At 70.3% G+C, this 57,671-nt stretch carries 43 protein-coding genes and 1 pseudogene (1 of these 44 running past the window's edge); 28 read left to right on the forward strand and 16 right to left on the reverse strand.

Going from position 1 to position 57,671, the window contains the following annotated elements; genetic code table 11:
- Both gudD and DES41_RS34010 read left to right on the forward strand, forming a co-directional pair.
- Nucleotides 1–202, forward strand: a pseudogene (gene gudD / locus DES41_RS34005) (glucarate dehydratase); the annotation flags it as partial.
- Between the two features lie 14 nt (nt 203–216).
- Nucleotides 217–1,653 carry an aldehyde dehydrogenase family protein gene (locus DES41_RS34010; RefSeq protein WP_114472074.1) on the forward strand — a complete coding sequence of 479 codons (1,437 nt, stop codon included), beginning with the start codon at nt 217–219 and terminating at the stop codon, nt 1,651–1,653.
- A gap of 229 nt (nt 1,654–1,882) precedes the next feature.
- Here DES41_RS34010 and DES41_RS34015 read toward each other — a convergent pair whose 3' ends face one another.
- The 3 genes from DES41_RS34015 to DES41_RS34025 form a co-directional block, all read right to left on the reverse strand.
- On the reverse strand, nt 1,883–2,512 hold the full coding sequence (locus DES41_RS34015; protein ID WP_114472075.1) for a PEP-CTERM sorting domain-containing protein: 630 nt from the start codon (nt 2,510–2,512) through the stop codon (nt 1,883–1,885).
- A 140-nt stretch (nt 2,513–2,652) separates the two neighbouring features.
- On the reverse strand, nt 2,653–2,892 hold the full coding sequence (locus DES41_RS34020) for a hypothetical protein (RefSeq protein WP_114472076.1): 240 nt from the start codon (nt 2,890–2,892) through the stop codon (nt 2,653–2,655).
- A 68-nt stretch (nt 2,893–2,960) separates the two neighbouring features.
- Nucleotides 2,961–3,188: a hypothetical protein gene (locus DES41_RS34025; protein ID WP_114472077.1), complete on the reverse strand. Its 228-nt coding sequence runs from the start codon at nt 3,186–3,188 to the stop codon at nt 2,961–2,963.
- 162 nt (nt 3,189–3,350) lie between these two features.
- On the opposite strand from DES41_RS34025, the gene DES41_RS34030 reads away from it, so the two are divergent.
- Complete coding sequence (locus DES41_RS34030; RefSeq protein ID WP_114472078.1) at nt 3,351–6,236, forward strand: ATP-binding protein; 2,886 nt, start codon at nt 3,351–3,353, stop codon at nt 6,234–6,236.
- Nucleotides 6,237–6,368: 132 nt separating this feature from the next.
- Entirely contained in the window at nt 6,369–7,022 is a 654-nt protein-coding gene (locus tag DES41_RS34035; protein ID WP_245966008.1) for an NADPH-dependent FMN reductase, read from the forward strand.
- Here DES41_RS34035 and DES41_RS34040 read toward each other — a convergent pair.
- Nucleotides 7,016–8,386 (reverse strand): MFS transporter, encoded by a 1,371-nt coding sequence (locus DES41_RS34040; RefSeq protein ID WP_114472080.1) that lies wholly within the window; start codon nt 8,384–8,386, stop codon nt 7,016–7,018. The genes DES41_RS34035 and DES41_RS34040 overlap by 7 nt on opposite strands.
- Nucleotides 8,387–8,489: 103 nt before the next feature.
- Between DES41_RS34040 and DES41_RS34045 the strand changes: the two genes are divergently transcribed.
- A complete protein-coding gene (locus DES41_RS34045) occupies nt 8,490–8,930 on the forward strand; it encodes a helix-turn-helix domain-containing protein (protein WP_114472081.1) in 441 nt (146 codons plus the stop codon).
- Nucleotides 8,931–8,949: 19 nt separating this feature from the next.
- Here DES41_RS34045 and DES41_RS34050 read toward each other — a convergent pair whose 3' ends face one another.
- Nucleotides 8,950–10,461: an ABC transporter permease/substrate-binding protein gene (locus tag DES41_RS34050; protein ID WP_114472082.1), complete on the reverse strand. Its 1,512-nt coding sequence runs from the start codon at nt 10,459–10,461 to the stop codon at nt 8,950–8,952.
- Between the two features lie 169 nt (nt 10,462–10,630).
- Here DES41_RS34050 and DES41_RS34055 point away from each other — a divergent pair, with 169 nt between their 5' ends.
- Entirely contained in the window at nt 10,631–11,776 is a 1,146-nt protein-coding gene (locus DES41_RS34055; protein ID WP_245966009.1) for an ROK family protein, read from the forward strand.
- An 8-nt stretch (nt 11,777–11,784) separates the two neighbouring features.
- Here DES41_RS34055 and DES41_RS34060 read toward each other — a convergent pair whose 3' ends face one another.
- Nucleotides 11,785–15,909 carry a response regulator gene (locus DES41_RS34060; protein ID WP_114472083.1) on the reverse strand — a complete coding sequence of 1,375 codons (4,125 nt, stop codon included), beginning with the start codon at nt 15,907–15,909 and terminating at the stop codon, nt 11,785–11,787.
- Between the two features lie 309 nt (nt 15,910–16,218).
- Nucleotides 16,219–17,664, reverse strand: a complete 1,446-nt coding sequence (locus tag DES41_RS34065) for a short-chain fatty acyl-CoA regulator family protein (protein ID WP_211333141.1) — start codon at nt 17,662–17,664, stop codon at nt 16,219–16,221.
- Between the two features lie 116 nt (nt 17,665–17,780).
- Between DES41_RS34065 and scpA the strand changes: the two genes are divergently transcribed.
- The 8 genes from scpA (at nt 17,781) to DES41_RS34105 (ending at nt 27,250) form a co-directional block, all read left to right on the forward strand.
- Complete coding sequence (gene scpA, locus DES41_RS34070) at nt 17,781–19,931, forward strand: methylmalonyl-CoA mutase (protein WP_114472084.1); 2,151 nt, start codon at nt 17,781–17,783, stop codon at nt 19,929–19,931.
- A gap of 32 nt (nt 19,932–19,963) precedes the next feature.
- Nucleotides 19,964–20,251, forward strand: coding sequence for a hypothetical protein (locus DES41_RS34075; RefSeq protein ID WP_147283045.1), 288 nt, complete (start codon nt 19,964–19,966; stop codon nt 20,249–20,251).
- Nucleotides 20,232–20,651, forward strand: coding sequence for a PIN domain-containing protein (locus tag DES41_RS34080; protein ID WP_114472086.1), 420 nt, complete (start codon nt 20,232–20,234; stop codon nt 20,649–20,651). Before DES41_RS34075 ends, DES41_RS34080 begins: the two co-directional genes overlap by 20 nt.
- 5 nt (nt 20,652–20,656) lie before the next feature.
- Nucleotides 20,657–21,670, forward strand: coding sequence for a methylmalonyl Co-A mutase-associated GTPase MeaB (gene meaB / locus DES41_RS34085; RefSeq protein ID WP_114472198.1), 1,014 nt, complete (start codon nt 20,657–20,659; stop codon nt 21,668–21,670).
- A 26-nt stretch (nt 21,671–21,696) separates the two neighbouring features.
- A complete protein-coding gene (locus DES41_RS34090) occupies nt 21,697–23,229 on the forward strand; it encodes an acyl-CoA carboxylase subunit beta (protein ID WP_114472087.1) in 1,533 nt (510 codons plus the stop codon).
- A gap of 135 nt (nt 23,230–23,364) precedes the next feature.
- Nucleotides 23,365–25,413, forward strand: a complete 2,049-nt coding sequence (locus tag DES41_RS34095) for an acetyl-CoA carboxylase biotin carboxylase subunit (RefSeq protein WP_114472088.1) — start codon at nt 23,365–23,367, stop codon at nt 25,411–25,413.
- Between the two features lie 296 nt (nt 25,414–25,709).
- Nucleotides 25,710–26,774, forward strand: a complete 1,065-nt coding sequence (bioB, locus tag DES41_RS34100) for a biotin synthase BioB (protein WP_114472089.1) — start codon at nt 25,710–25,712, stop codon at nt 26,772–26,774.
- Nucleotides 26,771–27,250, forward strand: coding sequence for a VOC family protein (locus DES41_RS34105; protein ID WP_114472090.1), 480 nt, complete (start codon nt 26,771–26,773; stop codon nt 27,248–27,250). Before bioB ends, DES41_RS34105 begins: the two co-directional genes overlap by 4 nt.
- Here the strand turns inward: DES41_RS34105 and DES41_RS34110 are convergent.
- Nucleotides 27,247–30,276: a hybrid sensor histidine kinase/response regulator gene (locus tag DES41_RS34110; RefSeq protein ID WP_114472091.1), complete on the reverse strand. Its 3,030-nt coding sequence runs from the start codon at nt 30,274–30,276 to the stop codon at nt 27,247–27,249. The two genes, DES41_RS34105 and DES41_RS34110, sit on opposite strands and share 4 nt — an antisense overlap.
- A 55-nt stretch (nt 30,277–30,331) precedes the next feature.
- Nucleotides 30,332–30,844 (reverse strand): putative pterin-binding protein, encoded by a 513-nt coding sequence (locus tag DES41_RS34115; RefSeq protein WP_114472092.1) that lies wholly within the window; start codon nt 30,842–30,844, stop codon nt 30,332–30,334.
- A gap of 217 nt (nt 30,845–31,061) precedes the next feature.
- Between DES41_RS34115 and DES41_RS34120 the strand changes: the two genes are divergently transcribed.
- From DES41_RS34120 to DES41_RS34130, 3 genes are read left to right on the forward strand one after another with little or no spacing between them, the layout of a single operon-like run.
- The gene (locus DES41_RS34120) at nt 31,062–32,867 is read left to right on the forward strand and encodes an FAD-dependent oxidoreductase (protein WP_114472093.1); all 1,806 of its coding nucleotides are present in this window, start codon (nt 31,062–31,064) and stop codon (nt 32,865–32,867) included.
- Entirely contained in the window at nt 32,864–34,693 is a 1,830-nt protein-coding gene (locus tag DES41_RS34125; RefSeq protein WP_114472094.1) for a 2-oxoacid:acceptor oxidoreductase subunit alpha, read from the forward strand. The genes DES41_RS34120 and DES41_RS34125 overlap by 4 nt, the downstream gene beginning before the upstream one ends.
- The gene (locus DES41_RS34130; protein WP_114472095.1) at nt 34,690–35,745 is read left to right on the forward strand and encodes a 2-oxoacid:ferredoxin oxidoreductase subunit beta; all 1,056 of its coding nucleotides are present in this window, start codon (nt 34,690–34,692) and stop codon (nt 35,743–35,745) included. The genes DES41_RS34125 and DES41_RS34130 overlap by 4 nt, the downstream gene beginning before the upstream one ends.
- Here the strand turns inward: DES41_RS34130 and DES41_RS34135 are convergent.
- Together DES41_RS34135 and DES41_RS34140 are read right to left on the reverse strand one after the other, a co-directional pair.
- The gene (locus tag DES41_RS34135) at nt 35,726–35,989 is read right to left on the reverse strand and encodes a hypothetical protein (RefSeq protein ID WP_114472096.1); all 264 of its coding nucleotides are present in this window, start codon (nt 35,987–35,989) and stop codon (nt 35,726–35,728) included. The genes DES41_RS34130 and DES41_RS34135 overlap by 20 nt on opposite strands.
- Nucleotides 35,989–38,319 (reverse strand): FdhF/YdeP family oxidoreductase, encoded by a 2,331-nt coding sequence (locus DES41_RS34140; protein WP_114472097.1) that lies wholly within the window; start codon nt 38,317–38,319, stop codon nt 35,989–35,991. Before DES41_RS34140 ends, DES41_RS34135 begins: the two co-directional genes overlap by 1 nt.
- A gap of 162 nt (nt 38,320–38,481) precedes the next feature.
- Between DES41_RS34140 and DES41_RS34145 the strand changes: the two genes are divergently transcribed.
- The 5 genes from DES41_RS34145 to DES41_RS34165 all read left to right on the forward strand — a co-directional run bounded on the left by DES41_RS34145 (nt 38,482) and on the right by DES41_RS34165 (nt 44,095).
- On the forward strand, nt 38,482–39,570 hold the full coding sequence (locus tag DES41_RS34145) for a substrate-binding domain-containing protein (protein WP_114472098.1): 1,089 nt from the start codon (nt 38,482–38,484) through the stop codon (nt 39,568–39,570).
- 107 nt (nt 39,571–39,677) lie between these two features.
- Nucleotides 39,678–39,902, forward strand: coding sequence for a hypothetical protein (locus DES41_RS34150; RefSeq protein ID WP_114472099.1), 225 nt, complete (start codon nt 39,678–39,680; stop codon nt 39,900–39,902).
- Nucleotides 39,903–40,189: 287 nt separating this feature from the next.
- Nucleotides 40,190–40,807, forward strand: a complete 618-nt coding sequence (locus DES41_RS34155; protein ID WP_114472100.1) for a flavodoxin family protein — start codon at nt 40,190–40,192, stop codon at nt 40,805–40,807.
- A 14-nt stretch (nt 40,808–40,821) separates the two neighbouring features.
- Nucleotides 40,822–42,099 carry a phospholipase D-like domain-containing protein gene (locus DES41_RS34160; RefSeq protein ID WP_114472101.1) on the forward strand — a complete coding sequence of 426 codons (1,278 nt, stop codon included), beginning with the start codon at nt 40,822–40,824 and terminating at the stop codon, nt 42,097–42,099.
- Between the two features lie 199 nt (nt 42,100–42,298).
- Nucleotides 42,299–44,095 (forward strand): thiamine pyrophosphate-requiring protein, encoded by a 1,797-nt coding sequence (locus tag DES41_RS34165; protein ID WP_114472102.1) that lies wholly within the window; start codon nt 42,299–42,301, stop codon nt 44,093–44,095.
- A gap of 9 nt (nt 44,096–44,104) precedes the next feature.
- Here the strand turns inward: DES41_RS34165 and DES41_RS34170 are convergent, their stop codons facing one another.
- The 3 genes from DES41_RS34170 to DES41_RS34180 all read right to left on the reverse strand — a co-directional run bounded on the left by DES41_RS34170 (nt 44,105) and on the right by DES41_RS34180 (nt 48,557).
- A complete protein-coding gene (locus DES41_RS34170) occupies nt 44,105–45,448 on the reverse strand; it encodes an erythromycin esterase family protein (RefSeq protein WP_245966010.1) in 1,344 nt (447 codons plus the stop codon).
- Between the two features lie 362 nt (nt 45,449–45,810).
- Nucleotides 45,811–46,179, reverse strand: a complete 369-nt coding sequence (locus tag DES41_RS34175; protein WP_114472103.1) for a response regulator — start codon at nt 46,177–46,179, stop codon at nt 45,811–45,813.
- Between the two features lie 221 nt (nt 46,180–46,400).
- The gene (locus DES41_RS34180; protein WP_425466415.1) at nt 46,401–48,557 is read right to left on the reverse strand and encodes a membrane-bound PQQ-dependent dehydrogenase, glucose/quinate/shikimate family; all 2,157 of its coding nucleotides are present in this window, start codon (nt 48,555–48,557) and stop codon (nt 46,401–46,403) included.
- Between the two features lie 399 nt (nt 48,558–48,956).
- Between DES41_RS34180 and DES41_RS34185 the strand changes: the two genes are divergently transcribed.
- On the forward strand, nt 48,957–49,262 hold the full coding sequence (locus DES41_RS34185; protein ID WP_114472104.1) for a hypothetical protein: 306 nt from the start codon (nt 48,957–48,959) through the stop codon (nt 49,260–49,262).
- A 140-nt stretch (nt 49,263–49,402) separates the two neighbouring features.
- Here DES41_RS34185 and DES41_RS34190 read toward each other — a convergent pair whose 3' ends face one another.
- Nucleotides 49,403–52,174 carry an ATP-binding cassette domain-containing protein gene (locus DES41_RS34190; protein ID WP_114472105.1) on the reverse strand — a complete coding sequence of 924 codons (2,772 nt, stop codon included), beginning with the start codon at nt 52,172–52,174 and terminating at the stop codon, nt 49,403–49,405.
- Between the two features lie 95 nt (nt 52,175–52,269).
- Here DES41_RS34190 and DES41_RS34195 point away from each other — a divergent pair, with 95 nt between their 5' ends.
- A complete protein-coding gene (locus DES41_RS34195; RefSeq protein WP_114472106.1) occupies nt 52,270–52,902 on the forward strand; it encodes a UdgX family uracil-DNA binding protein in 633 nt (210 codons plus the stop codon).
- 83 nt (nt 52,903–52,985) lie between these two features.
- On the opposite strand, the gene DES41_RS34200 is transcribed toward DES41_RS34195, so the two are convergent.
- Entirely contained in the window at nt 52,986–53,513 is a 528-nt protein-coding gene (locus tag DES41_RS34200) for a hypothetical protein (RefSeq protein ID WP_114472107.1), read from the reverse strand.
- 141 nt (nt 53,514–53,654) lie between these two features.
- On the opposite strand from DES41_RS34200, the gene DES41_RS34205 reads away from it, so the two are divergent.
- From DES41_RS34205 to DES41_RS34220, 4 genes are all read left to right on the forward strand, one after another.
- Nucleotides 53,655–54,959 carry a glycosyltransferase gene (locus DES41_RS34205; RefSeq protein WP_114472202.1) on the forward strand — a complete coding sequence of 435 codons (1,305 nt, stop codon included), beginning with the start codon at nt 53,655–53,657 and terminating at the stop codon, nt 54,957–54,959.
- Nucleotides 54,959–55,690 carry an SDR family oxidoreductase gene (locus DES41_RS34210; RefSeq protein WP_114472108.1) on the forward strand — a complete coding sequence of 244 codons (732 nt, stop codon included), beginning with the start codon at nt 54,959–54,961 and terminating at the stop codon, nt 55,688–55,690. The genes DES41_RS34205 and DES41_RS34210 overlap by 1 nt, the downstream gene beginning before the upstream one ends.
- An 82-nt stretch (nt 55,691–55,772) precedes the next feature.
- Entirely contained in the window at nt 55,773–56,942 is a 1,170-nt protein-coding gene (locus tag DES41_RS34215) for a glycosyltransferase family 9 protein (RefSeq protein WP_114472109.1), read from the forward strand.
- On the forward strand, nt 56,939–57,671 hold the beginning of the coding sequence (locus DES41_RS34220) for a carbamoyltransferase family protein (RefSeq protein WP_114472110.1). Its footprint extends 1,052 nt past the window's final position; only the first 733 of its 1,785 coding nucleotides appear in the window; the start codon lies at nt 56,939–56,941; the stop codon falls past the right edge of the window. Before DES41_RS34215 ends, DES41_RS34220 begins: the two co-directional genes overlap by 4 nt.

Raw genomic sequence — 57,671 nt, forward strand, 5'->3', positions numbered from 1 at the left:
GGAGCCCTTCAAGATCGAAGGCGGCTACGTGCAGGTGCCCAAGAAGCCGGGCCTGGGCGTGGAGCTGGACATGGCCGAGGTCGAGAAGGCCCACCGGCTGTACCTGCAGCACGGCCTGGGCGCGCGCGACGACGGCGTGGCCATGCAGTACCTCATCCCGAACTGGAAGTTCGACAACAAGCGCCCATGCATGGTGCGCTGAACCGGAGTAAATCGATGCAGAACCATGACAACCTGATCAACGGCGAATGGGTCACCGGCAAGACCTACAGCCCCAACCTGAACCCCAGCAACCTGGCCGACGTGCTGGGCCAGTACACGCAGGGCGATGCAGCGCAGGTCGATGCAGCCGTGGCCGCTGCCACGGCCGCGTTTCCGGCCTGGGCCACGGGCAGCATCCAGGCCCGCAGCGACGCGCTGGACAAGATCGGCACCGAGATCCTGGCGCGCAAGGAAGAGCTGGGCACGCTGCTGGCCCGCGAAGAAGGCAAGACCAAGGCCGAAGGCATGGGCGAAGCCGCCCGCGCCGGCCAGATCTTCAAGTTCTTCGCCGGTGAATGCCTGCGCCTTGCCGGCGAGACGCTGCCCTCGGTGCGCCCCGGCATCGGTGTGGAGATCACGCGCGAACCCGTCGGCGTGGTCGGCCTCATCACGCCCTGGAACTTCCCGATCGCCATTCCCGCATGGAAGATCGCGCCCGCGCTGGCCTTCGGCAACTGCGTGGTCTTGAAGCCCGCCGACCTGGTGCCGGGCTCTGCCTGGGCGCTGGCCGAGATCATCAGCCGCTCGGGCATCCCGGCCGGCGTGTTCAACCTGGTCATGGGCCGCGGCAGCGTGATCGGCAATGCGCTGGTCGGCCATGCTGGCATCCATGCCATCAGCTTCACCGGCTCGACCGGCGTGGGCCGCGGCATTGCGCTGGAATGCGTCAAGAGCGGCAAGAAGGTGCAGCTGGAGATGGGCGGCAAGAACCCGCAGGTCGTGCTGGACGACGCCGACCTGAACCAGGCCGTCGAGCTGTCGGTGCAGAGCGCGTTCTACTCGACCGGCCAGCGCTGCACGGCATCGAGCCGCCTGATCGTGACCGAAGGCATCTACCCAAAGTTCATCGAGGCGATGAAGGCCCGCATGGCCAAGATCAAGGTGGGCGACGCGCTGGCGCAGGGCACCGACATCGGCCCCGTCTCCAGCCAGAGCCAGCTCGACCAGGACCTGGAGTACATCCAGATCGGCAAGGGTGAGGGCGCGACCCTGGCGGCCGGCGGTGAACGCCTGAAGCTGGACACCGACGGCTTCTACATGTCGCCTGCGCTGTTCAGCGAGAGCGCCAAGACCATGCGCATCAACAAGGAAGAAATCTTCGGCCCGGTGGCCAGCGTGATCCGCGTGAAGGACTACGAAGAAGCGCTGGCCACGGCCAACGACACCGAGTTCGGCCTGTCCGCCGGCATCGCCACCACGAGCCTGAAGTACGCCACGCACTTCAAGCGCCACAGCCAGGCCGGCATGGTCATGGTGAACCTGCCGACCGCGGGCGTGGACTACCACGTGCCGTTCGGCGGCCGCAAGGGCAGCAGCTACGGCCCGCGCGAGCAGGGCAAGTACGCACAGGAGTTCTTCACCACGGTGAAGACGGCCTACACGCTGGCCTGAAGCACGGCAGCGCAAGGTGGCGCTTGCGCGCCATCGTCAAGGCCCGGTCCGCGAGGACCGGGCCTTTCTTGCTTCATGGGGCGCCGGCAGCGCCGACGTCACCGTGGCCCGGCTGTTCGAGACCGGCCCCGGCCCGCCCACAGCGCGACCAGTGGACCGTGGCCCTGCTGGACCACGGCGACCGAGGCCACGACGACCGACGTGCCGCGGCCGATCGCGCCGGCGCCGCTCAACGGCGCAGTGCCCGCCGTCTGCGCAAGGCAGCGATGGCGGCCAGGCCGACACTGGCCAGCGCCAGCGAAGTCGGCTCGGGCACCTCGTTCGCTTCCGTGATGGATTGGAGGCTGAACTCGTAAAAAGCCGCTTCGTCCTCCATCGCGTCCAGGAAGTGCACCTGGACCTGCATCAAGGGCCAGAGGGCAGGGTCGAGCTCAGAGAGTTCCAGCACATCGTCGCTGTCGAGGTTGGTGGCAGGACCGATGCCCGAACGCAGAATGAACCGCAGCAGCGTCCAGCCGTCCTTTCCACCCACGATGCTGCTGGGCCCGCCTCCCAGGTAGGCCAGGTGGTTGACGCTGAAAAAGTCGCCCGTGGTGCCGTCGCGCATGGAAATGAAGCCGTCGTTGAACAGCGTGGTGACGGACCCGAAGGAAAAGAACCCCGAAACCAGCGTTTCCGGTGCAGCGCTGTCGAACACGATGCGGCCTCTGCCCACGGTGCCGAGCGGCGACGGTGTGGTGGTTTCCACAGAAGACGTCAACTTCCGGGTCATGGTCCCGGCCAAGTCGTAGGTCACAAGGGCGGCATTCGCCGCCAGCGAACCGCACGCCAATGCCAATCCAGCAATCAACGACTTCATTCTTCGATCTCCCTCAAGTGGTGAAACGCAACGACGTGCACGCAGGTTGTACGTCGATACCCGCCAGGAAGTCAGCGCCGCAGCGAATCCTCAGAGAAAGCTGAGAAGTGCCGGGCAAGGTCGCCGAGCGGGGCCCGTGGTCATGGGCTTTGCGGCTGCGGCACAGTTGGCGTGCCGCTGTTCCGTGCGTACGCCGCCACCCATCCCTTGTGGGTGATGATCGAGACCCGGCCGTGCGGCGCGTCGCTGCCCGGCTCCGACGTCATCCCCACCACATAGCCAGAGGCCTTGAGCGCTCTGAGCCCCTCGATGGCTGCAGCGTCCGTGAAGGAGACAGGCAGGTCGCAAAGGGCGATGGCACGCAGCAGTTCCAAAGACATGGTTTCCTTTTCTTCACACCGCACAAGCCAGGCGGAATCCGTGCGCCGCCATGGCTGCGCCGTGCAGCTCAATGCGCAGCGGGCGGTGGTGGAGGATGCAGGCCGGCCGGGGGCGACATCACCTGTTCCATGAACACGCGCATGGCTTCGAGTGACCCGAAGTGGCTGGCGCGGCCAGACGCCACGTGCTCGATCCGCCCGCGCAACAGCGCGGCGTCGAATGGCGTTCCGCGGTGGAGCTGCACGACGAACGCCCAGTCCGGCGGCAGGCTCGCCAGCGCAGAGACTTCATCCATGGGGCACGCGGCCGAAAGCAAGGCAGGGATCCATGGCTGGACCTTAGTCTTGGTTGTTCCGAAAGTTCTGGGCAAGCTCTGAGAAAATTCTGAGCTTCAGCGGGCCCGCGATCAGCGTCATGCACTCTTGGCGCACGCTCGGCCTGCACTGGAGCGACACCCGTGCCGACTGTGGAACCTCTGGGGCCTGCCGCGCCGCCCTGGGCCGAATTGCAATTCGGCCCTTACCGGCTGTTGGGCCCGCACGGGCCGCTGCTCCAGTCCGGGCGGGCTGTCGATCTGCCGCGCAAGCCACTGGCGATCCTGTGGCTGCTGGCCAGCCGGGCAGGCGAGGTGGTCCACAAGGACGAGCTGCTGGCCATCGTCTGGCCGCGCATGGTGGTCAGCGACGGCGTGATCGCCACCTGCATGCGCGATCTGCGGCAGGCGCTCGGGGACGATGCGCGCGCGCCGCGCTTCATCGCCACGGCGCACCGCATCGGCTACCGGTTCATCGGCGAGGTCGCGGCCCGTGCGGCAGCGGCCGCCGGCGCGCTGTTGCCGCAGGCCACGCCGCCGCTGCCCGACGCATTGGTCGGCCGCTCCGCCGAGTGCGCGGTGCTGCAGGCCGCCTTGCAGCGCGCTGCGGCCGGCCAGCGCCAGATCGTGTTCGTCACCGGCGACGCCGGCATCGGAAAGAGCCGGCTCGTCGATGCCTTTGTGGCCACGCTCGGTGCGCAGAGGGCCGCCGACGCAGCGGGCACGGGCGCGGCGCGCGTGGGGCAGGGCCAGTGCATCGAGCACTTCGGCGCAGGGGAGCCCTACCTGCCGGTGCTGGAGGCGATCACCCGGCTGTGCCGGCAAGCCGATGGTGCGCCGCTGGTCGACCTGCTGCAGCGCCATGCGCCGAGCTGGACGGCCCAGATGCCGGGCGTCTTCGGGCACGCGCCGCACACCGCTGCGCTGCCGCCGGCGGGTGAGGATGCGGTGCAGCGCATGCCACGCGAGCTGGCCGAAGCGGTCGACCTGGCCGCTGCCGACCGGCTGCTGGTCCTGGTGCTCGAAGACATGCACTGGAGCGATCCATCGACGGTGGACTGGCTCGCGATGCTGGCGCGGCGGCGTGAACCGGCGCGGCTGCTGGTGATCGCCACCTGCCGGCCGGTCGAACTGATCGTGCATGGCCATCCCCTCAAGCAGGTGAAGCAGGACCTCGTCACCCGCCGGCTCGCCAGCGAGCTGGTGGTGGGCCGCCTCGGCGCGGCCGCGGTGCAGGACTATGTCGCGCAGCGCCTGCCGCAACCGGGCTCGGCACCCCGGCTCGCGGCGGCCGTCTTCCGGCGCTCGCAGGGGCATCCGCTGTTCATGGTGCACATGGTCGATGAAGTGCAGCACGCGTCCGACGCCGTGGCTACGCTCGACGGCGACACGCTGCCCTTCGGCGTGCGCGAGCTCATCGAAGCCCAGGTGACGCGGCTGCCGGTCGACGCACTGGCTGCGCTCGAAGCCGCCAGCGTGGCCGGCGCCGAGTTCGCCACCGCGCTGGTCGGGGCCGCTCTGCAAAGGCCGGCCGAAGAGATCGAGCAATTGCTGGAGACGCTGGTACGGCAAGGCCATTTCGTCGAAGGGCGGGGCCTGGCCCGCTGGCACGATGGCACCGTGAGCGGCCGCTATGCCTTTCGCCACGACCTGGTGCGCGAAGGCCTGTACCGGCGCCTTGGCAGTGCCCCGCGCATGCGCCTGCACGCAGCCATCGGCACCAGGCTGGCCGTGGCCTACGCCGAGCATGCGGGCGACATCGCGGCCGAGCTCGCACTGCACTTCGAGCATGCCCAGGATCCATGGCGTGCCGCGCAGCACCGCACGCTGGCCGGCGACAAAGCCTTGCACCGCTTCGCACCGCTGGAGGCGCTCGCCCACGCCGAAAGGGGGCTCGCGCAGCTCGGGTCGGCACGGGGCACCCGCCACGACCGCCACGCATGCGATGCCGCGGAGCTGTCCCTGCGCCTGATCGAGGGCGCCGCCCTGCTCGCGATCCGCGGCTTCACCGCACCGGAGGTCGAGGCCACGTACACCCGAACGCTGGCCCTGGGCGTTGCGGTGAACGACGCCAGCGCGATCGGGCCGGCGCTCTCCGGGCTCTTCAACCTCTACCTGACACGCGCCGCCTTCGCACAGGTGCAGCAGATCGCCGACCAGGCGTTGGCGCTGTTGCAGCGCCAGCCCGACACCGTGCTGGAGATGCTGGCCCACAACGTGCGCGGTGCGGCGCTGCTGTTCTCGGGCGCCGCATCCGCATGCTTGCCGCACGTGGCCAGGACCCGGGCCCTGTACGACGCGCAGGCCCATGCGCATCTGGCGGTGCTCTACGGTGAAGACCCGGCCATGGTGAGCCACCACGTCGCTGCGCTCGCATGCTGGGTCGTCGGCGAGGCCGACGAGACCGAGCACCACCTGCGCGAAGGCCTCGCGCTGACGCACCGCATGGCCCATCCGTTCGGAGAGGCGCAGATGCTCTGGATGGAGGCGCTGATCGCGCTCGACGGCGACGACCTGCCACGCGCCGAGCGCGCGACCTTGCGGCTCGATGCGCTATGTGCGGCGCACGGTTTTCCGCTCTGGCTGGCCGGCGGCCAGATCCTGCGCGGCGCCGCCCTGGCGGGCCGCGGTCTGCACGACGAGGCGCAAGGTCTGACGGACCAAGGCCTGCAGGCCTGGCGCGATGCCGGCACGCTGCTGACCTTTCCGCATGCGCTGGCCGTGGCTGCGCGCGTGCACGCGCACGGCGGCCGGCCCGACAAGGCCCTGCAGCATCTCGCGGAGGCGCTGGAAACCGTGGGGCGCACCGGCGAACGCTGGTACGAGCCCGAGCTGCACCGCCTGCAGGGCACCTGGCTGCTGCAGCACCGGGGTGACGGGCCAATGGCCCGGGCAGAGGCGGGTGCGTGCTTCGGCCGCGCCGTGGTGCTGGCCCGTGAACAGCGGGCCGCGCTGTTCGAGCGACGTGCCAGCGCAAGCCTGGCGCGGCTCGCGGCCGCCGGCGCGCCCGGCGCCTCAGCGGCTGGCTGAGCCGCACGGCGGGCGCCCTGGCATGGCGTTGCCGCCTTCGGCCGAGGCTCGGCGCCGGCGGCGGCGCAGCGCGTCCTGGCCACGGCCAACGGCACCGGGTTCGCCCTGTCCGCTGGCATCGCCAGCACCAGCTTGGGGTACGCCACGCACCGGCCGATCAGAGATGATCGGGCCCTTGCTTTTCTCGGAGGCTCCATGGCCGACAAGATCCTCGTCTTCTACGGTTCGTACCGTTCCGACCGCATGGGCATTCGCCTGGCGGACTTCATCGTCGCAGGCCTGAAGGCGCGGGGTGCCGAAGTCGATTTCATCGACGCGAAGGCCGTGGGCCTGCCCATGCTGGATCGGATGTACAAGGAATATCCGCAAGGCGAAGCGCCCGCCGCGATGGAAGCGCTGGCCGGCAAGATCCGAGGGGCCGACGCTTTTGTCTTCGTCACCGGCGAATACAACTGGGGCGTGCAACCGGGCCTCAAGAACCTCACCGACCACTTCCTCGAAGAATGGTTCTGGCGGCCCGCCGCCATCGCCAGTTACTCGGCCGGCCGGTTCTCGGGCGTGCGTGCCGGCACGGCCTGGCATTCCACCTTGTCGGAGATGGGCATGGTCGTGATCTCCAGCGCGCTGGCGGTGGGCCCGATTGCGCAAACGCTCGATGCGCAAGGCGAGCCGACGGGCGACGCGGGCGCGAGCCTGCAGCGCGCCTTTCCGCGATGGGCCGACGACCTGGCGTGGTGGACGAATGCGGCGCGGGTGCAGCGGGCGGCGCAGAAGCCGCCCTACTGAGGGGCATGGCCGCGCCGGCCACCTTGGCCCAGCAGCGCGAGAACGATGGCCAGCACACACAGCCCCGCCGCCGCTGCGAACGTGCCCGTGAAGGCTTCGCCGATGGCCTGCGAAGAGCTGCCAGCCACGCCATGGCCATCCAGCATGAAAGCAAAGGTCCAGGGCGCCAGTGAGGCCCCTGCCATGAAGCCCAGGTTGCGCGACAAGCCGAGCAAGCCCGACAGCAGGCCCTTGTCTGCGTCATGCGTGCCCGTCATCACCGCCGTGTTGTTGGCGGCCAGGAACAGCTGGAAACCCGGCGTCATCAACACCAACGCCCCCACGTAGCCCGGCACGCGAAACCGCGTGGACAGAACGGCGAAGCAGCACAGCGCTGCCGCAGTCAGCAAGAGCCCTGCCATCAGGGTGCGATGGGTCCCGAAGCGGTCGGTGGCGCGACCGGCGGGCACGCCCGACAGCGCGGCCACGACCGGCCCGACCGCCATGACCAGGCCTGTCTGCGCTTCACTCAGGCCGAGGCCGAACGACAGGAAAAACGGGCCTACCACCAGCGTCGACATCATGATGGCGCCGACCAGAAGGTTCATGGCCAACGACGTTGCGACAGGCCGCTCCCGCAGCATGTGCAGGGGCACAAGGGGGCGTGCAGCCGTCCGCTCGGTGTGGACGAAGGTGACGAGCGCGGCGGCTGCCACCACCAGCGCCGTCCAGGGCTGGATGGCCAGGCCGGACGCGCCGCCAGTGGCGGACAACGCAAGGCACAGCAGGACGATGCTCAGCCACAAGCCGCCCGCCCAGTCCATGGAGCCGGCATCGGTACGGGCGGTGATGGCCTTCGGGATGCAGCGCAAGGCGACTGCCAGGGTGATGACACCGCTCAGCATCAGCAACACAAAGGCGGCACGCCAGCCGAGCGCGCCGATCAGCAGGCCGCCGAGGGCCGGCCCCGCCGCGGTGCCGAGGGCCGACATCGTTCCGAGCAGGCCCATTGCCGTGCCCACGCGCCCTTGCGCCACCAGCCCTTTGGCGATCGGCAGAGGCAGCGCCATGAGGGCGGCCGCACCGATGCCCTGGACCACGCGCCCGGCGATGAGCCACCCCAGGCCCGGGGCTGCGGCACAGGCGGCAGAAGCCAGCGTGAATAGCGCCAGGCCGGCGACCAGCACGCGGTGCTGGCCGTAGAGATCGCCCAGGCGCCCGGCCAGGACGATGGCCACCGTCACGGCGAGCAGGTAGGCCAGCACGACCCACTGCACTTGCCGCACGTCGGCCGAGAACACCCTTCCCAGCGTGGGCAGTGTCACCGTGGCGATGCTGACGCCCAGCGATGCGACCAGCACGGACGCCGCAAGGGCAAACACCATCGGTTTGTTTGGCGGAAGATCTTGTTCGATGTGCATGCGAGGCTTCTTGCTGCGAAATGGATGAGCACCTACTATGCAACTTCAAGTCAACTTGAAGTCAAGCATGGATCTCATCGATATCGGTGCGCTGTCGAAGGCCAGTGGCGTTGCCGCGTCAACCCTGCGCTATTACGAGGAGCTGGGCCTGGTGCAGTCCGTGGGGCGCAACGGCTTGCGCCGGCAGTACGGCGGGGAGGCGCTCTTGCAGCTCGCGTTGATCTCGTTGGGCAAGGCCGCCGGCTTCTCGCTGGCCGAGATCGGCCGCATGTTCGACAAGGACCGGCATCCGGACCTGCCCCGGCCCACCCTGCAGCAGCGGGCCGATGCGCTCGACCGGCAGGCCCGCCGGTTGAAGACCCTGAGCGGCCTGCTGCGGCACGTTGCCGAGTGCCCGGCGCCTTCGCACATGGCATGCCCGCGCTTTCGCAAACTCTTGCGCGCGGCGAGCCCGACATTGCCACTGGCCGAAGTGCCACGCAGCGGCGCTGGCGCCGACCCGGCCTAGCGGCGCCGCAGGCGGCTGCTCAGGCCCGCCTGCGCCGCAGCAGGGCCTCCAGCGCTTCGAACAGCAATTCGCTCAGCAGCGCCAGCGCGGCGGCGGGCACCGCGCCGGCCAGCAGCAGGTGCTTGTCGTTCAAGGCCAGGCCCGTCACGATGCGTTCGCCGAATCCGCCGGCACCGATGAAGGCCGCGATGGTGGCGGTGCCGATGGCGATGGTGGTCGCCGTGCGCACGCCGGCGATCAGCGTGGGCAGGGCCAGTGGCAGTTGCACCAGGTGCAGGTTCTGGCCGGGCGTCATGCCCAGGGCCGTGCCGGCCTGCTTCAAGCCATCGGACACATCGGCCAGGCCCGTCACGGCGTTGCGCATGATGGGCAGCAGGGCATAGAGCGTCAGGGCGATGAGTGCGGGCAGGGTGCCGATGGCGCCCATGGCCGAGATCAGCACCGCCAGCAGTGCCAGCGAGGGCACCGTCTGCAGCAGCCCGGCCACGCCCAGCACCAAAGCCCGCAGCCGCACGTGCGGGAACACCAGGATCGCCAGCGGCACGCCGATCAGCGTGGCCACACCGACCGACACCGCCACCAGCATCAGGTGCTGGCGGGCGAGCCGCGCAAGGTCGGAGCCGAACAGGCGCGCGGTGAAGCCGCTCGCCTGGTCGGCGCCCGTCGCACCGCCGGCCAGGAAGTCGCGTGCGATGCGGTCGAAGGCCTGGCCCTGCAACTCGGCGCGCGCGTTCATGGCGATCATGGCGCGCTCGTCGATGCGGCCTTCGAGCCGGCTCAGCGCGGCCCAGGCCTGGGGCAGGCGCTGCGGCACGTCCAGCCGGTACAGCACCACCGCGTCGTAGCGCGGGAAATAGGCGCGGTCGTCTTCGAGCACGCGCAAGCCGAGGTGGTCGATCTTGGCGTCGGTGGTGTAGATGTCGATCACGTCGACCTGGCCGGCCCCCACCGCGTCGTAGGCCAGGCCGTGGTCAAGCCCCGTGGGCGTCTGCTGGAGGCCGTAGTGCTTCGCCACGCCGCGCCAGCCGTCGGCCCGGCCGATGAATTCGTTGGACAGGCCGAACTTCAATGCCGGATGCTGCGCCAGGTCGCTCAGGCGCCGGATGCCCAGGCGCTCGGCTTCGCTTGCGCGCATCGCGAAGGCGTAGCCATCGTTGAAGCCGAGCGGGATCGCCACGCCCAGGCCCAGCGGCGCGAGCGCCGCCTGCATGGCGTCGCGCGACAGCGGGGTGGGGCTGCGCAGGATCTCTGCCGAAATGGTGCCCGTGTACTCGGCGTACATGTCGATGGCACCCGAACGCAGCGCCTCGTAGACGATGGCCGTGTTGCCCAGCCCCTGCCGCACGGTGGGCGCGCTGCGCAGTTGAGGCGCGGCCGTCTGGGCGAGGATCTCGGCCAGGATGTAGGACTCGGTGAAGCGCTTGGAGCCGACACGCAGGGCGCCGTCGTCGGCAGCGTGTGCACAGGGGCCGAAGAGTGCCAGCAACAGTGCGAGCCAGGCAGCGGAAAGGAGGTGGCGCAGTGCGGGCATCGGGCCAGTGTAGTGGTGCCACAGCAGGGCGCGGGCCGGCCGTCCGTCCTACATCCGAATGCGTGCCGTGCCCGTGTGCGGCGCGCGCGCTTTCCGGCGGACGCCGCGGCCGGTGTGCCGCAAGATCGACCCGCGCCGCATCCGCAAGGCGACACAAGGACACGCATTCATGAACAAGAAAGCTGCGCGAGCGAAGGAGAAGCCCCAGGGCAAGAAGAAGACGGGGGTCAAGCCCAGGAAGCACCACATGCCCAGTGTGGTGGGTGCCCACCATGGCACGCTGGCGCTGGATTCGATCGACATCGCCGGCTACAACCTGGAGGTCTCCGACGAGGACGGCTTCGTGGGCGACCGCGCGAGCCAGACCGCATTCCGCAAGTTGCTGGACGCGTGGCGCAAGCGCTACCGTGAGACGGGGCGCGAGGATCCGCTCGGCGACCTGCCCTCGGCCCAGCTCAGCAAGAAGGTGCTCGACCGGGCCTTGCACAGCAAATCGTCGACCGACGCCGGTGACATGGTGCGCGGCGCCATCGCCGAGTTCTCGGTCGAGTTGACCGATGTCATCGAGCGCTTCATGCGCCAGAAGGCCTGGAGCGGCGTGCAGCGCATCGTCATCGGTGGCGGCTTTCCGGAGAGCGAGGTCGGCGAGCTCGCGATCCTGCAAGCGGCCGCGCTGTGCCAGGTGGCCGAGATCCCGGTGGAGTTGGCGCGCCTGCGCCACGAGCCCGACGACGGCGGCCTGATCGGCTGGGTGCACCTGGCGCCGCCGCACTTCGTCGAGCATGCGGATGCGCTTCTGGCGCTGGACATCGGCGGCACCAACGTGCGCTGCGGCATCGTGAAGTTCCGGCGCGACAAGGCGGCGGACCTCTCTCGCGCCAAGGTCGTGCGCCGCAGCAAGTGGCGCCATGCGGACGACGAGCCCAGCCGCACCGCGCTGGTGGACGAGCTGGTGGCGATGCTGGCGGACATGATCGCCTGGGCCAGCCGACACGGCATCCGGCTCGCTCCCTTCGTCGGCATCGCCTGCCCCGGCCTCATCCGCGAGGACGGCAGCATCGCGCGCGGCGCGCAGAACCTGCCCGGCAACTGGGCGGCCGACACCTTCCACTTGCCCACCGCGCTGCGCGAGAAGCTCCCCGTGGTCGGCAAGGAAGCGACCCAGGTGCTCATGCACAACGACGCCGTGGTGCAGGGCCTGTCCGAGCTGCCGTTCATGCGCGATGTGAAGCGCTGGGCCGTGCTGACCATCGGCACCGGGCTGGGCAACGCCAGCTATGTGAACAAGGGGCCGCGGGCGCAGCCGGCCGATTGAGGGCCGCGCTAGCCGGCGGCCTGGCCGGTGGCCTGGCGCAGGGCGTCCAGCGCGGCCTCGAAATCGTAGTCGGCCACGGCCTGGGACAGCGCCGCGTAGTGCGGGCCGAGTGCGGCGCCCAGCGTGGCCCGGTGCGTGGCCAGCAGCTCGGCGGCCTCGGCATCGTCCTGCTCCAGCAGCTGGGCCAGTTGCTGCAGCAACGCATGCTGGTTGGGGCCGCCGGCATGCGCGGGGGTGTCGGCGGCGGGCGCCACGGCAGGCGCCAGGTGCGGACGGAGCGCGTCGAGCAGCGCGTGCAGGCTGGCCGCGGCCGCGGCCAGCATGGCATCGACGGTGGGGCGTGGCCGGCGCTCGCGCAGTGCCTCCTCGAGCGCGGCGGCATGCTGCTGCAGGTCGTGTGCGCCGATGTTGCCGGCCACGCCCTTGAGCGTGTGCGCCAGGCGCTCGGCCGTGGTCGGATCGCCGTCCTGCAGCGCCTGCGCGATGGCCTCGGGCACCCGGGCCTGGCCCGCCACGAACTTGTCCAGCAGTTGGCGGTACAGCGCCTGCTTGCCCATCGCGCGGCGCAGGCCCGACGCGACATCCAACCCCGCGACCACCGGCAGGCTCGACGCCTCGGCGGAGGGCGTGGTGGGCAGGTCCGGCGCGGGGCCGGCGGCGGCATCGCCGCCGAGCCCGGCGCGCGGTTTCATCCAGCGCGCCAGCGCCTGCCACATGGCGTCGGGCTCGATCGGCTTGGCGATGAAGTCCTGCATGCCCGCCTGCAGGCAGCGTTCGCGGTCGGCCTGCATGGCGTTGGCGGTCATGGCCAGGACCGGCATGCCGTCGTGCACGGGATCCTCGCGCAGCAAGCGCGTGGCGGTCACGCCGTCCATGACCGGCATCTGCATGTCCATGAGCACGAGGTCGTAGGGAGGGGTGCTTGCCACCCGGGCCTGCACCATGTCGATGGCGATGCGGCCGTTGTCGGCGATGTCGACGACGAAGCCGGCATCGCGCAGCAGCTCGCCCGCGACCTGCTGGTTCAGGTCGTTGTCTTCGACCAGCAGGATGCGCGCACCGCGCAGGCCGCGCAGTGCATCGAGCGCGCTGCTGCGGCCACTGGACGCCGGGCTGGCGGCGGGGAGGGCGGCGCCACGGCTGGCGCGCATCATGGTGTCCAGCAGCACCGACGCGCTGACCGGCTTGTGCACCAGGTGCTGGATGCCGGCCTGCTGGGCCCCGTGGATGATTTCCTCGCGGCCATAGGCGGTCACGATCATGAACTCGGGCTGCCGCTTCAGCGCCAGCGCGCGGATGGCCTCGGCGGTCTGCAGGCCGTCCATGTCGGGCATGCGCCAGTCCAGCATGGCGAAATCGAAGGGCTGGCCGGCCTCGGCCGCGTCGCGTGCGGCAAGCACCGCCTGCGCGCCCGAGTGCACGGTGGTGACCTTGAGCGACATGTGCTCGAGCATCTCGCCCAGCACGGCGGCGGCATGCGCGTTGTCGTCCACCACGAGCGCGCGCTGTCCGCGCAGGTCGACCAGCGGCAGCGCTGCCGGCGCGCGGCGCTCGCCCAGGCCCAGCCTGGCCGTGAACCAGAACACCGACCCCTGGCCGAGTTCGCTGCGCACGCCGACCTCGCCGCCCATCAGCGCGGCCAGCTGCTTGCTGATGGCCAGGCCCAGTCCGGTGCCGCCGTAGCGCCGCGTGGTGGAGGTGTCCGCCTGCTCGAAGCTGCGGAACAGGCGGGCCATCTGTTCTTGCGACAGGCCGATGCCCGTGTCGCGCACCTCGAAGCGCAGCACGGTCTGCGGCCCGGTGCTGGCCTGGGCACTGTGCAGGCTGTCCACGCGCACCACGATGCCGACCTCGCCCTGTTCCGTGAACTTGATGGCGTTGTTGACGTAGTTGATGAGGATCTGGCCCAGGCGCAACGGGTCGCCGATGAGCTGTTGCGGCACGTCGGGCGCGATATCGAACACCAGCTCCAGGTTCTTGGCCGTGGCCTTGTCGGCCACCACGCCCGAGACGGTGGCCATCATGCCGTCCAGCTCGAAGGGGGTGGCCTCCACGTCCAGCTTGCCGGCCTCGACCTTGGAGAAGTCCAGGATGTCGTTGAGGATGCCCAGCAGGTGCTGGCCCGACTGCTGGATCTTGGCGATGTAGTCGCGCTGGCGCGGTGTCAGCTCAGTCTTGAGTGCCAGGTGCGACATGCCGATGATGGCGTTCATGGGCGTGCGGATCTCGTGGCTCATGTTGGCCAGGAAGTCGCCCTTGGCGCGGCTGGCGGCGCCGGCTTCGTCGCGGGCGCGCACCAGGGCGGTCACGTCCATCTGTGCGCCGGTCATGCGGATGGCGCGGCCCTTGGCGTCGCGCTCGATGCGGCTGTGCGTCTGCAGGACGCGGACGCTGCCATCGGGCAGCAGGATGCTGAACTCGTCGCGGTGCGTGGAGGCTTCGGGATCGGCCAGCGCGCCGAAGAAGCTCTTGCCGGTGCGCTCCTGGTCCTCCGCGACCAGGCGTTTGTTCCAGGTGGAGTAGCTGCGGTCGGTCGTGCCCTGCAGGCCCCACAGGCGCTCGAGCTGCGGGCTCCAGTAGTGTTCGTTGGTGACGAGGTCCAGGTCGAACAGGCCGATGCCGCCCGCATCCTGCGCCACGTTGAGCCGGGCGCTGGCCTTGTGCAAGGCTTCCTGGGTCTTGTTCTGGTCCATCATGTCCACCACCACGCCCACCATGCCGGCAGACGAGCCGTCCGGCCGCGCGATGGCGCTGGCCGAGTAGAGCGTGGGGTGCACCTTGCCGTCGGCGAAGCGGAATTCCTCTTCCCGCTGGAAGGTGCCGCGGCCGTGCACGAGCGCCTGCTGCTCCTGCTGCAGCTGGCGGGCCCGGTCCTCGGACATGGAGCCGAGCGCCAGTTCGTCCTTGCCCAGCAGCTGCGCGGGATCGGCTCCGAAGGCCTGGCCGAATGCCGCGTTGATGCCCAGGAAGCGTGCCCGCGCGTCCTTGTAGAACATGGGCGTGGGCACCGCGTCGAGCACCGACTGCAGGAAGGCCGCATGCTCGACGCCGACCTGCTGCGCGGCATGGCGGTGGCGCGCCCGCTGGCTCAGAAAGCGGCTCGCCAGCAGGATCAGCAGCAGGCCCAGGGCCGCCACGATGCCGGTGACCGTGCTGTGCAGCTGGCGGGTGGGTGCCACGGCGTCCAGCGCGCTGAGCGTGAGGAGCCGGTAGCCGGGTTCGGACAGGTCGGCACGTTCCACCACATAGGGCGTGCCCTGGACCAGCCAGTGGTTGGCATGCAGCAGTTCCGGCGGGCGTTGCACGGCCAGCATGGCCGGCGCGGTGCGGGTGGGGTCTGCCGCTGCTGGCGGCACGGAGGTGTCGCCGGCGAGCGGGCCGACGCGGTGCAACACCAGATCCGGACGCGAGGAGGCCAGCACCATGCCGTCGCCGTCGACGATGGCCGCGATGCGCTGGCCGGCCAGCATCTCGTTCATGGTGCTGGTGTCCAGCCGCACGACCACGGCACCGAAGCTGCCGTCGTTGGCATCGACGCGGCTGGCCACGTAGAAGCCGGGGTAGCGGCCATCGCTGCCCATGTCGAACCGGCGCCCCACGCCCTCGCGCAGCACCTGGTAGAAGTAATCGCGGTCGCCGTAGCTGGCGCCCAGCAGGCCGCCGGGCTCGGTCCAGTCGCCGCTGGCGATCACGGTGCCCGAGCGGTTGACGACGAACATCTGGTCGTAGCTGAGGTCCTGGATCAGCCGGCGCAGGTAGTTGCCGACATTGCGCACCAGGAAATCCTGCGACAGCGCGGATGCCCGTTCGGCGGAGGTCTGGGCGGTCTCGATGGGCGTGTTGACGACGAAGCGGCGCGAGGCATCGATCACGTCGACCTGGTGCGCTGCCATGTTGGAGACGCTGCCGAGCTCCACGAACATGCGGTCGATCAGCCGCCCCGTGGCCGACGCGTCCAGCCGGGCGCCGTCGGCGAGGTTCTCGACCTGGGAAGCGACGATGCGGCTGGACAGCAGATGGCCCCCGAGGAACGTGGCCAGCAGCCATGCCAGCGCCGCCACGGCCGTCCACAGGTGGATGGGCCGCAAGGCAAGCGGGGCGTCGGCGGGTGTCGGCGCGGGCGATGGCGGCATGCAATGGCTCCGTTGGCGGCGAGGTGGTGCGCATGGTCCCCGCCGCTGCAAATGCGATCTTGCCTCAAGGGCTTGTGCGCAAGGTGACCGCAGGACCTGCGGGGGGCTGCCGTTTGTAGCAAATCTGCCGGGGCGCCCGGCGGGGCGTGGTGTGTATGCGCTTCTCCCTTCCTTTCGCTTCACTGCGGAAAGGTCGCGGCAGGGCCAAGCGTCGGTCAGGGCGGCGGCCACGTCCCCCGCGCGCTGCAGCGGCACAAGGCCATCCACGGAGCAGCTGAGAAACCCTGACCGCACCGGCCAGGCGCCGCCTCAGCCGGCCGGTGCGTAGGGCGCGAAACGACGCGCGTTCGGATCGATGCTGAGTGGCCGGCCCATGGCCGGGAAGGCCCGCTGCACGCAGTTCTCCCGGTCGCAGACCTTGCAGCCCGAGCCGATCGGCACGGCGCGGTCGGCGGCGTCGGCCACCAGGCCGTCGCCATAGACCAGCCGGTTGGCGTGGCGCACGTCGCAGCCCAGCGCCACCGAGAAGATGCGGTGCGGCGCGCCGTAGCCGCCGCGCCGGTGCTCCACGGTGCGCGCGATCCACAGGTAGGTGCGGCCGTCCGGCATGCGCGCCAGCTGCGTGAGGATCTTGCCGGGCTGCGAGAAGGCCTCGTACACATTCCACAGCGGGCAGGTGCCGCCCGTGCGCGAAAAGTGGAAATCGGCCGAGGACTGGCGCTTGGACATGTTGCCGGCCCGGTCCACGCGCACGAAGAAGAACGGGATGCTCTGCGCATGCGGATGGCGCATGGTGGAAAGCCGGTGGCCCACCGTCTCGAAGCCCACGCCGAAGCGCTCGCAGAGCAGGTCGATGTCGTAGCGCAGCTCTTCCGCGCTCTCCTGGAAGATGCGGTTGGGCAGCACCAGCGCCCCCGCGAAGTGGTTGGCGAAGCCGATGCGCGCGAGGCTGCGCGCCTCGCCGGTGCTGAACTCGTTGGCCTGGATGAACGTGTCGATCATCGGCCCCATCTCGAAGAACGCGAGCTGCACGCCGAGCTGGAAGGACTGCTGCGCGGCGCTCAGCCCGGCCGCCAGCGTGATGGTGCGGCTGGCAGGGTCGAAGCTGCGCAGCGGCTGCTCGGCCATCGACGAGCCCGGCCCGGAGCGCACGGCGACGCCGTGCATGCGGCGCAGCCGCTGCTCCAGCGCGGCGAACAGGTTGCCGGCGGTGGGCGTGCGCGGCGGCGGGAAGCTGTCCTGCAACTGGGCGTAGACCTGCTCGGCGCGCTCGTCCAGCAGGGCCTGGTGCTGGTGCCGCGCGTAGAAGAACTCGCGCACCTCCTCGTAGGGCTGCAGCGGCGTCGAGGCCGCGGAGCGGTCGCCGTCGCTGCTTTCGGCGATCAGCCCCAGCCGCTCTTCGGCCGAGCGCACGCGCTTGTGCAGGGCCAGGATGGCCTTGGAGACGGCCGGCAGCTGCTGGGCCAGCATCTGCGCCTCGGCCTGCGGCACGTTGCCGGCGTCCGGCCCTTCGGCCAGCACGGCGCGCAGCTCGGCCAGCTGGCGCGTCTGCGCATCTTCGGAGAACAGCTGCAGGTCGATGCCGAAGGCCGACTGCAGGCGCAGCAGCACGTTGACGGTCAACGGCCGCTGGTTGTTCTCGATCTGGTTCAGGTAGCTCGACGACACCTTGAGCGCCTGCGCCAGCGCAGCCTGCGTGAGGCCGCGCTGCTCGCGCAGCGTCTTCAGGTGCACGCCCATGAATGCTTTGGCCATATTCGCAAAGTTTGCACCATTGCAGGCAAGGTTTGCAATGATTGCACTTTCACTTGTTGCGAAGGCGCCGCTATTTTGCGAACATTGTGAAGCTGCAATACGAGAGGACAAGCAACATGGCACTGGATCAAGGCGATCTGCAGAAGTGGGCACAGGCGGCCGCCAAATCCGCGCCGGGCGGCGATCTGGCCGCGCTGAACTGGCTCACGCCGGACGGCATCACCGTCAAGCCGCTCTACACCGCGGCCGATCTGCAAGGTTTGCAGTACACGGACACCTTGCCCGGTTTCGCGCCCTACATCCGCGGCCCGCAGGCCACCATGTACGCGGTGCGCCCCTGGACCATCCGCCAGTACGCGGGCTTCTCCACGGCCGAGGAATCCAACGCTTTCTACCGCAAGGCGCTGGCCGCAGGCGGGCAAGGCGTGAGCGTGGCCTTCGACCTGGCCACGCACCGCGGCTATGACTCGGACCATCCGCGCGTGACGGGCGACGTGGGCAAGGCCGGCGTGGCGATCGATTCGGTCGAGGACATGAAGATCCTGTTCGACCAGATCCCGCTGGACAAGGTCAGCGTGTCGATGACCATGAACGGCGCGGTGCTGCCGGTGCTGGCCGGCTACGTGGTGGCGGCGGAAGAGCAGGGCGTGAGCCAGGAGAAGCTGAGCGGAACCATCCAGAACGACATCTTGAAGGAGTTCATGGTCCGCAACACCTACATCTTCCCGCCCGAGCCGAGCATGCGGATCATCGGCGACATCATCGAGTACACGGCCAAGAACATGCCGAAGTTCAACTCGATCTCGATCTCCGGCTACCACATGCAGGAAGCCGGCGCCAACCAGGCGCTGGAGCTGGCCTTCACGCTGGCCGATGGCAAGGAGTACGTGAAGACGGCGCTGGCCAAGGGCCTGAACGTGGACGACTTCGCCGGGCGCCTGTCGTTCTTCTGGGCCATCGGCATGAACTTCTACCTGGAGGTGGCCAAGATGCGCGCCGCGCGCCTGCTGTGGCACCGCATCATGAAAGAGTTCGAGCCCAAGAACCCCAAGAGCCTGATGCTGCGCACGCACTGCCAGACCTCGGGCTGGAGCTTGACCGAGCAGGACCCCTACAACAACGTGGTGCGCACCACCATCGAGGCCATGGCGGCGGTGTTCGGCGGCACGCAGAGCCTGCACACCAACGCGCTGGACGAAGCCATCGCGCTGCCTACCGAGTTCAGCTCGCGCATCGCGCGTAACACGCAGCTCATCATCCAGGAAGAGACCCACATCACCAGCGTGATCGATCCCTGGGCCGGCAGCTACATGATGGAGAAGCTGACGCAGGACATGGCCGACGCCGCCTGGAAGATCATCGAAGAGGTCGAGGCCATGGGCGGCATGACGCGTGCCGTGGATTCGGGCTGGGCCAAGCTCAAGATCGAAGCCGCCGCGGCCGACAAGCAGGCGCGCATCGACTCGGGCAAAGACGTGATCGTCGGCGTCAACAAGTACAAGCTCAAGACCGAAGACGCGATCGACAGCCTGTCCATCGACAACATGAAGGTGCGCGACGGCCAGATCGCGCGGCTGGAAAAGATCCGCGCCACCCGCGATGCCGCCAAGGTGCAGGCCGCGCTGGATGCGCTGACCGCTGCGGCCGAGACCAATACTGGCAACCTGCTGGCCCTGTCGATCGACGCCGTGCGCGCACGCGCCACGGTGGGCGAGATCAGCGACGCGCTGGAAAAATGCTTCGGCCGTCACCGCGCCGACACGCAGAAGGTGACTGGCGTCTACGCCGCGGCGTACGACTCGGCCGAGGGCTGGGATGCGCTGAAGAAGGAGATCGACACCTTCGCCGAAGAGCAGGGCCGCCGGCCGCGCGTGATGATCTCCAAGCTCGGCCAGGACGGGCACGACCGCGGCGCCAAGGTCGTCGCCACGGCCTTCGCCGACCTGGGCTTCGACGTGGACATGGGCCCGCTGTTCCAGACGCCCGAGGAATGCGCGCGCCAGGCCATCGAGAACGACGTGCATGCGGTGGGCGTGTCCACGCTGGCCGCCGGCCACAAGACGCTCGTGCCGGCCATCATCGAAGAGCTCAAGAAGCAGGGCGCGGACGACATCATCGTGTTCGTCGGCGGCGTGATCCCGCGGCAGGACTACGAGATGCTGTACGAGGCCGGCGTGAAGGGCATCTACGGCCCTGGCACACCGATCCCGGCCAGCGCCAAGGACGTGCTGGAGCAGATCCGCAAGGCGACGATCGCGGTTTTGTGATACCGTAATACGGTATTCAACCGGAGTTTGCCATGGCTGTTTCCGTTCGCATGGACCCCTTGATGGAGAAGGAGCTGGAGCTCGCGGCCAAGCGCAAGGGCATCACCAAATCGCAGTTCATCATCGAAGCGGTGGAGCGCGCGCTGGGCCGCAAGGATCCTTATGCCTTGATGGTGCAGCTCAAGGTGGAGGAGGCGCGCGCCGAGTACCAAGCCGTGTCCAAGGCCTTCGACGGCGTCGAGCAGCCCTACGATTCCGAAGCCTCGCGTGCCGCTCTGGTGGCCAAGCTCCGCGCCAAGCATGGCCTCAGCGCTGATTGATGCCAGTGCGATGGTGGCTGCGTTCGGCCGGCAACAGCCACATGCCGAGCGTTACCACGATCTGCTGCAACTGGCTGCGCTGGAACGCTGGGTCTTGTCGACCACCTGGCCCTGCGTGGTCGAGGCGAGCTATCTCGTCTCACCTCCCCAGCGCTATACCTTGTTGCAATGGCTCGGGCAGGGCGCCGTGGCCGTCTTTCCGTTCGGACAGGAGGCGCTGATGGATTTCGTCCCCTTGATGCAGCGGTACACCACAGCGCCGCGCTCAGAAATGGACCTGGCTGACGCATCGCTGGTCTGGCTGGCCGCGGAAACCGGCGTCACGCAGATCATGACCACCGACGTGCGCGACTTCTCCCGCTACCGGCTGCCCGACGGGCGTGCCTTCGACATCCTGTGAGCACCATTTCCACCACCTCCTGGGCCGAGCCGCTGCTGCGGGGCGAAGGGCCGCAGCAGCGCCGCGCCATCGCCAAGGCCATCACGCTGCTGGAATCCACCCGCGCCGACCACCGCGCGCAGGCCGACGAACTGTTGACCGCGCTGCTGCCGCACACCGGCCGCGCCTTCCGCCTGGGCATCTCGGGCGTGCCTGGCGTCGGCAAGAGCACCTTCATCGAGGCGCTGGGGCTGTTCCTGATCGCCCAGGGCCACCGCGTGGCGGTGCTCACCATCGACCCGTCGTCCACCGTCTCGGGCGGCTCCATCCTGGGCGACAAGACGCGCATGGAGCAGCTGTCCGTGCACGAGCGCGCCTACATCCGGCCTAGCCCATCGTCGGGCACGCTGGGCGGCGTGGCCGAGAAGACGCGCGAGGCCATGCTGGTCTGCGAGGCCGCGGGCTACGACGTGGTCATCGTCGAGACCGTGGGCGTGGGCCAGAGCGAGACGGCCGTGGCCGGCATGACCGACATGTTCGTGCTGCTGCAGCTGCCCAACGCGGGCGACGAACTGCAGGCCATCAAGAAGGGCGTGATGGAGATCGCCGACCTGGTGGTCATCAACAAGGCCGACATCGACCCAGACGCTGCGACGCGCGCGCAGGCGCAGATCACCTCGTCGCTGCGGCTGCTGGGCATGCACGGCAGTGCCGGCCACTCGCTGCACGACGAGAGCCTGTGGCGCCCACGCGCCATGCAGCTCAGCGCCCTGCGCAACGAAGGTGTCGACCGCTTCTGGGAGAAGGTCGCACAGTTCCGCACCTTGCAGACCGCCAACGGCCGGCTGGAAGCCCGGCGCCAGAAGCAGGCCCTGGCCTGGATGTGGGAACGCATCGAGACCGGGCTCAAGCAGGCCTTCCGCGGCCATCCCGCCGTGCGCGAGCAGTTGCCCGGCATGGTGGCCGCCGTCACCGAAGGCCGCATCGCCGCATCCACCGCCGCGCGCCAGCTGCTGGCCAGCGCATCCGTATCGACGTGAAGAGACACAACCGCTAGAGGAGTGACATGCAGGACATCCTGGAACAACTGGAACAAAAGCGCGCGCAGGCGCACCTGGGTGGTGGGCAGAAGCGCATCGACGCCCAGCACAAGAAGGGCAAGCTGACCGCGCGCGAACGCATCGAGCTGCTGCTGGACGACGGCACCTTCGAGGAATGGGACATGTTCGTCGAGCACCGCTCGGTGGACTTCGGCATGGCCGACAACAAGATTCCGGGCGACGGCGTGGTCACGGGCTACGGCATGATCAGCGGCCGGCTGGTCTTCGTGTTCAGCCAGGACTTCACGGTGTTCGGCGGTGCGCTCTCCGAAGCCCATGCCGAGAAGATCTGCAAGGTCATGGACCAGGCGATGAAGGTCGGCGCACCGGTCATTGGCCTCAACGATTCGGGCGGCGCCCGCATCCAGGAAGGCGTGGCCTCGCTGGGCGGCTATGCCGATGTGTTCCAGCGCAACGTGATGGCTTCGGGCGTGGTGCCGCAGATCAGCATGATCATGGGCCCCTGCGCGGGTGGCGCCGTGTACTCGCCGGCCATGACCGACTTCATCTTCATGGTGAAGGACTCGAGCTACATGTTCGTCACCGGCCCCGAGGTGGTGAAGACCGTGACCCACGAAGAGGTGACGGCCGAGGAACTGGGCGGCGGCATCACGCACACCACGCGCTCGGGCGTGGCCGACCTCGCGTTCGAGAACGATGTCGAGGCGCTCATGATGCTGCGCCGCCTGTACAACTACCTGCCGCTCAACAACCGCGAGAAGCCGCCGGTGCGGCCCAGCAACGACCCGGCCGATCGCCAGGACATGAGCCTGGACACGCTGGTGCCCGAGAACGCCAACAAGCCCTACGACATGAAGGAGCTGATCACGAAGACCGTGGACGACGGCGACTTCTTCGAGATCCAGCCCGAGTACGCCAAGAACATCGTCGTCGGCTTCGCGCGCATGGAAGGCCAGACGGTGGGCATCGTCGCCAACCAGCCGCTGGTGCTGGCCGGTTGCCTGGACATCAAGAGCTCGATCAAGGCCGCGCGCTTCGTGCGCTTCTGCGATGCCTTCAACATCCCGGTGATCACCTTCGTCGACGTGCCGGGCTTCATGCCGGGCACCAGCCAGGAGTACGGCGGCATCATCAAGCACGGCGCCAAGCTGCTGTATGCGTACGCCGAGTGCACGGTGCCCAAGATCACCGTCATCACGCGCAAGGCCTACGGTGGCGCCTACGACGTGATGAGCTCCAAGCATCTGCGCGGCGACGTCAACTTCGCCTGGCCCAACGCCGAGATCGCGGTGATGGGTGCCAAAGGCGCGGTGGAGATCATCTTCCGCGAAGACAAGAGCGACCCCGTGAAACTGGCCGCACGCGAGGCCGAGTACAAGGCCCGCTTCGCCAACCCCTTCGTGGCGGGCGCGCGCGGCTTCATCGACGACGTGATCCTGCCGCACGAGACGCGCAAGCGCATCTGCCGCTCGCTCGTGATGCTCAAGGACAAGAAGCTCGAGAACCCGTGGCGCAAGCACGGGAACATTCCTCTTTGATCGGCCCGGAGCGCAACAACATGTTCAAGAAAATCCTGATCGCCAATCGCGGAGAAAACGACCGCGCAGCGGGCGTTTCAACACATTGCATGGCACGCGCAGCGTGCGCAGGCGATTGCGTAGCGGAGACAAGCCATGTTTAAGAAGATCCTCATCGCCAACCGCGGAGAAATCGCCTGCCGCGTCATCAAGACGGCCAAGAAGATGGGCATCGCAACCGTCGCCGTCTACTCCGACGCCGACCGCTATGCCCGCCACGTGGAGCTGGCCGACGAGGCGGTCCACATCGGCGCCGCACCTTCGCGCGAGAGCTACCTGCTGGCCGACAAGATCATCGCCGCCTGCAAGCAGACGGGCGCAGAGGCCGTGCACCCGGGCTACGGCTTCCTGTCGGAGAACGAGGCCTTTGCCAAGCGCGTGGAGGAAGAGGGCATCGCCTTCATCGGCCCCAAGCACTATTCCATTGCGGCGATGGGCGACAAGATCGCCTCCAAGAAGCTGGCCAACGAGGCGAAGGTCAACACCATCCCGGGCTGGAACGACGCCATCGCATCCGCCGAGCGCGCGGTGCAGATCGCCAAGGACATCGGTTACCCCGTGATGATCAAGGCCAGTGCGGGCGGTGGCGGCAAGGGCCTGCGCGTGGCCTTCAACGACAAGGAGGCGCTGGAGGGCTTCACGGCCTGCCAGAACGAGGCGCGCAACAGCTTCGGCGACGACCGCATCTTCATCGAGAAGTTCGTCGAGCAGCCGCGCCACATCGAGATCCAGGTGCTGGGCGACAGCCACGGCAACGTGATCTACCTGAACGAGCGCGAATGCTCGATCCAGCGCCGCCACCAGAAGGTCATCGAGGAGGCGCCGTCGCCCTTCATCTCCGACGCCACGCGCAAGGCCATGGGCGAGCAGGCCGTGGCGCTGGCCAAGGCCGTGAAGTACCAGAGCGCCGGCACGGTGGAGTTCGTGGTCGGCAAGGACCAGGACTTCTACTTCCTGGAGATGAACACGCGCCTGCAGGTGGAGCATCCGGTGACCGAGTGCATCACCGGCGTGGACCTGGTCGAACTCATGATCCGCGTGGCGGCAGGTGAGAAGCTGCCGCTCACCCAGGCCGACGTGAAGCGCGACGGCTGGGCCATCGAGTGCCGCATCAACGCCGAAGACCCGTTCCGCAACTTCCTGCCCTCCACGGGCCGGCTGGTGCGCTTCGCGCCGCCGCAGGAAACCATGTTCGCGGCCGACACCGAGCACCTGCAGGGCGTGCGCGTGGACACCGGCGTGCAGGACGGCGGTGAGATCCCGATGTACTACGACTCGATGATCGCCAAGCTCATCGTGCACGGGCGCGACCGCAACGAGGCGATCGCCAAGATGCGCGAGGCACTGAACGGCTTCATCATCCGCGGCATCAGCAGCAACATCCCGTTCCAGGCCGCGCTGCTGGCGCACCCCAGGTTCGTCGCAGGCGACTTCAACACCGGCTTCATCGCCGAGCACTACGGCCTGGGCTTCCATGCCGAGGACGTGCCGCACGCCGAGCCCGAGTTCCTGCTGGCACTGGCCGCCTTCGCCAACCGGCGCTACCTGGGCCGCGCCAGCGGCATCAGCGGCCAGATGGCGGGCCACGGCCTCAAGGTGGGCCAGGACTTCGTGGTCGTGGCGCTTGGCGCAGACGGCCACCACAAGGCCACGCCCGTGCGCGTGACCAGCTACGAAGGCCAGACCGGCAGCAGCACGGTGCAGGTGGGCGCGCGCAGCTATGCGCTGGCCAGCGACAGCCGGCTCGGCGCGATCCGGTTGGCCGGTACCAGCAACGGAGAGCCGTTCAGCGCCCAGGTCGAGCGCGGCACGCCCAAGAACACGCTGGCGATCCGCGTGCAGCACAACGGCACGCAGCTCGATGCGCTGGTGCTGTCGCCGCGCGGAGCCGAGCTGTTCACGCTGATGCCCTACAAGGCGCCGCCGGACATGAGCCGCTTCGTGCTCTCGCCCATGCCGGGCCTCCTGGTGGAGGTGGCGGTGCAACCGGGCCAGAAGGTGCAGGCCGGCGAGCGCGTGGCGGTGATCGAGGCGATGAAGATGGAGAACGTGCTGTTCGCCGCCGCCGACGGCGTGGTCGGCAAGGTGCTGGCCAACAAGGGCGAAAGCCTGGCCGTGGACCAGCCCATCGTCGAGTTCGCCTGACACCGGGCCCGGTGGGCGCACAAGTGCGTCCATCTCCCGGCGGCCTGGGCCGCTGCCCCGTGCGGTTCGCTGCACGTTCGGCGCCGAAAGACGGACGTTGGCGCGGTGCCGACATGGCCGCGCCCAAGCTCTGCGAACGAGGGCTCAACGCCGTGCTTCGTCGGCGATCGTCCTCGTGCATTTGGACGGTCTTGGCAGCACGGGAAAGAGGCCGACTTTCTGCGCCCGGAGACTTCCCAGGCGCCGCCAGCGCCTCCCACAATCGCCGCAGATCCCGTTAAACCAGGAAGGACGCGATGCCTCAAGAATCCCTGTTGACCCCACCCGAATCGGTCGCGCACGCGCAACCTGTGCATTTCGCGCCGCCGGTCCGCCGCGCGCAAGTTGCCGCCTCGGCGCCCCAACGTTGGCGCGTCGAAGACGTGCAGGCCCTGCTGAACCTGCCGTTCAACGAACTGCTGTTCCGCGCCCAGACCGTGCACCGGGCGCACTGGCCGGCAGGCGACATCGAACTGGCCACGCTGCTCTCGGTCAAGACCGGTGGCTGCCCCGAGAACTGCGGCTACTGCCCGCAGTCGGCCGGGTTCGACACCGGCGTGCAGGCGCAAAAGCTGATGTCGGTCGACGAGGTCCGCCACGCGGCCCAGGCTGCCAAGGATGCCGGTGCCACGCGCTTTTGCATGGGAGCGGCCTGGCGCGCGCCCAAGGACCGCGACATCGAGAAGGTGGCCGAGCTCGTGCGCACCGTGAAGGACCTGGGCCTGCAGTCCTGCGCCACGCTGGGCATGCTGGAAAAGCACCAGGCCGTGGCCTTGCGCGACGCGGGCCTGGACTACTACAACCACAACCTGGACACCGCGCCCGAGCACTACGCCGCCATCGTCGACACCCGCAGCTACCAGGACCGGCTGGACACGCTGGCCCATGTGCGCGCGGCCGGCATCAGCGTGTGCTGCGGCGGCATCGTGGGCATGGGCGAGACGCCGGTGCACCGCGCCGGCCTCATCGCGCAGCTGGCCAACCTGGACCCGTACCCCGAATCGGTGCCCATCAACAGCCTCGTGCGCGTGCCGGGCACGCCGCTGGCCGACGCAGAGCCGATCGATCCGCTGGATTTCGTGCGCGTGATCGCGGTGGCGCGCATCACCATGCCGACGGCGCGCGTGCGCCTGTCGGCCGGCCGCCAGCAGCTGGGCGAACCGGTGCAGGCGCTGTGCTTCCTGGCCGGCGCCAACTCGATCTTCTACGGCGACAAGCTGCTCGTGACCGGCAATCCCGATGCGGATGCCGACCGCCGGCTGCTGGACAAGCTGGGCTACGCCACCCGCCCCATTTCCATCGAACAGGACGAACACGCATGAGCACGAACAACCGACCCTTCCGCGTGCTGGGCATCCAGCAGATCGCCATCGGCGGCCCCGACAAGCAGCGCCTGCAAAAGCTCTGGGTCGAGATGCTGGGCCTCACGGTCACCGGCAACTTCCGCAGCGAGAGCGAGAACGTCGACGAGGACATCTGCGCCATCGGCAGCGGCCCCTTCAAGGTCGAGGTCGACCTGATGCAGCCGCTGGACCCCGAGAAGAAGCCGGCCGTGCACACCACGCCGCTGAACCACGTGGGCCTGTGGATCGACGACCTGCCCAAGGCCGTGGAATGGCTCACCGCCCAGGGCGTGCGCTTCGCGCCGGGTGGCATCCGCAAGGGCGCGGCCGGCTACGACATCTGCTTCCTGCATCCCAAGGCCAATGAGGCCTTCCCGATCGCGGGTGAGGGTGTGTTGATCGAACTGGTGCAGGCGCCGCCCGAGGTGGCCGCCGCGCTGGCGCTGCCGGCCTAAGTCCGCACGGTGGCGGGCAGGGCATCGCGCAACTGCTGCGCGGCACTGCCGAAGTCGAAGTCGCCGATGGCGCTGGCCATGCCTTCGTAGCGCTCGCCCAGCGCCGGGCGCAGCAGGGCGGCATTGCGCTGGAGCAGGTCGATCGCATCGGCATCGTCCTGCTCCAGCAGGGCGAGCAGCCGCTCGGCCAGCGGGCGTACGGTGTTCCAGTCGAACGGCCCGGCCGCGGCAGCGGCTGGCGGGGCCATGGCCTCGCCGGCCTCCAGCGCCTGGCGCAGCGCTGCGACGAGCGGGCCGCACAGCGTCTCGCAGGCGGCCAGCAGGCGGTCTTCCTCGGCCGCGTCGCGCAGCGGCTGGCTCAGGATGTCCTCCGCGGCCTGGGCGGCCTGCGCCAGTGGGCCGGCGCCGATGGTGGCCGCCGTGCCCTTGAGCGTGTGCAGCAGGCGCTGCGCCTGGGTGCGGTCGCCCGCAGCCAGCGCGGTGCGCGCCTTGGCGATGGCCTGCGCCTGGCCATCGACGAAGCGGCGCAGCAGGCCGTCGTAGGTGCTGCGCCGCTGCAGCACACGGCGCAGGCCGGCGGCGGCGTCCAGGCCAGGGATGCACAGCAACGCGTCGTCGGCCGCCAATGCGGCGTCCGGGGCCGGTGCGGCAGCCGGCGCGGCCCGTGCTACCGCGCGTTCGCGCCGGGGCAGCCACTGCAGCAGCTGGGCGTAGAGCTCGTTCGGATCGATCGGCTTGGCGATGTGGCTGTTCATGCCCGCGTCCAGGCAGCGCTGGCGGTCGCTGGCCATGGCGTTGGCCGTCATGGCCAGCACGGGCAGCTGCTGCCAGCGCGGGTTGCGGCGGATCGCGCGCGTGGCCTCCAGCCCGTCCATGACCGGCATCTGCATGTCCATGAGCACCAGTTCGTAGGGCTTGGCGGCGAGCCGGTCGAGCGCCTGCTGGCCGTCCTCGGCCACCTCGACCTGGATGCCCACCGCCTCCAGCAATTCGGTGCCGATCTGGCGGTTCAGGTCGTTGTCGTCGACCAGCAGCACCAGCGCGCCGCGCAGGGGCGCCAGGTGCGGCGCGTCGGACTGCAGCGCCGCGCGCGGGACGGGCTCGGTGGCGGGCTGGGCCACCGACAGGGCGCGCATCGCGGTCTCGAACAGCAGCGAGGGATTGACCGGCTTGACCAGCAGCAGCTCCACGCCCACGCGCTGCGCGTCCTGCAGCACTTCCTCGCGGCCGTGCGCCGTGACGATCACCGGCGTCGGCGGGGAGGCAAGCAGCGCCAGTTCGCCGGCCAGTTCGATGCCGTCCATGTCCGGCATGCGCCAGTCCAGGAAGGCCACCTCGAACGGCCGGCCGGCCTGCTGCGCCGCGCGGGCGAGTGCGAGCGCCTCGGCGCCGCCCGCGGCCTGCACCACGCTGCAGTGCATCTGCTCGAGCATGGTGCCCAGGATCTCGCGCGCGGTGGGGCTGTCGTCCACCACCAGCACGGAGCGCCCGCGCAGGTCGGGGATCGACAGCCGCGGCGCTTCGGCTTGCTGGCTGAGCAGCAGCCGCGCGGTGAACCAGAAAGTGCTGCCCTGGCCTTCGCGGCTGTGCACGCCGACCTCGCCACCCATGAGCTCGGCCAGCCGCTTGGAGATCGCCAGGCCGAGGCCAGTGCCGCCGTGCTTGCGCGTGGTCGAGCTGTCGGCCTGCTGGAACGACTGGAACAGGTGGGCGCTTTGTTCCTCCGTCATGCCGATGCCGGTGTCGTGCACCTCGGCGCGCAGCAACACGGCGCCGTCGGCCAGCACTTGGTGGCGCACCCGCACCACGACCTCGCCCCGCTCGGTGAACTTGATGGCATTGCTGGCGTAGTTGATGAGGATCTGGCCCAGGCGCAGCGGGTCGCCGCGCAGCCGGCGTGGCAGCAGCGCGCCCTCGGTGTCGAACACCAGTTCCAGGCCCTTGGCCGTGGCCTTCTCGCCGACCAGGTCGGCCACGCCGTCCAGCACGTTCTGCAGGTCGAAGTCCACGCTCTCCACCTCGAGCTTGCCGGCCTCGATCTTGCTGAAATCCAGGATGTCGTTGATGAGGTCCAGCAGGTGCTGGCCCGAGCGCTGGGTCTTGCGCACGTAGTCGCGCTGGCGCGCCGTGAGCTCGGTGCGCAGCATCAGGTGGCTCATGCCGATCACGGCGTTGAGCGGCGTGCGGATCTCGTGGCTCATGTTGGCCAGGAAATCGGACTTCATCTGCGAGGCCTGCTCGGCACGCGCCTGCGCCTGGCGCAGGGCGCCTTCCTGGGCGCGCAGGCTGTCGTTGGCCTCGGCCAGCGCGGCGGTGCGCTCCTGCACGCGCCGCTCCAGCGCTTCCTCGCTGCGCTTGAGCGAGGCCACGAGCTCGCCCTGCGCCGCGAGCGCTTCGGCGCTGGCGCGCTGGCGGGCCGCGAACTGGCGCGCCATGGCGCCGGCCAGCAACAGCGTCAGCACGCACTGGAAGGCGGTCAGCATGCCGGTCTGCAGGGTCTGGGCCTGCACCTCGCGGTTGCGTTGGTCGGTCAGCTCCCCCGAGGACTGCGTGGCCGCCAACGACATGTCGCGCACCGGCGAGCGGATCGCCAGGTACTGCTCGCGCAGCGCCTGCAGCGCCGCGCGTGGCTGGCCCGCCGCGGCGTTCGGGCCCAGCACCTGGTCGCCCGCGGCGATGAAGCGGCGCAGCTCGTCCATGCCCTGCTGGTAGGCCGGGTCCTCGCGCATGAGCTCGTAGGCCGTGCCTTTGTCCACCGCGCCCACGCGGCTGATGAACACGTCGTAGCGCAGCTGCAGCTGGCTGTGCGGCATGGCAGCTGCGTCCAGCAGGTGGGCGTTCAGCGCGTGGTCGAAGCGCTCGTACTCGACATTGAGCTGCGCGAAGGTCCACAGCGCATTGATGTCGCCGCGGCGCATCACGTCGTCCAGCGCCCGGTACTGCCGGTATTGCAGGACGCCGATGGCGATGTAGACCAGCACCAGGCTGGCGATCAGCAGGCGCAGGAGGCGTTGGCTGCGCGGCATGCGAAGGGGGAAGGAGCCGGGCGGCGCCCGGCCGTCGGTGGTGCGTTCGGTGGCGTCACTGCACCTGCAATTGGTGCAGCTGCCAGGCCGAACGGTTGTAGAAGGTCTCGGCCTTGAGTTCGGCCTTGCTGTCGAAGGGGTAGACGATGAACAGCGGGCCCTTCTCGCGCACCGGCATGGGCTTGTCGTTGAGCAGCCGGGCCACGATCACGTCGTAGCGGGCGGCGTCGGTGAACGGGATGTCGGTCTTGTAGTCGTTGAGCGCCACGGCCACGAGCTTGCTGCCGGTGGCGCCGGCCGCGGCCAGCACGTCGCGCAGCAGCGGGCCGGTGAAGCGCGTGGGCCCGGAGTGCCAGGGCGTGCTGGTCGAGAAGCTGTGCTGCGGCAGCTTCTCCAGCATCGCCATGTCGAAGACGGCACGCGGGCCGGCGTTGGGCTGGCCGACCTTGCCGCTGATCGTCAGGACGACCTCGCCGGCAGGCTTGTCCAGGGCTGCGGCCCAGCCCGGGGCCCAACAGGCACCAAGGAGCGCGAAGATGCGAAACAGCTTGGCCAGGGACTCGGTCATTGGGCAACCTCGTGCAGAAAAGGGGTGCGGCGCCGCTTCGGCGTTTCAAGGCGTTACTGCGCGCAACTATAGCGAATACCGGGCCGAATTGGCGCGCCAGGCGTGCGTTTGCACAGGGGCCACGGGTGCGGGATTCACCGTAGGCAAGCCACGGGCCCCGCGCGTAGACTGGTCTGACCAGTGGGCCACCGGCACCGCTGGGCAAGGAGACAAAAGATTGCAGCCAACGCAAGTAGCCAGTCCGTCTTATTTCCACAAAGTCGTCGACTGCCAATGGGCCTGCCCTGCCCACACCCCCGTTCCCGAGTACATCCGCCTCATTGGCCAAGGCCGCTACGCCGACGCCTACATGGTGAATTGGGCCTCCAACGTGTTCCCCGGCATCCTGGGCCGCACCTGCGACCGGCCCTGCGAGCCGGCCTGCCGGCGCGGCCGCGTGGAGGAGGCCAGCCAGGAGCAGCCTGAACCGGTGGCGATCTGCCGGCTCAAGCGCGTGGCGGCCGATATGAAGGGCGAGGTGGCGCACCGCATGCCCCAGGCCGCGCCGCGCAACGGCAGGCGCGTGGCCTGCGTGGGCGCCGGCCCGGCTGCGCTGACCGTGGCGCGCGACCTGGCGCCACTCGGCTATGCCGTCACGGTGTTCGATGCCGAGGCCAAGGCGGGCGGCTTCATCCGCACGCAGATCCCGCGCTTTCGCCTGCCCGAGGAGGTCATCGACGAGGAGACCGGCTACGTGCTGGATCTCGGCGTGGAATTCCGCGGCGGCGAGCGTGTGGACTCCATGGCCGCGCTGCTGGCGCAGGACTTCGACGCGGTCTTCGTGGGCTGCGGTGCGCCGCGCGGGCGCGACCTGGACCTGCCGGGCCGCCAGGAGGCCGCTGCCCACATCCACATCGGCATCGACTGGCTGGCTTCGGTCTCGTTCGGCCATGTCACGCAGATCGGGCGCCGCGTGCTGGTGCTGGGCGGGGGCAACACCGCCATGGACTGCTGCCGCTCGGCCCGGCGCCTGGGTGGCGCGGATGTGAAGGTCGTGGTGCGCAGCGGCTTCGACGAGATGAAGGCCTCGCCCTGGGAGAAGGAGGATGCGCAGCACGAGGGCATCCCGATCCTGAACTACCACGTGCCCGTGGCTTTCGAGCACGAGGCCGGCCGGCTGACCGGCATGCGCTTCCAGATCGTGCGCGCCGAGGTCGACGCGCGCGGCCGCCGCCAGTTGGTGCCCACCGGCGAGCCCGAGGTGCTGCTGCCCTGCGACGAGGTGCTGATCGCGGTGGGGCAAGAGAACGCCTTCCCCTGGATCGAGCGCGACACCGGCATCGCCTTCGGCGAGAACGGCCTGCCGGCGCTCGATGCGCAGACCTTCCAGTCCTCGTTGCCGCAGGTCTTCTTCGGCGGCGACGCCGCGTTCGGCCCCAAGAACATCATCACGGCCGTCGCCCACGGGCATGAGGCCGCGGTGTCCATCGACCGCTTTCTGCAAGGGCAGGATGTGCAGGCCCGCCCGGCCGGAACCAGCAACCTGGTGTCCACCAAGATGGGCATCCACGAATGGAGTTACGACAACGCGGTGGCGCCCGAGGCGCGTTTCAAGGTGCCATGGGCCAAGGCCGAGGTCGCGCTGGCCAGCATCCGCGTGGAGGTCGAACTCGGCTTCGACGCTGCCACCGCCTTCAAGGAGGCCCAGCGCTGCCTGAACTGCGACGTGCAGACCGTCTTCGCGCAGGAGGCCTGCATCGAGTGCGATGCCTGCATGGACATCTGCCCGATGGACTGCATCAGCTTCACGGCGCCGGGCGAAGAGGAAGACCTGCGCGGGCGCCTGAAGGTGCCGGCGCTGCATCCCGAGCAAGACCTCTACGTCTCCGACCCGCTCAAGACCGGGCGCGTGATGGCCAAGGACGAAGACCTGTGCCTGCACTGCGGCCTGTGCGCCGAGCGTTGCCCGACCGGGGCCTGGGACATGCAGAAGTTCCTGTTCAAGACGGCGCAGGCCGGCGCGTGCCAGGGAGCCCACGCATGACCTCCATCGCGGCCATCAACGACTTCGTCGTCAAGTTCGCCAACGTCAACGGCTCGGGCTCGGCCTCGGCCAACGAACTCTTCGCCAAGGCCATCCTGCGCATGGGCGTGCCCGTGAGCCCGCGCAACATCTTCCCGAGCAACATCCAGGGCCTGCCGACCTGGTACGAAGTGCGCGTCAGCGAGGCCGGGCACCTGGGCCGGCGCGGCGGCATCGACATGATGGTGGCGATGAACCCGCAGACCTGGGCCGACGACCTGGCCGAGATCGAGCCGGGCGGCTACCTGTTCTACGACAGCACCCGGCCGGTGCCGCCGGAGCAGCTGCGCACGGACATCACCGTCATCGGCATGCCGCTGACCGAGATCGCCAACGCCGTCTACAGCGATCCACGCCAGCGCCAGCTGTTCAAGAACATCATCTACGTGGGCGCGCTGTCGGTGCTGCTGGACATCGAGCCCCAGGTCATCGTCGACCTGTTCGGCGAGCAGTACAAGGGCAAGGAGAAGCTGCTGGCCTCCAATGTGCGCGCGCTGCACCTGGGCCGCGACTTCGCGCAGGAGCATCTCCAGGCGCCGCTGCCGATCCGCGTGCGCCGGGCCGACCGCGTGGGCCGGCGCATCTTCGTGGACGGCAACAGCGCCGCGGCGCTGGGCTGCGTGTACGGCGGAGCCACGGTGGCGGCCTGGTACCCGATCACGCCCTCGTCCTCGGTGGCCGAGGCCTTCCAGTCCTACTGCACGAAGTTCCGCGAAGACAAGGAAACCGGCGAACGCCGCTATGCCATCGTTCAGGCCGAGGACGAGATCGCCTCCATCGGCATGGTGGTGGGCGCGGGCTGGAACGGCGCGCGCGCGTTCACGGCCACCTCGGGCCCCGGCGTCTCGCTGATGACCGAGTTCATCGGCCTGGCCTACTTTGCCGAGATCCCCGTCACCATCGTCAACGTGCAGCGCGGCGGCCCTTCCACCGGCATGCCCACGCGCACGCAGCAGGCCGACATCCTGGCCTGTGCCTATGCTTCCCACGGCGACACCAAACACGTGCTGCTGTTCCCCGAAGACCCGCGCGAGTGCTTCGAGCATGCCGCCGCCGCGCTGGACCTGGCCGACCGCCTGCAGACGCCGGTGTTCGTGATGACCGACCTGGACATCGGCATGAACCAGCGCCTGTGCGAGCCCTTCGTCTGGGAAGAAGGCCGCGATTACGACCGCGGCAAGATCATGACGGCCGAGATGCTGGAGGCCGGCCGCGACTTCGGGCGCTACAAGGACGTGGACGGCGACGGCATTCCCTGGCGCACGCTGCCCGGCACGCATGCGAGCAAAGGCAGCTACTTCACGCGCGGCACCACGCGCGACGCCTATGCGCGCTACTCCGAGCGCGGGGCCGACTACACCTACAACGTCGAGCGGCTGCTGCGCAAGTTCGCCACCGCCGCCGACCTCGTGCCGGCGCCGGTCGAGCGCGCAGCGGCCCAGGCCACGCCGCTCGGAGTCATCTACTTCGGCTCCACCAGCCCGGCCATGGACGAGGCCCTGGAGCAACTGGCGGCAGCGGGCGTGCACGTGGACGCGCTGCGCCTGCGCGCCTTCCCATTCCCGGCGGCGGTGCGCAGCTTCATCGCTGCGCACGAACGCGTGTTCGTGGTCGAGCAGAACCGCGACGCGCAGATGCGCAGCCTGCTCGTCAACGAGCTCGACGCCGACCCCGCGCGCCTGGTGCGCGTGCTGCACTTCGACGGCACGCCGATCACCGCGCGCTTCATCGCCCGCGCCATCACCAACGCCAACGCTGCCCAACGCCAGCCGGAGACCGCTGCATGACCTACCTGGCCAAGCCCCGTTTGCACCATCCCTCGCTGGCCCCCAACAAGGTCGGCTACACGCGGCGCGACTACGAAGGCAAGATCTCCACGCTGTGCGCCGGCTGCGGCCACGATTCGATTTCCGCCGCCATCATCCAGGCCTGCTGGGAACTCGACGTGGAGCCGCACCGCGTGGCCAAGCTCTCGGGCATCGGCTGCAGTTCCAAGACGCCCGACTACTTCCTCGGCGCCTCGCACGGCTTCAACACCGTGCACGGCCGCATGCCCTCCGTGCTGACCGGCGCGCAGCTGGCCAACCGCGAACTGCTGTACCTGGGCGTGTCGGGCGACGGGGATTCGGCGTCGATCGGCCTGGGCCAGTTCGCGCATGCCATGCGGCGCGGCGTGAACATGGTCTACATCGTCGAGAACAACGGCGTCTACGGCCTGACCAAGGGCCAGTTCTCGGCCACGGCCGACCAGGGCTCCAAGAGCAAGAAGGGCGCGGTCAACCACGACAGCCCGATCGACCTCGTGGGTCTGGCGCTGCAGCTGGGCGCGACCTACGTGGCGCGCGGCTTCTCGGGCGACAAGGCGCAGCTGGTGCCACTGATCCGCGGCGCCATCGGCCACCGCGGCGCGGCCTTCATCGACGTGGTGAGCCCCTGCGTGGCCTTCAACAACCACGCCGGCAGCACCAAGAGCTACGACCATGTGCGCGAGCACAACGAAGCCGTGAACCGCATCGACTTCATCCGCCTGGCCGACGAGGTCCAGGCCGAGCCGGCGCCCGGCGAGCTGCTCACGCTGCCGCAGGGCGACGGTTCGCTGCTGCGCCTGCGCAAGCTGCGCGCCGACTACGATCCGGGCGACCGGGCCGCTGCCCTGCAGCACGTGGTGGCGCAGCAGGCGCGCGGCGAGCTGCTGACCGGCCTGTTGTATGTGGACGGCGGGGCCGAAGACCTGCACGCCATGCTGCAGACCAGCCAGACGCCCCTGAACCGCCTCGGCGCGCCGGCCCTGTGCCCCGGCGCCAACGCGCTCGACAGGATCAACGCGGGCCTGCGCTGAGCCGGGCCCGCCCCGCGGGCGTGATGTGGGCGACCCAGCGCTCGTCCAACTGCTCCACGCGCGCCCAGCCCGGGCCGCGCACGCCGCCGATGGCGGCATCGCCCATCAGCGCGAGCTCGCGCATCAGCACGCTGGCGCCCAGGCCCAGGCGCTTGCCCAGGCGCGGCAGCGACAGGCCGTCATCCAAGGGCGCAGCGGCCAGCTCCTGCAGGATGCGGGTGGACAGCGCGGCGCCGTCCTGCATCAGGCTGCGGCAGTGGTCGCGGCGGCCGGTTCGGCGGCGGCCGGCGCGTGCGGCGTCAGCAGCACCGGGATGGCCTTGGAGGTCGGCGTGCCCGCCGCGATGGCCGTCGCCGACAGCGGCACCAGCGGATTGGTCTCGGGATAGTAGGCGGCGAGGCTGCCGCGCGGAATGTCGTAGGCCACCAGCTTGAAGCCATCGGCCCGGCGCGCCTGGCCGTCGTCCCAGACGGTGTGGATGTCGACCCAGTCGCCATCCTTGAACCCCAGCGCGCGGATGTCCTCGGCGTGGATGAACACCACGCGGCGCTGGCCGAAGACGCCGCGGTAGCGGTCGTCCATGCCGTAGATGGTGGTGTTGTACTGGTCGTGCGAGCGCGTGGTCAGCAGCGTGAAGACGATGGTGCCGCGCGCCTTCTCGCTGCGCCGGGCGCGGTGCACGGGCGTGTCGCGCGGCACGGCATGCGGGAAGAAGGTGGCCTTGCCCGTGGGCGTCTCCCACACACGCTCGCTGGCCGTGTTGCGCAGGCGGAAACCCCCCGGTTGCGCCACGCGGGCGTTGAAGTCCTTGAAGTCGTCGAACACGGCCTCGATCTTGTCGCGGATGCGCGCGTAGTCCTCCACCAGCCAGAGCCAGGGCGTCTGGCTGCGGCCCTGCAAGGTGGCAGCCGCCAGCCGCGCCACGATGGCCGGCTCGGACAGCAGGTGCTCGGAGGCCGGCGGGTTGATGCCCAGCGAGATGTGCACCATGCTCATCGAGTCTTCCACCGTCACGCCCTGCGGGCCTGTCGCCTGCATGTCGATCTCGGTGCGGCCCAGGCAGGGCAGGATCAGCGCCTCCTTGCCGTGCACCACGTGGCTGCGGTTGAGCTTGGTGGCCACGTGCACCGTCAGCGCGCACTGGCGCAGTCCGCGCCAGGTGGCGTAGGTGTCGGGCGTGGCGGCCGCGAAGTTACCGCCCAGCGCGAAGAACACCTTGCCCTGGCCATCGAGCATGGCCTGGATGGCCTCCACCGTGTCGAGCCCGTGGCGGCGCGGCGGCTCGAACCCGAACACCTCGGCCAGCCGGTCCAGCAGCGCGGCAGGGGGCTTCTCCCAGATGCCCATGGTGCGGTCGCCCTGCACGTTGCTGTGGCCGCGCACCGGGCAGAAGCCCGCGCCGGGCCGGCCCACGTTGCCGCGCGCCATGAGCAGGTTGCCCATCATCTGGATCGTGGCCACCGAGTGCTGGTGCTGGGTGATGCCCATGCCCCAGCAAAAGATCGCGCGCCCGGCGGCGATGTAGATGTCGGCCGCCTGGTGGATCTGTTCACGCGTGAGGCCGGCCTCCTGGACGATCGCGTCCCAGGGCTCGGCACGCACATCGGCGGCCAGCGCCTCGAAGCCCACCGTGTGCTCGGCGATGAAGGCACGGTCCAGCACATCCTCGCCTGCGTCCTGGCGCTCGATGAGCCGCTTGAGCATGCCCTTGACGGCGGCGAGGTCGCCCCCGCCCTGCAGCTGGAAGTAGTGCGAGCTGATGGGCGTGGAGCCCAGGGTCGCCATCTCGATCTTGCTCTGCGGATCCTGGAAGCGCTCCAGCCCGCGCTCGCGCAGCGGGTTGAAGCTCACGATGCGCGCGCCGCGCCTGGAGGCCTGGCGCAGCTCGCCCAGCATGCGCGGGTGGTTGGTGCCCGGGTTCTGGCCGAAGATGAAGATCGCGTCGGCCAGCTCGAAGTCGGACAGCTGCACCGTGCCCTTGCCCACGCCGATCTGCGGCTTCATGGCGCTGCCGCTGGGCTCGTGGCACATGTTGGAGCAGTCGGGGAAGTTGTTCGTGCCGTACTCGCGCACGAACAGCTGGTACAGGAAGGCGGCCTCGTTGCTGGCCCGGCCCGAGGTGTAGAAGATGGCCTGGTCCCGATCGGGCAGGGCGTTGAGGTGGCGCGCGATCAGCGCGAAGGCATCGTCCCAGGCAATGGGCAGGTACTTGTCGGTCGCGGCGTCGTAGACCATGGGGTGCGTGAGCCGCCCCTGGTCTTCGAGCCAGAAATCGCTGTGCTGCAGCAGCTCGGCCACGGTGTGGCGCGCGAACAGCTCCGGGCCGGCACGCCGGGCCGTGGCCTCGGCGGCCACGGCCTTCACGCCGTTCTCGCAGAACTCGAAGGTCGAGGTGTGGTTGCGGTCGGGCCAGGCGCAGCCGGGGCAGTCGAAGCCGTCGGGCTGGTTGGCCGACAGCAGCGTCCTCGCGCCCTTGAGGGGAATGTCCTGGCGCAGCAGCGCGTTCTTCACGCTGTTCAATGCGCCCCAGCCGCCGGCGGGGCCCGTGTAGAACGCGATCTTCTGTTCGCTCATAGGATGGAGTTGGCCCCGCGGTGCCGGAGTCCGCCGATGGCAGGCGCCGACAATCCGCGCGGCAGGTGCGTGGGCGGCCATGCTCGCTCCGAACCGCGGGCGCCGCAATATGAAGCCCCGATCCAGTGCATAGGAAGTCGAGTTCATGAAGTGCAATCGCAGATGAAGCAGGTCTCCATCGTTCCCGTCTGGACCATCCAGGATGCGCAGGGCCAGCAGCTGCCGGCGCGCCTGATCGACCTGCTGGTCCAGGTGTCGGAAACGGGCACCCTGCAGAGCGCGGCACGCGTGCTGGGGCTGTCGTACCGCCACGCCTGGACGCTCGTGCGCCAGGGCGAGGCGCTGTTCCAGGCCCAGCTCATGCTGATGGAACGTGGCAAGGGCTCGACGCTGACCGATCTGGGCGCGCGCATCGCCTGGGCCGACCGGCGCATCCATGCCCGGCTGCGGCCGGTGCTGGAGACGCTGTCGTCCGAGCTGGCGCAGGAGTTGCGCGGCGCATTGGAGGAGGCGCCTGCGGCGTTGCGCATCCATGCCAGCCATGGCTTTGCCATCGAGCGCCTGCTCGAGCGCCTGGCCGGCGACGGGCTCAAGATCGCCTTCTCCTATGCCAGCAGTTCGGCCGCCGCCGCCGCGTTGCGCGATGGCGACTGCGATGTGGCCGGCTTCCACATCCCCATCGGCGCGATGGAACCCGTGGCGCTGGCGCACTACCGGCGCTGGCTGCGCGGGCTGGACCTGCAACTGGTGGACATCGCCGTGCGCCGCCAGGGCCTCATGGTGCGCGCGGGCAACCCGAAGGAGCTGTTCGCGCTGGCCGATCTCGCGCGCCCCGGCGTGCGCTTCATCAACCGCCAGCCGGGCTCGGGGACACGCTTCCTGCTGGAGCGCCTGCTGGCGGCCCAAGAGGTCGCCTCGACGGCCATCTCCGGCTTCGAGCAGGGCGAATACACCCACGCGGCCGTGGCCGCGCACGTGGCCAGCGGCATGGCCGATGCAGGCTTCGGGCTGGAGCCACCGGCGCGCCAGTTCAAGCTCGACTTCGTGCCGATCGCGACCGAGCGCTATTTCCTGCTGTGCCGCGCCGACGTGATGGCCACGCCTGCGCTGCAGGCCGTGCTGCAGGCCCTGCGCGACCCGGCGTTCCGGCAGGTCCTGGCGGCGCTGCCCGGCTACGACCCTGCGGCCGCGGGCACGGTGAGCCCCCTGGCCGATGTCTACCCGGCGCTGGCGTCGTCCGCGCCCGAATGAAGGCGTTCGGCGCAGTCGGCCGTCTGCGCACGGCACCTCCGCCAAAGTCCTACAGCCGTTGCCGTCTTCCCTTGGCAAGCCCACCGCGGCTGCGGTAAATTTTCGCCATGCCCATGGACTACCTCCGTTCCATCGAGTATCTGGACCTGCCGCTGCGCGTGGACGACGAGCACGCGGTCCAGTGCATCCGCGTGCTGCGCGCCGCTGGAATGGTCGACGCCACCTTCGTTGCGTCCGAAGTGCCGGGCCGCGAGGTCGCCGCCGTGCAGGCGATCACGACCAAAGGCCGGGTGGCGCTGGCCCAGCACGCCCAGGGAAAGCCATTTCCCTAGGCCCCGCAGCGGGGCCGGGCAGCGCCACCAAGCCCCACGCCAACGCCTTGCTGCGCAGCCGCTGACCCGGACACCGCTGCGGTGGCAACCCGTGGAGGGGCCGGTACAGCACGCGTGCGCGGGCGGCCGACGCGTCCGACGCGCCGCATGGGCCTTGTCCCGCGCTCCGCAGCCGGGCAATTGCCTAAGCTGGTGGTCTACCCGCATCCATGGGAGACCCTGATGGACAACACCAGCAAGCGCACCACGTGGCCCGGGCTGCCACCCTCTTCAGATCGGACCGATCCATGCTCCAGGCCCTCACGCTGAACTGCACCCTCAAGCGCAGCGATCCTGCGTCCCCGTCGTCCACCGCCCGCCTGCTCGGCGAGGTCGAGGCCGAGTGGCGCCGGCTGGGCGTGGCCGTGGAATCCATCCGCGCGGCCGACCTGAACCTGCTGCCCGGCGTCTCGTCCGATGAAGGCGAGGGCGACGAGTGGCCGGCCGTGCGCCGCCGCATCATGGATGCCGACATCCTCGTCATCGGCACGCCGATCTGGCTTGGCCAGCCGTCCAGCATCTGCAAGCGCGTGCTCGAACGCATGGACGCCTTCATCAGCGAGGTGGACGAGGCCACCGGCTACATGCCGACCTACGGCAAGGTGGCCGGCGTGGCGGTGGTCGGCAACGAGGACGGCGCCCACCATGTCTGCGCCGAGGTGTTCCAGGCGCTGGTCGATGTCGGCTTCACCGTGCCGGCCAGCGCCTCGACCTACTGGGTCGGCGAGGCCATGGGCAGCACCAACTACGTGGACCTGGAGCGCACGCCCGAGAAGACCGCCGGCACCACGCGCACGCTGGCCCGGCTCACGGCACACCTGGCGGGATTGCTGAAGGCGTCCGCCTATCCCTCCACCAAGGGCTGAATGCAGGCGAAGCCATGAACGCATGGCCGCAGTGGGCCGCCGGCATCGCGGCCGGCATCGCCGGCGTGCTGCTGCTGGTGCTGTGGTCCGTGCGGCGGCACCGTCCTCCCAGCCTGGGCATGGCCTGCGAGGGCGACATGGCATCGCTGACAGACTCTCTGGCCGGCCTGAGCCTGGGCACGGTGGTGCCCGGAAACGCGGTGGAGCTGGTGCTCGACGATGCCTTCTTCGACGCCGTCGAAGAGCAGATCGGCGCGGCGCGCCACACGGTGCACCTGGAGAACTTCCTGTGGAAGAAGGGCGTGGTCGCCACGCGCATGACCACCGCGCTGTGCAAGGCCGCGCGCCGCGGTGTGTGCGTGCGTGTGCTGCTCGATGGCATGGGCGGCCGGCGCATGGGGCGGGCCGCGCGGCGCGCCTTGCGCGCGGCCGGCTGCCGCGTGGCCTTCTTCCACCGCTGGTCGCTGCGCAACCTCGGGGTGCTGACCGACCGCGACCACCGCAAGCTCGTCATCACCGATGGCCACACCGCCCTCGTCGGTGGCCATTGCTACACCGATGCCTGGCTGGGCGACCACATACCGGCGACAGAGCAACTGCCGGCCTACGACGTCAGCGTGCGCGTGCGCGGCCCCATCGTGCACACGCTGCAGGGCGCATTCAGCGAGAACTGGGCCGGCGAGACCGGCGAACTGTTCGCCGGCGACGCGGTGTTCCCGCCGCTGCAGCCGGCGGGCGCCATCGCCATGCATGCGGCCTATGCCAAACCCGAGCGTTCGGCGCCGGCCGTCAAGATCCTGCACCACGCGGCGATCTGCATGGCGCACCGGCGCATCCAGGTGCAGAACCCGTACTTCATCCCCAAGCCCGAGGCCATCGACGCCTTCGGCGCCGCGGTGCGGCGGGGCGTCGAGGTGCGCGTGCTGATGCCCGCGATCGATGCGACCGACAACCCCGTCGTCAACCTCGCGGCGCGGCGCAACTTCGGCAAGCTGCTGCGCTGCGGCGTGCAGCTGTTCGAGTGCCACAAGGGCCTCATCCACCAGAAGGTCATGACCATCGACGGCAGCTGGAGTGCGGTCGGCTCCAGCAACTTCGACGACCGCTCGTTCGACACCAACGACGAGCTCACGCTGGGCATCCTGGACGACGGCGTGGCGCGGCAACTCGACGCGCTGTTCGAACGCCTGCTGCGCAGCGCCCGGCCGGTGTCGCTGCAGGAGTGGGAGCACCGGCCGCTGCACCGGCGCTTGCAGGAGCACGCCTGCTACTCGCTGCGCCAGGTGCTGTAAGGCAGTTAGGCAGGGAGGCGCGCGCGCACGCCGTGCGCCACCTCCTACAGGGTCATTGGACATCCTGCGGCGCGGTGCGCGCAGTGGCGCGTCTACCGTGAAGGTCCGGCTGCCGGCGCAGTGCCCGCACCGTTGTTCCTGTCCTTCCTGGAGATCCGCCATGCCCACGGTTTCCGAACAGGCCCAGGCCTGAGCCGCCATGAATGTCAGCGACCACCTGCTGCAGCGCCTGCATGAATGGGGCGTGCGGCGCATCTTCGGCTACCCCGGCGACGGCATCAACGGCGTCATGGGCGCGCTCGGCCGCAGCGATGGCGGCATCGCGTTCGTCCAGGCGCGGCACGAGGAACTGGCCGCGTTCATGGCCTGCGCGCATGCCAAGTTCACCGGAGAGGTCGGCGTGTGCCTGGCGACCTCGGGGCCTGGCGCCATCCACCTGCTGAACGGCCTGTACGACGCGCGCATGGACCACCAGCCGGTGGTCGCCATCGTCGGCCAGCAGGCCCGCAGCGCGCTGGGCGGCGAGTACCAGCAGGAGGTCGACCTGCCCAGCCTGTTCAAGGACGTGGCCTCCGAGTTCGTGCAGACCGTGTCGGTGCCGGCCCAGCTGCGCCACGTGGTGGACCGCGCCCTGCGCATCGCCAGCGAGCGCCGCACCGTGACCTGCATCATCCTGCCCAACGACGTGCAGGAGCTCGACGCCGTGCCGGTGCCGCCGCGCGCGCACGGCAGCGTGCGCAGCGGCATCGGCAGCACCCGGCGCGCGCTGGTGCCCGACGATGCGGCACTGGACGCCGCGGCCGAAATCCTGAACGCCGGCCAGCGCGTGGCCATCCTGGCCGGCGCCGGCGCACTGCATGCCACCGACGAACTGGTCGCCGTGGCCGAGCGCCTGGGCGCCGGCATCGCCAAGGCGCTGCTGGGCAAGGCCGCCGTGCCGGACGATCTGCCCTATGTGACGGGTGCCATCGGCCTGCTCGGCACGGCGCCGAGTTCGGACCTCATGAACGGCTGCGACACGCTGCTGATGGTGGGCTCGGGCTTTCCGTATGCGGAGTACCTGCCCGAGGAGGGCCAGGCCCGCGGCGTGCAGATCGACACCGATCCCGCGCGCCTGGGCCTGCGCTACCCGATGGAGTTGAACCTGGTCGGCGACAGCCGCGCCACGCTGGCGGCGCTGCTGCCGCGGCTGCGCCAGAAGGCCGACACCGCCTGGCGCAGCGAGATCGAAGGCAAGGTGGCCCAGTGGTGGCAGGTGCTGGAGCAGCGCGCCATGGCCGAGGCCGAGCCGCTGAACCCGCAGCGCGTGTTCTGGGAACTCTCGCCGCGCCTGCCCGAGGGCTGCATCCTGACCTGCGACTCCGGCACGGCTGCCGTCTGGTACGCGCGCGATCTCAGGCTGCGGCGCGGCATGATGGGCTCGCTGTCGGGCGGCCTGGCCACGATGGGCCCGGCCGTGCCGTACGCGCTGGCCGCCAAGCATGCCTACCCGGACCGGCCGGTCATCGCCATGGTGGGCGATGGCGCCATGCAGATGCTGGGGCTCAACGCGCTGATCGGCGTCGCGGCAAGCTGGCGGCAGTGGAGCGACCCGCGGCTCATCGTCATGGTGCTCAACAACAGCGACCTCAACATGGTGACCTGGGAGCAGCGCGGCACGGCGGGCGACCCGAAGTTCGCGCCCTCGCAGGACCTGCCGCCCTTCGCCTATGCCGAGTTCGCCCGGCAGCTGAACCTGGGCGGCCTGCGCATCGACGACCCCGCCCAGGTCGGCCCGGCATGGGACCAGGCCCTGGCGTCGGACCGGCCGATGGTGCTGGAGATGGTGACCGACCCCAACGTGCCGCCGGTGCCGCCGCACGTGACGGGCCCGCAGGTGCGCGCCTACCTGGCCGCGCTGCTCAAGGGCGACCCGGACGCGCGCCAGGTGATGCGCGCCAGCGCCAAGGAGTGGTGGGCCGGCGTGCGTGCCAGCCTGCGCGGCCAGCGCGACTGACGTGGCCCGCTACACGCCGGCGGGGTAGGTGGCCGGCGCCTCGGCGTCGCGCCAGCCGGTGCCGCGCTCCAGCGGCTCCAGCGCGCGCGTGGTGTCCAGGTGGATCAGCGCGTCGAACTGCGCGCCCAGTTCGGCGTGAAAGTAATGGCTCATGCGCTCCGTCTCGGGCCGGTAGATCACGCCGATGGCGCGTTCGAGCCGCGGCTTGGAGAACACCAGGGGCCGCGCGCCGCGCAGCGGCAGCAGGAAGCGCGCCACGCCGCTGGCGTGCATCACCCCTTCGTGGCTGTCGGGCCGTGCGGGGACGACCTGCATGCGCTGCGCCGCCGCGCCCCAGTCGGACGCGGCCGCCACGCTGCCTGTGTAGGTGCTGAAGCCGACCAGCAGCGCCCTGGCGCCATGGCGCTCGCGCACCAGTTGGCCCAGGTTCATCTCGCCGCGGCGCTGGCCCATCTCGGTGGCCCGCGCGTCGCCCAGGTGCGAGTTGTGGGCCCACACCACGATCTTCGGCCGCGTCTGCCCATGCCCGGACTGGCGCTGCAGGTGTGCCTGCAGCTGGCCCAGGGTCTCGGCCATGTGCAGGTCGCGCAGGTTCCACGACGACACGTCGCTGAGGTACATGGAGCGGTAATAGGCCTCCGCGTTCTTGACCAGGAGCGCGTTTTGCGCCGCGTCGAACGCGGCCTCCGTGTCGGCGATGTCGGGCTGTGCTGCCGCGGCCCGGTGGCGCAGGTCGGCCAGCGTGGCGCGCACCGCCTGCTCGCAGCTGTCGGCGCCGCGCAGGCCCGTCATGAGGCCGTAGACCTGGCTGTCCTCGCCGAAGCGGTCGAAGCAGCCGTAGCGTTCGCGCACCTGCCGCGCCGCCTCGGGGTCGGCCGCCTCCAGATGCGCCAGCACCGCGGCCATGGAGCTGTGCATGCTGTACAGGTCCAGGCCGTAGAAGCCGGTGCGGGCCGGCGGCGGCAGCCCTGCGTTGCGCGCGCGCTGCCACTCGACGAAGGCCACGACCTCGGTGTTGCGCCACATCCAGGTCGGAAAGCGCTTGAAGCCCTCCAGCGCCTGCGCGGCGCTGTTGTCGCTGCCCACGCCGCGCACGTAGCGGTTCACGCGGTAGGCATCCGGCCAGTCGCCCTCGATGGCGACGGCCTGGAACTGCTTCTCTGCCAGCAGCCGCTGCGTGATGCGCGCCCGCTCGCGGTAGAACTCGTGCGTGCCGTGCGAGGCCTCGCCCAGCAGCACCAGTTCGGCATCGCCCACCAGGTCGAGCAACGCGTCGTGCGGGTCGTCCTCGCGCAGGGGGATGGCCAGCGCGCGCACCGCGGCGATGGCATGGGGGTCAGGGAGTTCGGTCACAGCGGCGTCTCCATGGGATGCGACGCCGCGCGGCGCGCGTGGGCGCGCAGCCGGGCAGCGAGGGTGCGTCCGGCGCTCTGGCGGTCGCGGTAGATGGGCGTGGTCATCGGTGCTCTGCGGTGCTGGGACTGCGGCGGGCAAGGCGCGTTCCTGCCGGGGCGCCGCTGCGCGACATGGCATGCCCTGCCGGCTGGCCGCGCGCAACGCAGTGGCCGCACGGCACGCCGGGACGCTGCAAGATCTGCCGCAAATGTTGCAGACCGCCTGGGGCGGCGTGGCAGCAGGACGCGGCTGGCGCCAGAGGGCGGCACAGCCTGCTGCCAGCTGAAGGGCCGGTGCGCAGGCCGCACGCGGCCCGTGTTTCAGGCGCTGTCGCCGTGTTCCAGCGCCGCCAGCAGGCGGTCGAGCTCGGTGGACTTGTCGAAGACGCCATCGACACGCTGGCGCATGCAGCGTTCGCGGATGTCCGGCGTCGCATAGTTCGTGACCACGTACAGGCGCTGGTGCGCCGCGCGCTGCATGAAGGCGCGCGCCACGCCCAGGCCCGAACCTTCCCTCAGGAACAGGTCGACCAGGGCCACGTCCCAGGGTTCACGGCGCATCTGTGCAATGGCCGGCTGTTCGCTGTCGGCCCAGGCCACGACGCAGGCGCCCGCGACGTCCTCGAGCATCTCCGTCATGGTCTGGCGGATGAGCGGGTTGTCTTCGACCAAAAATACGCGTTGCGGCATGGGAGAGAGGCCGCTGTCGTTGGGCAGGCTGGCTTCGGATGATGCTAGGGAGCGGGAAGGGCCGCCCTTGTAGGCGAAGGCACTGTGGGAATGCACGCATCGACCTTGCGCAATGCACCGGTGGCTCCTGAAGACACGGTGCACCGCCGGATGGGGTGCACCGTGCTTCGGGCGGCGCAGCATGGCAGTGCGCAAGGGCGAAAGCGGCGCGCGCGCCGGCTTCACTTGGGCAGGGCCCAGGCCATGACGTGGTCGCCCGCCTTGGTGCCCAGCGAGCCGTGCCCGCCCGCCACGGCCACCACGTACTGGCGCCCGTCGGCCCCGGTGTAGCTCATCGGTGTGGCCTGGCCGCCAGCGGGCAGGCGGGCCTTCCAGATCTCGCGGCCGGTGGTGGCGTCGTAGGCGCGCAGGTAGTAGTCCAGCGTGCCCGACAGGAAGGCCAGGCCACTGGCCGTGAGCAGCGGGCCGCCCAGGTTGGGCACGCCCATGCGCAAGGGCAGCGGCACGGGCGCCAGGTCGCGCACGGTGCCGTTGCGGTGCATCCAGGCGGTCTTGCCCGTCACCAGGTCGACCCCGGCCACGAAGCCCCAGGGCGGCTGCTGGCACGGGATGCCCAGCGGCGAGGTGAAGGCGCTGAGCTTGACGGCGAAGGGCGCGCCGAAGTTCTCGTTCAGTGCAGGCAGGCTGTCCTGGGGCCGCTGCCCGCCCTGCACCAGCAGCGCGGTGTCGTCGGAACGCGGCACCAGCTGGGAGACGAAGGCCAGCATCGTCGGCGTGGCGAACAACGACTGGCGCTGCGGGTCCACGGCCACACCGCCCCAGTTGAACACGCCGAAGTTGCCGGGGTAGACCAGCGTGCCCTGGGTCGACGGCGGCGTGTAGCGGCCCTCGTAGCGCAGCTTGCGGAATGCGATGCGGCACATCAGCTGGTCGAACATGGTGGCGCCCCACATGGCGCTTTCGGTCAGCGCCGGCGGGTCGAACGAGACCGCGGAGCGCGGCTGCGTGGGCGCCGTGCGGTCGCCCGCGGCGGCGCCCTGCGGCACCGGGTCTTCGCGCACCGGGTGCACCGGCACCCCGGTGCGCCTGTCCAGCACGAACAGCTCGCCCTGCTTGGTGGGCTGCACCAGCGCGGGCACGCGCGTGCCGCCGATCTCCAGGTCGACCAGGCTGGGCTGCGCCGGCACGTCGTAGTCCCACAGGTCGTGGTGCACGGTCTGGAAGCTCCAGCGCACGCGGCCGGTGGCCAGGTCCAGCGCCACCACGGAGGACGAGAAGCGCTCCACCGCCTCGCTGCGGTTGCCGCCCCACTGGTCGGGCGGCTGGTTGCCCATCGGCACGTAGACCATGCCCAGCGCCTCGTCCACGCTGGAGATCGACCAGCTGTTGGGCGAGTTCGGCGTGTAGGTCTGGCCAGCCGCCAGCGGCGCCGTGTCGTCGGGGCGGGCCGAATCCCAGTTCCAGACCAGCGCGCCGGTCTCGATGTCGTAGGCGCGGATCACGCCGGACTGCTCGCGCGTGGAGACGTTGTCCAGCACCGTGCCGCCGACGATCACGAGCTTTTGCGTCACGACCACGGGCGAGGTCGAGTAGTAGGCCCCGGGCCGGTGGTTGGGCATGCCGGCCCACAGGTCGATCTCGCCGCGGCCGCCACCGAAGCTGCTGCACGATTTGCCGGTGGCCGGATCGAGCGCGAGCAGCCGGCCGTCCGCCGTGGGCATGAACAGCTTGGACGGGCACTCCGGCGCGCTGGAACTGGCCTGGTAGGAGAGGCCGCGGCAAGTCAGGTGCTGCAGCGCGAGGCCCTTGGGCAGGCCCAGGTCGCGCCGCCAGGCCTGCGCGCCGGTGGTCGCATCCAGCGCCACGACGGACTGGTGCGGCGTGCACAGGAACAGGCGCTCGCCGATCTTCAGTGGCGTGGCCTGGAAGGTGGTTTCTTCGGGGTCGCCCGGCTGGCCGCGCACGTCGCCGGTGCGGTAGTGCCAGGCCAGCTGCAGGTTCTCCACATTGCCCGGTGTGATCTGGGCCAGCGGGGCATGGCGCTGGCCTGCGGCGGTGCGGCCGTAGGCATGCCACTCGCCCGCCGGCACGGCGCCGTCTGCCGCGGCGGCGATCGGCGCGCGCGGCAGTTCCCCGGCGATCTGGTGCGGATCGTGGAACCACGATGCCACGGCCGTGGCGGCGAACACCGCCAAGGCCGCGACCAGCGCCAGGCCGCCGCGGCCGGCCAGGGCCCGCGTGCCGCGCCCGCGTGATGACGGGCAGCAGCAGCAGCGCGCCCAGGATGAAGGGCACGTCCAGCCGCGCGGCGAGCGGCCACCAGTCCAGGCCCGACTCCCACAGCGCCCAGCCCAGCGTGGCGATGACGAACAGCGCATACAGCTGCAACGCGGCGGGCCTGCGCGCCAGCAGCAGCCAGGCCGTGGCCAGAAGCAGCGCGGCGGCGACGAGGTAGTAGGGCGATCCGCCGAGCAGCAGCAGCTGTGTGCCGGCGATGCCGGCGAACAGCGCTGCAGCGATCAGCAAGATGGCCAAGATCAGCAGGAACCAGGGGCGGCGTGCGATGGGCGGCGGAGTGTGGGTTGGCATGGGTGATGACTTTCGTGCATCGCGTGTGCTGCCGGGTGTCGGTGCGCATGCGCTGCGGTTGTAGGAATGGCTGTAGGACCGCAGGGTCCCGCGCGGTAGGCGGTTTCCGGCGCGGCGATGGCGCACAGGCTGGCCCCGTGCGCCAGGGCGGGCCGCGAGCATGGGGCACACAACTTCTGGAGAGCAGCATGACGAGATCGCGTTCGCAACCCGGCACAGGCGCGTCGGACCCCGTGGCACCCCACGCGCAGGCGACAGCGCAAGGGCAGTCCCCACAGCCCGGCAAGGGCGGTGTCGAAAGCGGCGGCGGCGACGGCACGCCGCCGCTCAACTTCGACGACGAGGAGATCTATTCGGGCCGCGGCAAGGCGCTGCGCGCGGGCGGCACCGCCAATGCGCAAGGCGGCGACAGCGGCCGCCTCGGGCCGCCGTCCGAGCAGCTCTCCGACCGCAACGGCCCCAGCGCTCCGGACCGCAGCCGGCCGAAGGGCTGAGCCTTCGGCAGCCGCGGCGACGGGGCCCTGGGGCCGCTTGCCACGGCTGCTGCGGATCCCGCCGCCGGGCGGCGGGGGCGGGACGGCCGGCGCGGTGGCGCCAAGGGCCGGCCTGCCTCGCGCCTGGTGCAGGCACGGGCTCACGCCGCCTTCTCCCCGCGCCCGGCGAGCGTGTAGAGCGTCTGCACCAGTTCGTCGGCCTCCACCGGTTTGACGAGGTGCACCTGGAAGCCCGCCATCAGCGTGCGCACGCGGTCGCCGGGTTGCGCCAGGCCGGTCAGCGCCACCGCGGGCATGCGCTGCTCCAGCGTCACGCCGCGTTCGGCCTCGCGTTGGCGCACGGCGTGCATCACGCCGTAGCCGTCTTCGCCGTGCAGCACGATGTCGCACACCAGCAGATGCGGCCAGCGCGTCGTCGGCTCGCCGGCCAGCCATGCCAGCGCCGGTGCGCCACCCGGGAACGGCAGCACCTGCGCGCCCTCGGCGCCCAGCAGCATGGCCAGGGTGTCGCGCGCGTCGGCCATGTCGTCGATGACCATGATGCGCAGGCCCGCCAGCGGCGTGTCGCCCAGGCCATGCCCGGCACCGGCGGCATGCGGCACGGGCGCCGGCTCGGCGGCCACGGCGCGCAGCGGCAGGTCCAGCATGTAGCGCATGCCGTGCAGTGCGCTCGGCGCTTCGATGGAGAAGCTGCCGCCCTGGCGCTCGATGGTCGAGCGCAACGCCATCGGGTCGAGCGGGGTCTCGGTGCCATGGGGCAGCGCGAGCCCGGCCAGCGCATCGGGGACGGGCGCCGGCGCGCGCTCGCCCACCGCGGCATGCCGGCCATCGGTCACGCTGAGGCAGGCGCGCCGGTCGCGGCGTTCCAGCCGCAGCTCGATGCGGCCCTGCGCGGGCGTGGCGTGCAGCGCCCACATGCACAGCTGGCGCAGCACCTGGGCCAGCGTGCCGGGGTCGCCCGTCACGCTGGCGTCGTCGATGTCGATCTCGGTGTACAGCCGCACCTGCCGCGCGTCGATGGTCTGGCGCAGGCCGTCGATGGCGTTCGCCACCAGTGCCACCAGGTTGACGGGCTGGCGCGCCAGCTGGCGCTCCAGCCGCTCGAACTGCTGCTGCTGGCGCTGCAGGCTCCACAGCTGCGCGTAGAGGCCGGCCTGCGCCAGCAGGGCCTCGTGGCGTCCGCGTTCGACGATGCGGCCCTTGTCCATCACGACGATCTCGTCGGCGTTGACGATGGTGGACAGCCGGTGCGCGATGACCAGCGTGGTGCGGCCCTCGGCGATGCGGTCGAGCTCGCCCTGGATCGCGCGCTCCGCGCGGGTGTCGAGCGCCGACGTGGCCTCGTCGAAGACCATGATCGGCGGGTTCTTCAGGAAGGCCCGCGCGATGGCGATGCGCTGCTTCTCGCCGCCCGACAGCTTGAGCCCGCGCTCGCCCACCACCGTCTCGTACTGCTGGGGCAGCGACAGGATGAACTCGTGCACCTGCGCGGCCTTGGCGGCCTCCATGATGTCGGCGATGCCGGCGCCCAGCCGCCCGTAGCCGATGTTGTAGGCGATGGTGTCGTTGAACAGCACGGTGTCCTGCGGCACCACGCCGATGGCCTCGCGCAGCGATTGCACGGTGACCGCGCGCAGGTCCTGTCCGTCCACCGCGATGCGTCCGCCGTTCACGTCGTACAGGCGCAGCAGCAGCCGCGCCAGCGTCGATTTGCCCGAGCCGCTGCCGCCCACCACGGCCACGGTCTGCCCGGCACCGATGGTGAGGCTCACATCCCAGAGCACCTGGCGGCCGGCCTCGTACGAGAAGTCCACATGCTCGAAGGCCACCACGCCGCCCTTGACCGCCAGCAACGCCTGCCCGGGGCGGTCCTCGATGTCGGGGCGCTGCGCCATCAGCGCGAACAGCTTCTCGGTGTTGACCAGTGCGTCGCTGGCCTCGCGGAACACGAAGCCCAGCGCGTTGAGCGGCAGGCAGATCTGGATCAGGTAGGCGTTGACGAGCACGAGGTCGCCCACCGACATGGCGCCGCGCACCGTCTGCTGGCCAGCCAGCAGCATGACGGCGGCCACGCCGGCGGCGATCACGGCACCCTGGCCGATGTGCAGCGCCGACAGCGTGCGCTGGTTGCCGATGCTGCCCTGCACCCACTGGGCGCAGATCTCCGCATAGCGCCGGCGCTCGTAGTCCTCGCGCGCATGGGTCTTGACCGTCTCGTAGTTCAGCAGGCTGTCGACCAAGCGGCCGTTGGCGCGCGAGTCCATCTCGTTGACGCGCCGCTGGCGCAGTTCGCGCCGCTGCGTCAGCCGCAGCGTGAGGACCGCGTAGACGCAGAAGGTGACCAGGATGGCGGCCGTGAACCACAGGCTGTAGCCCAGCGCCATCACCGCCAGCACGGCGGCGAACTCCACCAGCGTGGGCACCACCGTGAACAGCCCGGCACCGAGCAGGAAGCCGACGCCGGCGGTGCCGCGTTCCACGTCGCGGATCAGCGAGCCGGTGTTGCGCTGCACGTGGAAGCGCGGGTCCAGCGCCAGCAGGTGGGCGAAGCTGCGCTCGGCATAGGCCGTCGTCGTGCGTTGCGTCACGGGGGCGAACACCAGGTCGCGCAGTTCGGTGAACAGCGTGCCGAGGAAGCGCACCAGCGCGTAGGCCAGCAACAGGAACACCGGCACCACCAGCACCGACGCGTTGCCCTGGGCCGCGGCCGGCATCCCGGGCGCCACCGCCTCCACCAGCCCGGCCGGGTGGCTGAAGCGGTCGACGATGGCCTTGAGCAGGAACGGCACGGCCACGCCCGCGGCCTTCGCCAGCACGAGGAGCGCCACAGCCAGCAGGGTGCGCCGCCGGTAGGCCCAGGCCGCAGCCCACAGGCCGGCGAACACCCTGCGCTTGTCCGCGGAAGTGGTCATGCGCGGGCCCGGCAAGCGGCGTACCCGGTGCGCCTTGGCGAAGGGGAGGTGGGCGCGCTGCAGCCTGCGGGAACACCGATTGCCCACACGGTCCCATGGCGCAAGACCACGTTCACTCGCCGGGCGCCGCCCCGCCGCGGGCGCCGGCCCGCGCGCTGGCCGCGCTGCGCGAGGCCACCGACGCATGCCGCCAGTGCCCCATCGGCGCCGGTGCCACGCAATCGGTGGTGGGCGAGGGCCCGGCGCATGCACCGCTGATGCTCGTGGGCGAGCAGCCCGGCGACCAAGAGGACCGCAGCGGCCAGCCCTTCGTGGGGCCGGCCGGCCGGCTGCTGGACCTGGCGCTGCAAGAGGCCGGCATCGACCGCCGTGCCGTCTTCGTCACCAATGCGGTCAAGCACTTCAAGTACGAGCTGCGCGGCAAGCGGCGCATCCACAAGTCGCCGGGCCAGCGCGAGATCGCGGTCTGCGTCCAGTGGCTGGAGCAGGAGATCGCGCTCGTGCGTCCGCACGCGTTCGTCGCGCTGGGGGCGACGGCGGCGCGGGCGCTGCTGGGGCGCCCCACGCCCGTGCTGCGCAACCGCGGGCAGTGGCTTGCGCGCGAGGACGGCCGGAGCGTGCTCATCACCGTGCACCCCTCGGCGCTGCTGCGCCTGCGCGGCGCCGACCACGATGCCGGCGTGCGCGAACTGGTGCGCGATCTGGCCCGTGCGCGCGAGCGCGCCTGAGCCATGGCGGCGCGCCAGCCGCCGACCCGCCGCGCACCGCCTGCCGTGCCTGCCGGAAGGCCCGGGAAGTTTTGCAGCAAGCCCTACGGCCTGGCATCCGCCGGCGGCGCGAACAACAGCCCCTCCGCACCGTGCCCGGCCGCCAGCCGCTTGACTTCCGCCCGCAGGTAGCCTGCCAGCATCAGGCCGAAGGCCTCGTCGTACCAGGGGTGCGCGCCGCTGGTGGCGGCGACGATGCCGTCCAGGCACACGCCGCCCCACAGCAGGGTGTCGCCGGGCTGCAGCCGGTGCGGGTAGCGCGCCTGCAGCACGTGGCCGTCCATCTGGTGGCGCCAGCTCAGCAGCGCCTTGGCGCGCGCGAACTGCTCGTAGTCGGCGTCCCAGCGTGCCGGGTCGCCGACCGAGTGCTCCAGCAGGATCGCCTGCGCGAACGCCGACGTGGCGGGCGGGCGCCCTGGGTCCATCAGCACGATGTGCAGGAAACCGGTGCCGCTGACCTGCGGGTCCTGCAGCTGTGCCTGGATCGCGGGCAGGGCGCGCGCGAGCGCCGCCTGCGCGGCCTGGCGGGCGAGCCAGCTGCCGGCGGGCGCAAGAGAGGTATCGGTGTGCATGGACGGCGGCGGGCAAGCGGCGTGCCGCGCCGTGCGCGCGGCCGGCGGGCCCCCGGCAGGGCTGCCGTGGGCACACGGTTTGCCACACGGCATTGCACCCGGAACGTCTCCGGCCAGGATCCACAACACATGAGCAAGCCCATGCGCATCGCCCTCATCAGTGAACACGCCTCGCCGCTGGCTGCGGCAGGCGGTGTCGATTCAGGGGGCCAGAACATCTATGTGAACCACGTGGCCCGCAAGCTGGCCGCCCGCGGCCACGCCGTCGAGGTCTTCACGCGGCGCGACAGCCCGGACCTGCCGCCGGTCGTCCCGCTGTGCCGCGGCGCGCGCGTGGTGCATGTGCCGGCCGGGCCGCCGCGCTTCGTGCGCAAGGAAGAGCTGCTGCCCTGCATGCAGGAGTTCGCGCGCAGCTGCGAGGAGCGGCTGCGCAGGAGCCGGCCCTTCGACGTGGCGCACGCCAACTTCTTCATGTCCGGCCTGGTCGCGCGGCACCTGCAGCGCAGCCTGATGCTGCCGTTCGCGATGACCTTCCACGCGCTCGGGCTGGTGCGCCTGCAGCACCAGAAGGAAGCCGATGCCTTTCCACCGGAGCGCATCGCCATCGAGCACCAGTGCGTGCGCGACGCCGACGTGCTGATCGCCGAGTGCCCGCAGGACCAGGACGACCTCATGCACCTGTACGGCGCGGCGCCCGAGCGCATCGCCATGGTGCCCTGCGGTTTCGACGCTGGCGAGTTCAGCCCCTGCAAGCGCGCCACGGCGCGGCGCGAGCTGGGCATCGCGCAGGACGAGTTCCTGGTGCTGCAGCTCGGCCGGCTGGTGCCGCGCAAAGGCATCGACAACGTGATCGCGGCGCTGGCGCATGCGCGCACCTTGCTGCCGCCGCAGGCCAGGCTGCGGCTGCTGGTGGTGGGCGGCGATGCGCCTGAGCCCGACGAGCACCGCACGCCGGAGATCGCGCGGCTGCGCCGCATTGCCGAGGCGCTGGGCGTGGCGGCCGACGTGCACTTCACCGGCCACCGGCGGCGCGCGCAGCTGCGCCACTACTACGCGGCCGCCGACGTCTTCGTGTCGACGCCGTGGTACGAGCCCTTCGGCATCACGCCGCTGGAGGCCATGGCCTGCGCCGTGCCGGTGCTGGCCAGCGATGTCGGCGGCCTGCGCTACTCGGTGGTGGATGGCGCCACGGGCTTCCTGGTGCCGCCGCGCGATCCGCAGGCGCTGGCCGAGCGCATGGCCCTGCTGCACAGCCGGCCCGCGCTGGCGGCGCGGATGGGGCGGGCCGGCCAGCGGCGCGTGCAGTCCATGTTCACCTGGGACAAGGTCGTCGACGGCCTGGTCGAGGCCTACCGCGGCATCGTGCGCCAGCCGGCGCCCGTGCACCGCATGCCGCCGCGCGCGGTGCCCGACGTGCGCAGCGTCGCCATGCTGGGAGGTGCCTGATGGACATGAACGGCAAGACCGCCCTGGTCACGGGCGCGGGCAGCGGCCTGGGTGCGGCCATCGCGCGGCAGTTGCTCGGTGCGGGCGCGCGCCTGGTGCTGCTCGACCGCGCCGGCGATCGCGTGCGCGATCTGGCGGGCGTCATCGACCCGGCCGGCGACAAGACGCTGGCGCTGGGTGTGGACATCTGCGACCGGTCCGCCGTGGCCGCCGCCCTGGCGCAGGCGACGGCCCACTTCGGCGGCCTGGACGTGCTCGTCAACAACGCCGGCACCGACGTCACCGCCTCGCTGGAAGAAGTGGATGCGCAGGCCTGGGACGCCGTGCTGGACACCAACCTGCGCAGCGTGTTCTACCTCTGCAAGAGCGCGCTGGCGCACCTGCGCGCCGCCGACGGCGGGCAGGGCGGGCAGATCGTGAACATCGCGTCGACCGCCGCCACGCGCGCCTGGGCCAACGCCAGCGCCTACCACGCGAGCAAGTGGGGCCTGCTCGGCCTGTCGCGCGCGCTGCATGCCGAACTGCGGCCGCAGGGCATCCGCGTCAGCACGGTGATCGCGGGCGGCATGCGCACGCCGTTCCTGCTCGACCGCTTCCCCGAGCTGGACCCCGGCAAGCTGCAGGACCCGGCCACCGTCGCCTCGGCCGTGGCGTTCCTGCTGTCGGTGCCGCGCGGCTCGGTGGTGGCCGAGATCACCGTGCTGCCCGAGCAGGAGACCTCATGGCCCTGAACCTGCGCGCCAACGCGGACGCGGCAGCCGCAGCGCACGTTGCGCGCGCATGGCACACGGGGCGCACGGCCCCGGGCGCAGCATGACGCCGCCGGCAGCGGGGCTGGACCCGCGCTGGGCCGCTGTGCGCCGCCTGCTCGTGGTGCGGCTGGACAACCTGGGCGACCTGCTCATGACCACGCCGGCGCTGGCGGCCATCCGCCACAGCCTGCCGGGCGTGCACATGACGCTGCTGGGCTCGCCGGCAACGATGGCCGCGCTCGCACACCTGCCGATGCTGGACGAGGCCATCGGCTACGACGCGCCATGGGTCAAGGGCCAGGCCGGCGACGATGCCGGGCCCGACCACCGGCTGCTGCTGCGCCTGGGCTGCGGCCGCTACGACGCAGCCATCATCTTCACGGTGTGCACGCAGAGCGCGCTGCCGGCCGCCATGCTGTGCCGTCTGGCGCAGATCCCGCTGCGGCTGGCCCACAGCCGCGAGAACCCGTATGCGCTGCTGAGCGACTGGGTGCTCGACGGCGAGCGTGTCGAGCAGGGCATGCGGCACGAGGTGCAGCGCCAGCTCGACCTGGTGCACAGCGTGGGCATGCAGGCGGCCGACCGGCGCCTGGTCTTCCACTACGCCGCGGCGCACATGCGCGCCGCGCGGCGCCGGCTGGTGGCGGCCGGCTGTGATGCGGCCCAGCCCTATGTGGTCGTGCACGTGGGCGCGACGGCGCCCTCGCGCCGTTACCCGCCGGAGCGGTTCGCCGCGGCGGCCGATGCCATCGCCGCCGCCAGCGGCCACTGCATCGTGTTCACGGGCAGCAGCGCGGAGGCGCCGCTGGTCGAGCGCGCACGCGCCTCGATGCGGCGGCCTTCGGTCTCGCTGGCGGGCCAGCTGGGCCTGGGCGAATTCGGTGCGCTGCTGGCCAGCGCGCGGGTGCTCGTCAGCAACAACACCGGGCCTGTGCACATGGCGGCCGCGCTGGGCACGCCGGTGGCCGTGCTCTACGCGCAGACCAACCCCCAGCACACGCCGTGGCTGACCGCGGCGCGCGTGCTGTACCACGACGTGGGCTGCCGCAACTGCCTGCGCAGCGTGTGTCCCGAGGGCCACAACGACTGCCTGCAGCGCGTCGAGCCGGCCGCCGTGGCCGCAGCGGCGCTCGACCTCATGGGCCTGGGCCACGCTGCGGTGCAGCCGGCGCAGGCCATGGCCAGCGCGCCGGCGCGGGCGCCCCTTTCATTGGTGGGAGCACAAGCATGATCACACTGGGCATCAACGCCGCATTCCACGACAGCGCTGCCGTGCTGGTGGTCGACGGCGCCGTCGTCGCGGCCAGCGAGGAGGAGCGCTTCACGCGCATCAAGCACGGCAAGCGGCCGCTGCCGTTCACGGCCTGGGAGCTGCCGTTCCACGCCATCGACGACTGCCTGCGCCAGGGCGGCGTGCGGCTGGTCGACGTGGACCACGTGGCCTACAGCTACGACCCCCAGCGCTTCCTGCAGGACCGGGTGCAGGGCGGCAGCATCAGCCTGCCGCTGCAACCCTCGGCACACGCCGCCGGCGCCTGGGAGAACCCGTGGGACCCGCTGTTCGCGGCCTACATCGTCAACGCGCCGCGCCAGCTGGCCGACGGTGCGCCGCACCACCTGAAGGGCCGGCTGTCGGGCGCGCGGCACGACGGGCCATACCGCTTCCACTTCGTCGAGCACCACCTGTGCCACCAGGCCAGCGCCTTCCTGGCCAGCCCGTTCGAGGCCTGCGCGGTGATGACGCTGGACGGCCGCGGCGAGCATGCGACGACGAGCTACGGCGTCTACGCGGACGGCGTGTACCGCCAGCTCGGCGAGGTCTGCATGCCGCACTCGCTGGGCATGCTGTACGAGCAGGTCACGCACCACCTGGGCTTTCTGCATTCATCGGACGAGTACAAGGTGATGGCCCTGGCCGCCATGGGCAGCCCGCGCTTCGCAGCGGCGCTGGGCCGCCACA

This window comes from Pseudorhodoferax soli, from assembly GCF_003337555.1.
Lineage (GTDB): Bacteria > Pseudomonadota > Gammaproteobacteria > Burkholderiales > Burkholderiaceae_C > Pseudorhodoferax > Pseudorhodoferax soli.

Coding starts and splice junctions, on each gene's coding strand:
- DES41_RS34150 (WP_114472099.1), top strand. CDS start 39,678: ATGCCCATGGACTACCTCCGTTCCATCGAGTATCTGGACCTGCCGCTG.
- DES41_RS34020 (WP_114472076.1), bottom strand. CDS start 2,892: ATGTCTTTGGAACTGCTGCGTGCCATCGCCCTTTGCGACCTGCCTGTC.
- DES41_RS34140 (WP_114472097.1), bottom strand. CDS start 38,319: ATGAGCGAACAGAAGATCGCGTTCTACACGGGCCCCGCCGGCGGCTGG.
- DES41_RS34075 (WP_147283045.1), top strand. CDS start 19,964: ATGGCTGTTTCCGTTCGCATGGACCCCTTGATGGAGAAGGAGCTGGAG.
- DES41_RS34215 (WP_114472109.1), top strand. CDS start 55,773: ATGACGCCGCCGGCAGCGGGGCTGGACCCGCGCTGGGCCGCTGTGCGC.
- DES41_RS34045 (WP_114472081.1), top strand. CDS start 8,490: ATGGATCTCATCGATATCGGTGCGCTGTCGAAGGCCAGTGGCGTTGCC.
- DES41_RS34125 (WP_114472094.1), top strand. CDS start 32,864: ATGACCTCCATCGCGGCCATCAACGACTTCGTCGTCAAGTTCGCCAAC.
- DES41_RS34055 (WP_245966009.1), top strand. CDS start 10,631: ATGAACAAGAAAGCTGCGCGAGCGAAGGAGAAGCCCCAGGGCAAGAAG.
- DES41_RS34165 (WP_114472102.1), top strand. CDS start 42,299: ATGAATGTCAGCGACCACCTGCTGCAGCGCCTGCATGAATGGGGCGTG.
- DES41_RS34175 (WP_114472103.1), bottom strand. CDS start 46,179: ATGCCGCAACGCGTATTTTTGGTCGAAGACAACCCGCTCATCCGCCAG.
- DES41_RS34195 (WP_114472106.1), top strand. CDS start 52,270: ATGGCGCAAGACCACGTTCACTCGCCGGGCGCCGCCCCGCCGCGGGCG.
- DES41_RS34185 (WP_114472104.1), top strand. CDS start 48,957: ATGACGAGATCGCGTTCGCAACCCGGCACAGGCGCGTCGGACCCCGTG.
- DES41_RS34110 (WP_114472091.1), bottom strand. CDS start 30,276: ATGCCGCGCAGCCAACGCCTCCTGCGCCTGCTGATCGCCAGCCTGGTG.
- DES41_RS34135 (WP_114472096.1), bottom strand. CDS start 35,989: ATGCAGGACGGCGCCGCGCTGTCCACCCGCATCCTGCAGGAGCTGGCC.
- DES41_RS34095 (WP_114472088.1), top strand. CDS start 23,365: ATGTTTAAGAAGATCCTCATCGCCAACCGCGGAGAAATCGCCTGCCGC.
- DES41_RS34025 (WP_114472077.1), bottom strand. CDS start 3,188: ATGGATGAAGTCTCTGCGCTGGCGAGCCTGCCGCCGGACTGGGCGTTC.
- DES41_RS34130 (WP_114472095.1), top strand. CDS start 34,690: ATGACCTACCTGGCCAAGCCCCGTTTGCACCATCCCTCGCTGGCCCCC.
- DES41_RS34160 (WP_114472101.1), top strand. CDS start 40,822: ATGAACGCATGGCCGCAGTGGGCCGCCGGCATCGCGGCCGGCATCGCC.
- DES41_RS34050 (WP_114472082.1), bottom strand. CDS start 10,461: ATGCCCGCACTGCGCCACCTCCTTTCCGCTGCCTGGCTCGCACTGTTG.
- DES41_RS34015 (WP_114472075.1), bottom strand. CDS start 2,512: ATGAAGTCGTTGATTGCTGGATTGGCATTGGCGTGCGGTTCGCTGGCG.
- DES41_RS34180 (WP_425466415.1), bottom strand. CDS start 48,557: ATGCGCTGTTCGTCATCGCCACGCTGGGCTGGGCGCTGTGGGAGTCGG.
- DES41_RS34200 (WP_114472107.1), bottom strand. CDS start 53,513: ATGCACACCGATACCTCTCTTGCGCCCGCCGGCAGCTGGCTCGCCCGC.
- scpA (WP_114472084.1), top strand. CDS start 17,781: ATGGCACTGGATCAAGGCGATCTGCAGAAGTGGGCACAGGCGGCCGCC.
- DES41_RS34190 (WP_114472105.1), bottom strand. CDS start 52,174: ATGACCACTTCCGCGGACAAGCGCAGGGTGTTCGCCGGCCTGTGGGCT.
- DES41_RS34115 (WP_114472092.1), bottom strand. CDS start 30,844: ATGACCGAGTCCCTGGCCAAGCTGTTTCGCATCTTCGCGCTCCTTGGT.
- DES41_RS34090 (WP_114472087.1), top strand. CDS start 21,697: ATGCAGGACATCCTGGAACAACTGGAACAAAAGCGCGCGCAGGCGCAC.
- DES41_RS34145 (WP_114472098.1), top strand. CDS start 38,482: ATGAAGCAGGTCTCCATCGTTCCCGTCTGGACCATCCAGGATGCGCAG.
- DES41_RS34210 (WP_114472108.1), top strand. CDS start 54,959: ATGGACATGAACGGCAAGACCGCCCTGGTCACGGGCGCGGGCAGCGGC.
- DES41_RS34105 (WP_114472090.1), top strand. CDS start 26,771: ATGAGCACGAACAACCGACCCTTCCGCGTGCTGGGCATCCAGCAGATC.
- DES41_RS34155 (WP_114472100.1), top strand. CDS start 40,190: ATGCTCCAGGCCCTCACGCTGAACTGCACCCTCAAGCGCAGCGATCCT.
- DES41_RS34080 (WP_114472086.1), top strand. CDS start 20,232: ATGGCCTCAGCGCTGATTGATGCCAGTGCGATGGTGGCTGCGTTCGGC.
- DES41_RS34010 (WP_114472074.1), top strand. CDS start 217: ATGCAGAACCATGACAACCTGATCAACGGCGAATGGGTCACCGGCAAG.
- DES41_RS34205 (WP_114472202.1), top strand. CDS start 53,655: ATGCGCATCGCCCTCATCAGTGAACACGCCTCGCCGCTGGCTGCGGCA.
- DES41_RS34060 (WP_114472083.1), bottom strand. CDS start 15,909: ATGCCGCCATCGCCCGCGCCGACACCCGCCGACGCCCCGCTTGCCTTG.
- DES41_RS34065 (WP_211333141.1), bottom strand. CDS start 17,664: ATGGCCAAAGCATTCATGGGCGTGCACCTGAAGACGCTGCGCGAGCAG.
- bioB (WP_114472089.1), top strand. CDS start 25,710: ATGCCTCAAGAATCCCTGTTGACCCCACCCGAATCGGTCGCGCACGCG.
- DES41_RS34040 (WP_114472080.1), bottom strand. CDS start 8,386: ATGGTGTTTGCCCTTGCGGCGTCCGTGCTGGTCGCATCGCTGGGCGTC.